General features: G+C 59.6%; 61 protein-coding genes, 1 tRNA gene and 1 pseudogene (2 of these 63 cut by a window edge). 51 read left to right on the top strand and 12 right to left on the bottom strand.

The window, feature by feature from the left end; translation table 11 throughout:
* Positions 1-214, top strand: partial view of an HAD-IA family hydrolase gene (locus tag AAIS01_RS20590; RefSeq protein WP_343470481.1) — the 3' portion only. The gene continues 449 nt to the left of window position 1, outside the view; only the last 214 of its 663 coding nucleotides appear in the window; its start codon lies off the left edge, out of view; the stop codon is at positions 212-214.
* Positions 215-235: 21 nt separating this feature from the next.
* On the top strand, positions 236-1,225 hold the full coding sequence (locus tag AAIS01_RS20585; protein ID WP_343470480.1) for a S49 family peptidase: 990 nt from the start codon (positions 236-238) through the stop codon (positions 1,223-1,225).
* Positions 1,226-1,301: 76 nt separating this feature from the next.
* Here the strand turns inward: AAIS01_RS20585 and AAIS01_RS20580 are convergent, their stop codons facing one another.
* Positions 1,302-1,880, bottom strand: a complete 579-nt coding sequence (locus AAIS01_RS20580; protein WP_343470479.1) for a Maf family protein — start codon at positions 1,878-1,880, stop codon at positions 1,302-1,304.
* A gap of 105 nt (positions 1,881-1,985) precedes the next feature.
* Here AAIS01_RS20580 and AAIS01_RS20575 point away from each other — a divergent pair, with 105 nt between their 5' ends.
* The 23 genes from AAIS01_RS20575 to araH all read left to right on the top strand — a co-directional run bounded on the left by AAIS01_RS20575 (position 1,986) and on the right by araH (position 22,218).
* The gene (locus tag AAIS01_RS20575; protein ID WP_003204262.1) at positions 1,986-2,513 is read left to right on the top strand and encodes a YceD family protein; all 528 of its coding nucleotides are present in this window, start codon (positions 1,986-1,988) and stop codon (positions 2,511-2,513) included.
* A gap of 13 nt (positions 2,514-2,526) precedes the next feature.
* Positions 2,527-2,709 (top strand): 50S ribosomal protein L32, encoded by a 183-nt coding sequence (gene rpmF / locus AAIS01_RS20570; protein ID WP_003179396.1) that lies wholly within the window; start codon positions 2,527-2,529, stop codon positions 2,707-2,709.
* 3 nt (positions 2,710-2,712) lie between these two features.
* Positions 2,713-3,723: a phosphate acyltransferase PlsX gene (gene plsX, locus AAIS01_RS20565; protein ID WP_343470478.1), complete on the top strand. Its 1,011-nt coding sequence runs from the start codon at positions 2,713-2,715 to the stop codon at positions 3,721-3,723.
* A 123-nt stretch (positions 3,724-3,846) separates the two neighbouring features.
* Positions 3,847-4,785, top strand: coding sequence for an ACP S-malonyltransferase (gene fabD, locus AAIS01_RS20560; RefSeq protein ID WP_343470477.1), 939 nt, complete (start codon positions 3,847-3,849; stop codon positions 4,783-4,785).
* 15 nt (positions 4,786-4,800) lie between these two features.
* Positions 4,801-5,544: a 3-oxoacyl-ACP reductase FabG gene (gene fabG / locus AAIS01_RS20555; RefSeq protein WP_123415952.1), complete on the top strand. Its 744-nt coding sequence runs from the start codon at positions 4,801-4,803 to the stop codon at positions 5,542-5,544.
* Between the two features lie 191 nt (positions 5,545-5,735).
* A complete protein-coding gene (gene acpP / locus AAIS01_RS20550; RefSeq protein WP_256232847.1) occupies positions 5,736-5,972 on the top strand; it encodes an acyl carrier protein in 237 nt (78 codons plus the stop codon).
* 109 nt (positions 5,973-6,081) lie between these two features.
* Positions 6,082-7,326, top strand: a complete 1,245-nt coding sequence (gene fabF / locus AAIS01_RS20545) for a beta-ketoacyl-ACP synthase II (protein ID WP_047228200.1) — start codon at positions 6,082-6,084, stop codon at positions 7,324-7,326.
* Positions 7,326-8,141 (top strand): aminodeoxychorismate lyase, encoded by an 816-nt coding sequence (gene pabC, locus AAIS01_RS20540; protein ID WP_343470475.1) that lies wholly within the window; start codon positions 7,326-7,328, stop codon positions 8,139-8,141. The genes fabF and pabC overlap by 1 nt, the downstream gene beginning before the upstream one ends.
* A gap of 3 nt (positions 8,142-8,144) precedes the next feature.
* Positions 8,145-9,239, top strand: coding sequence for an endolytic transglycosylase MltG (mltG, locus tag AAIS01_RS20535; protein ID WP_343470474.1), 1,095 nt, complete (start codon positions 8,145-8,147; stop codon positions 9,237-9,239).
* Between the two features lie 19 nt (positions 9,240-9,258).
* Entirely contained in the window at positions 9,259-9,891 is a 633-nt protein-coding gene (gene tmk, locus AAIS01_RS20530; protein WP_343470473.1) for a dTMP kinase, read from the top strand.
* Complete coding sequence (locus tag AAIS01_RS20525; RefSeq protein WP_343470472.1) at positions 9,884-10,870, top strand: DNA polymerase III subunit delta'; 987 nt, start codon at positions 9,884-9,886, stop codon at positions 10,868-10,870. The genes tmk and AAIS01_RS20525 overlap by 8 nt, the downstream gene beginning before the upstream one ends.
* 76 nt (positions 10,871-10,946) lie before the next feature.
* A complete protein-coding gene (locus AAIS01_RS20520; protein WP_343470471.1) occupies positions 10,947-11,303 on the top strand; it encodes a PilZ domain-containing protein in 357 nt (118 codons plus the stop codon).
* Between the two features lie 11 nt (positions 11,304-11,314).
* A complete protein-coding gene (locus tag AAIS01_RS20515) occupies positions 11,315-12,109 on the top strand; it encodes a TatD family hydrolase (protein ID WP_343470470.1) in 795 nt (264 codons plus the stop codon).
* Between the two features lie 384 nt (positions 12,110-12,493).
* Positions 12,494-13,132 carry a TetR/AcrR family transcriptional regulator gene (locus AAIS01_RS20510; RefSeq protein WP_003204240.1) on the top strand — a complete coding sequence of 213 codons (639 nt, stop codon included), beginning with the start codon at positions 12,494-12,496 and terminating at the stop codon, positions 13,130-13,132.
* 138 nt (positions 13,133-13,270) lie between these two features.
* The gene (locus tag AAIS01_RS20505; RefSeq protein ID WP_343470469.1) at positions 13,271-14,239 is read left to right on the top strand and encodes a GTP 3',8-cyclase MoaA; all 969 of its coding nucleotides are present in this window, start codon (positions 13,271-13,273) and stop codon (positions 14,237-14,239) included.
* Positions 14,240-14,428: 189 nt separating this feature from the next.
* Entirely contained in the window at positions 14,429-15,034 is a 606-nt protein-coding gene (locus AAIS01_RS20500) for a DUF4823 domain-containing protein (protein ID WP_047228207.1), read from the top strand.
* 16 nt (positions 15,035-15,050) lie between these two features.
* On the top strand, positions 15,051-15,611 hold the full coding sequence (locus AAIS01_RS20495; protein ID WP_343470468.1) for a DUF1285 domain-containing protein: 561 nt from the start codon (positions 15,051-15,053) through the stop codon (positions 15,609-15,611).
* 176 nt (positions 15,612-15,787) lie between these two features.
* Positions 15,788-16,534 (top strand): FadR/GntR family transcriptional regulator, encoded by a 747-nt coding sequence (locus tag AAIS01_RS20490; protein ID WP_343470467.1) that lies wholly within the window; start codon positions 15,788-15,790, stop codon positions 16,532-16,534.
* Complete coding sequence (locus AAIS01_RS20485; RefSeq protein ID WP_343470466.1) at positions 16,531-17,406, top strand: SMP-30/gluconolactonase/LRE family protein; 876 nt, start codon at positions 16,531-16,533, stop codon at positions 17,404-17,406. The genes AAIS01_RS20490 and AAIS01_RS20485 overlap by 4 nt, the downstream gene beginning before the upstream one ends.
* A gap of 226 nt (positions 17,407-17,632) precedes the next feature.
* Positions 17,633-18,451, top strand: a complete 819-nt coding sequence (locus AAIS01_RS20480; protein ID WP_343470465.1) for an SDR family oxidoreductase — start codon at positions 17,633-17,635, stop codon at positions 18,449-18,451.
* Between the two features lie 175 nt (positions 18,452-18,626).
* A complete protein-coding gene (locus AAIS01_RS20475; RefSeq protein WP_343470464.1) occupies positions 18,627-19,631 on the top strand; it encodes a substrate-binding domain-containing protein in 1,005 nt (334 codons plus the stop codon).
* Between the two features lie 63 nt (positions 19,632-19,694).
* A complete protein-coding gene (araG, locus tag AAIS01_RS20470; protein WP_343470463.1) occupies positions 19,695-21,239 on the top strand; it encodes an L-arabinose ABC transporter ATP-binding protein AraG in 1,545 nt (514 codons plus the stop codon).
* A gap of 10 nt (positions 21,240-21,249) precedes the next feature.
* The gene (gene araH / locus AAIS01_RS20465) at positions 21,250-22,218 is read left to right on the top strand and encodes an L-arabinose ABC transporter permease AraH (RefSeq protein WP_343470462.1); all 969 of its coding nucleotides are present in this window, start codon (positions 21,250-21,252) and stop codon (positions 22,216-22,218) included.
* Positions 22,219-22,578: 360 nt separating this feature from the next.
* On the opposite strand, the gene AAIS01_RS20460 is transcribed toward araH, so the two are convergent.
* Both AAIS01_RS20460 and AAIS01_RS20455 read right to left on the bottom strand, forming a co-directional pair.
* A complete protein-coding gene (locus AAIS01_RS20460) occupies positions 22,579-22,959 on the bottom strand; it encodes a Rho termination factor N-terminal domain-containing protein (protein WP_343470460.1) in 381 nt (126 codons plus the stop codon).
* Between the two features lie 64 nt (positions 22,960-23,023).
* A complete protein-coding gene (locus AAIS01_RS20455; RefSeq protein WP_343470459.1) occupies positions 23,024-23,365 on the bottom strand; it encodes a hypothetical protein in 342 nt (113 codons plus the stop codon).
* A 177-nt stretch (positions 23,366-23,542) separates the two neighbouring features.
* On the opposite strand from AAIS01_RS20455, the gene AAIS01_RS20450 reads away from it, so the two are divergent.
* Positions 23,543-24,025 carry a GNAT family N-acetyltransferase gene (locus tag AAIS01_RS20450; protein WP_092400007.1) on the top strand — a complete coding sequence of 161 codons (483 nt, stop codon included), beginning with the start codon at positions 23,543-23,545 and terminating at the stop codon, positions 24,023-24,025.
* A gap of 5 nt (positions 24,026-24,030) precedes the next feature.
* Here AAIS01_RS20450 and AAIS01_RS20445 read toward each other — a convergent pair.
* A pseudogene (locus tag AAIS01_RS20445) lies at positions 24,031-24,663 on the bottom strand (glutathione S-transferase family protein).
* A gap of 187 nt (positions 24,664-24,850) precedes the next feature.
* On the opposite strand from AAIS01_RS20445, the gene AAIS01_RS20440 reads away from it, so the two are divergent.
* From AAIS01_RS20440 to AAIS01_RS20420, 5 genes are all read left to right on the top strand, one after another.
* Positions 24,851-25,834 (top strand): 2-dehydro-3-deoxygalactonokinase, encoded by a 984-nt coding sequence (locus AAIS01_RS20440; RefSeq protein WP_343470458.1) that lies wholly within the window; start codon positions 24,851-24,853, stop codon positions 25,832-25,834.
* Between the two features lie 17 nt (positions 25,835-25,851).
* On the top strand, positions 25,852-26,472 hold the full coding sequence (locus AAIS01_RS20435) for a 2-dehydro-3-deoxy-6-phosphogalactonate aldolase (protein WP_343470457.1): 621 nt from the start codon (positions 25,852-25,854) through the stop codon (positions 26,470-26,472).
* Between the two features lie 49 nt (positions 26,473-26,521).
* Positions 26,522-27,670 (top strand): galactonate dehydratase, encoded by a 1,149-nt coding sequence (gene dgoD / locus AAIS01_RS20430; protein WP_003179439.1) that lies wholly within the window; start codon positions 26,522-26,524, stop codon positions 27,668-27,670.
* A 178-nt stretch (positions 27,671-27,848) separates the two neighbouring features.
* Complete coding sequence (locus tag AAIS01_RS20425) at positions 27,849-29,159, top strand: MFS transporter (RefSeq protein WP_343470456.1); 1,311 nt, start codon at positions 27,849-27,851, stop codon at positions 29,157-29,159.
* A 59-nt stretch (positions 29,160-29,218) separates the two neighbouring features.
* Positions 29,219-30,022, top strand: coding sequence for an IclR family transcriptional regulator (locus tag AAIS01_RS20420; RefSeq protein WP_013693986.1), 804 nt, complete (start codon positions 29,219-29,221; stop codon positions 30,020-30,022).
* A 6-nt stretch (positions 30,023-30,028) separates the two neighbouring features.
* On the opposite strand, the gene AAIS01_RS20415 is transcribed toward AAIS01_RS20420, so the two are convergent.
* A complete protein-coding gene (locus AAIS01_RS20415) occupies positions 30,029-31,081 on the bottom strand; it encodes an NAD(P)-dependent alcohol dehydrogenase (RefSeq protein ID WP_343470454.1) in 1,053 nt (350 codons plus the stop codon).
* 179 nt (positions 31,082-31,260) lie between these two features.
* Here AAIS01_RS20415 and AAIS01_RS20410 point away from each other — a divergent pair, with 179 nt between their 5' ends.
* Positions 31,261-32,151: an AraC family transcriptional regulator gene (locus AAIS01_RS20410; protein ID WP_343470453.1), complete on the top strand. Its 891-nt coding sequence runs from the start codon at positions 31,261-31,263 to the stop codon at positions 32,149-32,151.
* 187 nt (positions 32,152-32,338) lie between these two features.
* On the opposite strand, the gene AAIS01_RS20405 is transcribed toward AAIS01_RS20410, so the two are convergent.
* Positions 32,339-34,003 (bottom strand): electron transfer flavoprotein-ubiquinone oxidoreductase, encoded by a 1,665-nt coding sequence (locus AAIS01_RS20405; protein ID WP_343470452.1) that lies wholly within the window; start codon positions 34,001-34,003, stop codon positions 32,339-32,341.
* A 546-nt stretch (positions 34,004-34,549) separates the two neighbouring features.
* Here AAIS01_RS20405 and AAIS01_RS20400 point away from each other — a divergent pair.
* The 11 genes from AAIS01_RS20400 to AAIS01_RS20350 all read left to right on the top strand — a co-directional run bounded on the left by AAIS01_RS20400 (position 34,550) and on the right by AAIS01_RS20350 (position 42,485).
* Entirely contained in the window at positions 34,550-35,299 is a 750-nt protein-coding gene (locus AAIS01_RS20400) for an electron transfer flavoprotein subunit beta/FixA family protein (protein ID WP_014339477.1), read from the top strand.
* Between the two features lie 2 nt (positions 35,300-35,301).
* Positions 35,302-36,231, top strand: coding sequence for an electron transfer flavoprotein subunit alpha/FixB family protein (locus AAIS01_RS20395; RefSeq protein WP_092399991.1), 930 nt, complete (start codon positions 35,302-35,304; stop codon positions 36,229-36,231).
* 90 nt (positions 36,232-36,321) lie between these two features.
* Positions 36,322-37,146, top strand: coding sequence for a substrate-binding periplasmic protein (locus AAIS01_RS20390; protein WP_343470451.1), 825 nt, complete (start codon positions 36,322-36,324; stop codon positions 37,144-37,146).
* A 9-nt stretch (positions 37,147-37,155) separates the two neighbouring features.
* Entirely contained in the window at positions 37,156-37,515 is a 360-nt protein-coding gene (locus tag AAIS01_RS20385; protein WP_343470450.1) for a DUF4398 domain-containing protein, read from the top strand.
* Positions 37,512-38,321 (top strand): OmpA family protein, encoded by an 810-nt coding sequence (locus AAIS01_RS20380; protein ID WP_343470449.1) that lies wholly within the window; start codon positions 37,512-37,514, stop codon positions 38,319-38,321. The genes AAIS01_RS20385 and AAIS01_RS20380 overlap by 4 nt, the downstream gene beginning before the upstream one ends.
* A 200-nt stretch (positions 38,322-38,521) precedes the next feature.
* Complete coding sequence (locus tag AAIS01_RS20375; RefSeq protein WP_256232877.1) at positions 38,522-39,961, top strand: aminotransferase-like domain-containing protein; 1,440 nt, start codon at positions 38,522-38,524, stop codon at positions 39,959-39,961.
* A gap of 89 nt (positions 39,962-40,050) precedes the next feature.
* A complete protein-coding gene (locus AAIS01_RS20370) occupies positions 40,051-40,527 on the top strand; it encodes a translation initiation factor 2 (RefSeq protein ID WP_343470448.1) in 477 nt (158 codons plus the stop codon).
* Between the two features lie 137 nt (positions 40,528-40,664).
* The gene (locus tag AAIS01_RS20365) at positions 40,665-40,919 is read left to right on the top strand and encodes a YkgJ family cysteine cluster protein (protein ID WP_092399981.1); all 255 of its coding nucleotides are present in this window, start codon (positions 40,665-40,667) and stop codon (positions 40,917-40,919) included.
* A 37-nt stretch (positions 40,920-40,956) separates the two neighbouring features.
* Positions 40,957-41,565, top strand: coding sequence for an START domain-containing protein (locus AAIS01_RS20360; protein WP_343470447.1), 609 nt, complete (start codon positions 40,957-40,959; stop codon positions 41,563-41,565).
* 138 nt (positions 41,566-41,703) lie between these two features.
* The gene (locus AAIS01_RS20355) at positions 41,704-41,940 is read left to right on the top strand and encodes a hypothetical protein (RefSeq protein ID WP_343470446.1); all 237 of its coding nucleotides are present in this window, start codon (positions 41,704-41,706) and stop codon (positions 41,938-41,940) included.
* 203 nt (positions 41,941-42,143) lie between these two features.
* The gene (locus AAIS01_RS20350; protein WP_092399975.1) at positions 42,144-42,485 is read left to right on the top strand and encodes a ribonuclease E inhibitor RraB; all 342 of its coding nucleotides are present in this window, start codon (positions 42,144-42,146) and stop codon (positions 42,483-42,485) included.
* Between the two features lie 95 nt (positions 42,486-42,580).
* Here the strand turns inward: AAIS01_RS20350 and AAIS01_RS20345 are convergent, their stop codons facing one another.
* Positions 42,581-43,393: a c-type cytochrome gene (locus AAIS01_RS20345; RefSeq protein WP_343470445.1), complete on the bottom strand. Its 813-nt coding sequence runs from the start codon at positions 43,391-43,393 to the stop codon at positions 42,581-42,583.
* A 617-nt stretch (positions 43,394-44,010) separates the two neighbouring features.
* Between AAIS01_RS20345 and AAIS01_RS20340 the strand changes: the two genes are divergently transcribed.
* The 3 genes from AAIS01_RS20340 to AAIS01_RS20330 all read left to right on the top strand — a co-directional run bounded on the left by AAIS01_RS20340 (position 44,011) and on the right by AAIS01_RS20330 (position 48,209).
* On the top strand, positions 44,011-45,216 hold the full coding sequence (locus AAIS01_RS20340; protein WP_343470444.1) for an acetyl-CoA C-acetyltransferase: 1,206 nt from the start codon (positions 44,011-44,013) through the stop codon (positions 45,214-45,216).
* Between the two features lie 25 nt (positions 45,217-45,241).
* Complete coding sequence (locus AAIS01_RS20335; RefSeq protein WP_343470443.1) at positions 45,242-47,386, top strand: 3-hydroxyacyl-CoA dehydrogenase NAD-binding domain-containing protein; 2,145 nt, start codon at positions 45,242-45,244, stop codon at positions 47,384-47,386.
* Between the two features lie 88 nt (positions 47,387-47,474).
* Positions 47,475-48,209 carry an amidotransferase gene (locus AAIS01_RS20330; protein ID WP_343470442.1) on the top strand — a complete coding sequence of 245 codons (735 nt, stop codon included), beginning with the start codon at positions 47,475-47,477 and terminating at the stop codon, positions 48,207-48,209.
* A 99-nt stretch (positions 48,210-48,308) separates the two neighbouring features.
* On the opposite strand, the gene AAIS01_RS20325 is transcribed toward AAIS01_RS20330, so the two are convergent.
* From AAIS01_RS20325 to AAIS01_RS20315, 3 genes are all read right to left on the bottom strand, one after another.
* Positions 48,309-49,280: a magnesium and cobalt transport protein CorA gene (locus tag AAIS01_RS20325; protein ID WP_343470441.1), complete on the bottom strand. Its 972-nt coding sequence runs from the start codon at positions 49,278-49,280 to the stop codon at positions 48,309-48,311.
* A gap of 175 nt (positions 49,281-49,455) precedes the next feature.
* The gene (locus AAIS01_RS20320; protein ID WP_343470439.1) at positions 49,456-50,178 is read right to left on the bottom strand and encodes a lysophospholipid acyltransferase family protein; all 723 of its coding nucleotides are present in this window, start codon (positions 50,176-50,178) and stop codon (positions 49,456-49,458) included.
* 214 nt (positions 50,179-50,392) lie between these two features.
* Positions 50,393-51,082: a crotonase/enoyl-CoA hydratase family protein gene (locus AAIS01_RS20315; RefSeq protein ID WP_343470438.1), complete on the bottom strand. Its 690-nt coding sequence runs from the start codon at positions 51,080-51,082 to the stop codon at positions 50,393-50,395.
* Between the two features lie 307 nt (positions 51,083-51,389).
* On the opposite strand from AAIS01_RS20315, the gene AAIS01_RS20310 reads away from it, so the two are divergent.
* Together AAIS01_RS20310 and AAIS01_RS20305 are read left to right on the top strand one after the other, a co-directional pair.
* Positions 51,390-51,479: transfer RNA gene (locus AAIS01_RS20310), tRNA-Ser, on the top strand.
* A 281-nt stretch (positions 51,480-51,760) separates the two neighbouring features.
* The gene (locus AAIS01_RS20305; RefSeq protein WP_343470437.1) at positions 51,761-52,261 is read left to right on the top strand and encodes a nuclear transport factor 2 family protein; all 501 of its coding nucleotides are present in this window, start codon (positions 51,761-51,763) and stop codon (positions 52,259-52,261) included.
* Positions 52,262-52,396: 135 nt separating this feature from the next.
* Here AAIS01_RS20305 and AAIS01_RS20300 read toward each other — a convergent pair whose 3' ends face one another.
* Positions 52,397-53,464: an alpha/beta fold hydrolase gene (locus AAIS01_RS20300; RefSeq protein ID WP_343470436.1), complete on the bottom strand. Its 1,068-nt coding sequence runs from the start codon at positions 53,462-53,464 to the stop codon at positions 52,397-52,399.
* Between the two features lie 179 nt (positions 53,465-53,643).
* A complete protein-coding gene (locus AAIS01_RS20295) occupies positions 53,644-54,120 on the bottom strand; it encodes a GNAT family N-acetyltransferase (RefSeq protein ID WP_343470509.1) in 477 nt (158 codons plus the stop codon).
* Positions 54,121-54,233: 113 nt separating this feature from the next.
* On the opposite strand from AAIS01_RS20295, the gene AAIS01_RS20290 reads away from it, so the two are divergent.
* From AAIS01_RS20290 to AAIS01_RS20280, 3 genes are all read left to right on the top strand, one after another.
* Positions 54,234-54,689, top strand: a complete 456-nt coding sequence (locus tag AAIS01_RS20290; protein ID WP_343470434.1) for a GNAT family N-acetyltransferase — start codon at positions 54,234-54,236, stop codon at positions 54,687-54,689.
* Positions 54,690-54,844: 155 nt separating this feature from the next.
* Entirely contained in the window at positions 54,845-55,444 is a 600-nt protein-coding gene (locus tag AAIS01_RS20285; RefSeq protein WP_343470433.1) for a hypothetical protein, read from the top strand.
* A 45-nt stretch (positions 55,445-55,489) separates the two neighbouring features.
* Positions 55,490-55,569, top strand: the 5' end (the start) of a protein-coding gene (locus tag AAIS01_RS20280) for a GNAT family N-acetyltransferase (protein WP_343470432.1). It continues 484 nt past the right edge of the window; only the first 80 of its 564 coding nucleotides appear in the window; it begins with the start codon at positions 55,490-55,492; its stop codon lies off the right edge, out of view.

Raw genomic sequence — 55,569 nt, 5'->3', positions numbered from 1 at the left:
GCAAATCCTGGCTCACTGCGGCATGCAGCCGGAGCAGGCGTTGATGGTGGGGGATAGCTCGTTCGACCTGCAGATGGCGCGTAACGCTGGCATGGGGTCGGTCGCGGTGAGCTACGGCGCGCAGACGATCGCGGCGCTGCAGGCCTTCGAGCCGCGGCTGGCGATCGACCATTTTCCTGAATTGCACGCCTGGCTGAGCCGGCGGGCCAATTAAGTTTTTGCTGGGGATACTTGCATGACCGACGAATGGAAGGCACCGGCCAAGGCGAGCGCCGAGAACGGTGACGACAAAAGCTGGAAGCTGTTAGAGAAGACCTTGCTGGCCGGTGTGCAGGAGCAACGTCGTTCCCGACGCTGGGGCATTTTCTTCAAGCTGCTGACGTTCGTTTATCTCTTTGTTGCCTTGTTGCTGTTCACGCCCCTGTTCGACATGGAAAAAAGTGCAGTACGGGGTTCTGCGTACACCGCGTTGATCGATATCGAGGGCATGATTGCCGATAAGGAGCCAGCCAGTGCGGACAATATCGTCGGTAGCCTGCGGGCTGCCTTCGAGGATCCCAAGGTCAAGGGTGTCATCTTGCGCATCAACAGTCCGGGTGGCAGTCCGGTGCAGTCGGGCTATGTGTATGACGAGATTGTCCGGTTGCGTGCGTTGCACCCGAACACCAAGGTCTACGCGGTCATTTCCGATCTGGGGGCTTCCGGTGCTTACTACATTGCCAGCGCGGCCGATCAGATCTATGCCGACAAAGCGAGCCTGGTGGGCTCCATTGGCGTGACGGCGGCCGGCTATGGTTTCGTCGGAACGATGGAAAAACTGGGCGTGGAGCGCCGGGTGTACACCTCTGGGGAGCACAAGTCGTTCCTTGATCCGTTCCAGCCACAAAAGCCTGAAGAAACCGCGTTTTGGCAGGGCGTGCTCGACACGACCCACAAGCAATTCATTGCCAGCGTCAAGAAGGGGCGGGGTGAGCGGCTTAAAGACAAGGAGCATCCCGAGCTGTTCTCTGGGCTCGTCTGGTCTGGGGAGCAGGCCTTGCCTTTGGGCTTGATTGATGGCCTGGGCAGCGCCAGTTCGGTGGCGCGGGACGTGATTGGTGAAAAAGAGCTGGTGGACTTCACCATCGAAGAATCGCCGTTTGATCGCTTCTCGAAGAAGCTGGGGGCGAGCATTGCCGAGCATCTGGCGATGTGGATGGGATTCCAGGGGCCGACGTTGCGCTGATTGCCCTGAAAGATCGCACTGATCCTTGTGGCGAGAGAGCAAGCTCCCTCGCCACAGGTGTGTGCAGGCCCGGGCTTCAGGGGACTTGCACGCCCTCTGCCAGCAACATATCCACAAGGCGAATCAGTGGCAGGCCGATCAGGCTGGTGGCGTCCGATCCTTCCGTGCTCTGGAACAGGCTCACGCCAAGCCCTTCGGCCTTGAAGCTGCCCGCGCAGTCATAAGGTTGCTCGGCCAGCAGGTAGCGTTCGATGCGCGCCGGGTCCAGCGTGCGCATGTGAACGGTAAACGGAACACAATCGACCTGGCAGGCACCGGTCTGGCTGTTAAGTACGGCCAGGCCGGTCAGAAAGCTGACCCGGGCGCCGCTGGCGGCCAGCAGCTGTTCGCGGGCGTTCTCGAACGTATGGGGTTTGCCCAGGATTTGCTCGCCGAGCACGGCCACCTGGTCCGAGCCGATGATCAGGTGGCCCGGATGGCTGTCTGCCAGGGCCAAGGCTTTTTCTCGGGCCAGGCGTTTTACCAGGTCGAGTGCCGGCTCGTCAGGCCGACGGCTTTCATCGATGTCCGGTGAGCTGCAGACGAACGGTAGCCCCAGGCGGGCAAGCAATTGTCGACGGTACACTGAGCTTGAGGCGAGTAATAAAGGCAGCATGGGCATCTCCAAAAGGCAGGGGCGGATTCTAGCGAGGCGCGCAAGTGACGGACAGGGCTGAATTTCCTTTGACATGGCCGGGTGCATCCCTATAATGCTGCGCCTATGTTGAATGACCCGATTCCACCTCACGTTGACCCGCGCAAATTGGCTGACCGTGGCACCACCCTTCAAGGTGAACTGCTGCTGGCCGATTTGAAGAGACTCTGCGACCCGCTTTCCGACGATGTCGGTACGGTCCAGGCCAAATTCGTTTTTGAACGAGATGAACGTAAATCTGTGGTAATCCACAGCTTTATCGACACTGAAGTCAAAATGGTTTGCCAGCGTTGTCTTGAGCTGGTCACCCTGCCGATCCACAGCGAATGCAGTTACGCCGTGGTGAAGGAGGGTGCGAATACCCAGTCGTTACCGAAAGGTTATGACGTGCTGGAACTGGGCGAAGATCCATTGGATCTGCAGTCACTGATCGAGGAGGAGCTTCTGCTCGCCTTGCCCATTGTGCCTGCTCATCATCCGGAAGAATGCCAGCAGCCGGCGGGAGCAGATGAGCCCGAACCGAGCGAGGACGAGGTAACGCGGTCCAACCCGTTCAGTGTATTGGCGCAGTTAAAGCGTGACCCAAACGTTTAGGAGTTAATCAATTATGGCTGTTCAGCAGAACAAAAAATCCCGCTCTGCCCGTGACATGCGCCGTTCGCACGACGCTCTCGAGGCTAGCACCCTGTCTGTAGAAAAAACCACCGGTGAAGTTCACCTGCGTCACCACGTATCGCCAGAAGGCGTATACCGTGGTCGTAAAGTGATCGACAAGGGCGCTGACGAGTAATCCTTGTCCGCTCAAGTCATCGCGATTGACGCAATGGGCGGGGACTTCGGTCCCCGCAGCATTGTTCAGGCCAGTCTTGCTTGTCTGAATGCCACGCCCTCGCTGCACCTGACCCTCGTCGGTCAACCCTCCCTTCTAGAAGAAATGCTCAACGGCCAATCGGCTGTGGATCGTGCGCGCCTGACAATTGCACCTGCGTCCGAAGTCATCACCATGGACGAAAAACCCGCCCAGGTCCTGCGTGGCAAGCCTGATGCCTCGATGCGTGTAGCTCTAGAGCTGCTGCGCGATGGCAAGGTCCAGGCGTGTGTCAGTGCAGGCAATACCGGGGCGCTGATGGCGCTGTCGCGTTTCGTGCTCAAGACCTTGCCGGGCATCGACCGACCGGCGATGGTCGCGGCCATCCCGACCCAGCGTGGTTTTTGCCAACTGCTTGATCTGGGCGCCAACGTCGATTGCAGTGCCGAGCATCTGCTGCAATTTGCAGTGATGGGCTCGGTCGCGGCTGAAACCCTGGGTATCGTGCGTCCTCGTGTCGCGCTGCTGAACATCGGTACCGAAGACATCAAGGGTAACCAGCAAGTCAAGTTGGCGGCCACGTTGTTGCAGACCGCGCGGGGCATCAATTACATCGGCTTCGTTGAGGGCGACGGGTTGTACCGGGGGGAGGCGGACGTGGTGGTGTGTGACGGTTTTGTCGGCAATATTTTGCTCAAGTCCAGCGAAGGCCTGGCGACCATGATTGGCGCGCGTATCGAGTCGCTGTTCAAGCGGAACCTGACCTCGCGGATGGTCGGTGCCCTGGCGTTGCCGTTGATGCGTCGGCTGCAGGCGGACCTGGCGCCGGCGCGGCATAACGGTGCAAGTTTTCTCGGGCTGCAGGGCATTGTGATCAAGAGCCATGGCTCGGCGGGCGTGCAGGGGTTTCAGAGTGCGATCAATCGCGCGCTGATCGAAATCCAGGAAAACCTGCCGGAGCGCCTTCATGGGCGCCTCGAAGATTTGTTAACTTAGGCGTTTTCGTCCGACAATGCTTAAATGTGACCGGTCGGTTCAAGCCGCCATCCAACTGTCAGTTTCCTAGCGCCCCCTGGGGCGTCAATTTTTGACGACAAGATCATTAGGGGCTTTGTTTTCATGTCTGCTTCTCTCGCATTCGTCTTTCCTGGGCAGGGCTCGCAGTCCCTCGGCATGCTTTCCGAGCTGGGTGCGCAATACCCGCTGATCCTCGAAACATTCAAAGAAGCTTCCGATGCACTCGGTTACGACCTGTGGGCACTGACCCAGCAAGGGCCGGAAGAGCAACTCAACCAAACCGATAAAACCCAGCCGGCCATCCTGACGGCCTCGATCGCGCTCTGGCGCCTGTGGCTGGCCGAAGGGGGCGCGCGCCCGGCGTTCGTCGCCGGTCATAGCCTGGGCGAATACAGCGCCCTCGTGGCCGCCGGCAGCCTTAGCCTGGGCGACGCAGTGAAGTTGGTGGAGCGCCGTGGCCAACTGATGCAGGAGGCCGTTCCAGCCGGACAGGGCGGCATGGCCGCGATCCTGGGTCTGGAGGATGCCGATGTACTGGCGGCCTGCGCCGAAGCGGCGCAAGGCGAAGTGGTCAGCGCTGTGAACTTCAATTCACCGGGCCAGGTGGTGATTGCCGGTGCCAAGGCTGCTGTCGAGCGCGCCATTGAAGGGTGCAAGAGCCGTGGCGCCAAGCGCGCCATGCCGCTGCCGGTCAGCGTGCCATCGCACTGCGAGCTGATGCGTCCGGCCGCCGAGCGTTTTGCCGAATCCATCGCCGCCATTGATTGGCAAGCGCCACAGATTCCGGTGGTACAGAACGTCAGCGCCGATGTGGCGGTGGATCTTGAAACCCTCAAGCGCGATCTGTTGGAGCAACTCTACAAACCGGTTCGCTGGGTCGAATCGGTGCAGACCCTGGCCGCCAAGGGCGCGACTGAGCTGGTTGAATGCGGCCCTGGCAAGGTGCTGGCCGGTCTTAACAAACGCTGCGCCGAAGGCGTGTCGACTTCCAATCTCAATACCCCAGATGCTTTCGCTGCCGCTCGTGCAGCGCAGGCCTGAACAGGAGAAGCTTGCATGAGTCTGCAAGGTAAAGTTGCACTGGTGACCGGTGCAAGCCGTGGCATCGGCCAGGCCATTGCCCTGGAACTGGGTCGTCAAGGCGCCATTGTTGTAGGCACCGCGACCTCCGCTTCGGGCGCCGAGCGCATCACCGCGACCCTGAAGGAAAACGATATTCAAGGTACCGGTCTTGAGCTGAACGTCACGAGTGATGAGTCCGTGGCGGCGGTATTGGCAAGCATCCAGGAACAGTTTGGTGCGCCGGCGATCCTGGTCAATAATGCTGGCATCACCCGCGATAACCTGATGATGCGCATGAAAGATGACGAATGGTTCGACGTGATCGATACCAACCTGAACAGTCTATACCGGCTGTCCAAGGGCGTTCTGCGTGGTATGACCAAGGCGCGTTGGGGCCGAATTATCAGTATCGGCTCGGTTGTGGGTGCCATGGGCAACGCAGGCCAAGTAAACTATGCTGCGGCCAAGGCCGGTCTGGAAGGTTTCAGCCGTGCACTGGCGCGTGAAGTGGGTTCGCGCTCGATTACGGTAAACTCGGTCGCTCCGGGTTTCATCGATACCGACATGACCCGTGAACTGCCGGAAGCACAGCGTGAAGCCTTGTTGACGCAAATTCCGCTGGGTCGTCTGGGGCAAGCTCAAGAAATCGCGTCTGTGGTCGCTTTTCTTGCATCGGACGGTGCGGCATACGTGACTGGGGCTACAATCCCGGTAAACGGCGGGATGTACATGAGTTAAATGTGACGGATTGCTTCAAATAAATGTCATACGAGCTGTCTAAAATCCGTTATAAAGCTGCAATCTATTTATAGGCGGCGGGCCATAGGGTTTGAGGAGTGAAGCTTTCGGTTGAAAAACCGAAAAGTCTTTCTATACACTTACCCACCGGCCAGCTGCCTGAATTTGTCCATTAGGAGTGAAAACAAGGTATGAGCACCATCGAAGAGCGCGTCAAGAAAATCGTTGCCGAGCAACTGGGCGTCAAAGAAGAAGAAGTGAAGAACGAAGCTTCCTTCGTTGAAGACCTGGGTGCCGACTCCCTTGACACCGTTGAGCTGGTGATGGCTCTGGAAGAGGAATTCGAGACCGAAATCCCTGACGAAGAAGCTGAAAAGATCACTACTGTTCAGTTGGCTATCGACTACATCAATGGCCATCAGGCGTAATCATTTTTAGTCGTCGCTAGCTGTCATGGAAAAACCGCACTGCCATCACGGCGTGCGGTTTTTTCTTTAGGCCTGATGCAAAGTCGTCATTAGAATAAAGGAGAGTGCTGTGTCGCGTAGACGCGTCGTAGTCACCGGTATGGGTATGTTGTCGCCACTGGGCACGGATGTGCCGAGCAGTTGGCAGGGCATTCTGGCTGGCCGTAGTGGCATTGGTCTGATCGAACACACCGACCTTTCTGCCTATTCCACCCGTTTTGGCGGCTCGGTAAAGGGTTTCAATGTCGAGGAGTACCTGTCGGTCAAGGAGGCCCGCAAGCTCGACCTGTTCATTCAATACGGCCTGGCAGCCGGATTCCAGGCCGTGCGTAATGCCGGTCTTGAAGTGACCGATGCCAACCGTGAGCGTATCGGCGTGGCCATGGGATCGGGTATTGGCGGCTTGACCAATATCGAAGAAACCAGCCGTACGCTGCACGAGTCGGGGCCGCGACGGATTTCTCCGTTCTTTGTGCCGGGCTCGATCATCAATATGATTTCCGGTTTCCTGTCCATCCATCTGGGTGTACAGGGGCCTAACTATGCCATCGCGACTGCTTGTACCACCGGCACCCACTGCATTGGCATGGCCGCGCGCAACATCATGTACGACGAAGCCGACGTGATGATTGCCGGCGGCGCCGAGATGGCGGCCTGCGGGCTGGGCATGGGTGGCTTCGGCGCATCCCGTGCGCTGTCGACCCGCAACGACGAACCGAGTCGCGCCAGTCGGCCGTGGGACAAGGGCCGAGACGGCTTCGTATTGTCCGACGGTTCCGGTGCGCTGGTACTCGAAGAGCTGGAGCACGCCAAGGCGCGCGGCGCGACCATTTATGCCGAGCTGATCGGCTTTGGCACCAGCGGCGATGCGTATCACATGACGTCGCCGCCAGCCGACGGCGCCGGTGCTGCCCGCTGCATCACCAACGCCCTGCGTGACGCGAAGGTCAACGCCGAGCAGGTTCAGTACATCAATGCCCATGGCACTTCGACCCCGGCGGGCGATCTTGCCGAAGCCCAGGCAATCAAGACCGTCTTCGGTGAGCACGCTTATAAACTGGCTGTCAGCTCGACCAAGTCCATGACCGGCCACCTGTTGGGCGCCGCAGGCGCGGTGGAAGCGATCTTCAGCGTGCTGGCGATCAACAGCCAGGTGGCACCACCGACCATCAACCTCGATGAGCCGGACGAAGGTTGCGACCTGGACTTCGTACCGCACACGGCCCGCGGCATGGACATCGATGTGGTGCTGTCCAACTCCTTCGGTTTTGGCGGTACCAACGGCTCGCTGGTGTTCCGCCGGTTCGCCGGTTGATGGAAAGCTGGGTCGACGGTCAGCCTGCCGACGTTCTGTCGCTCAAGGACCGCGGCCTGGCTTATGGCGATGGGGTGTTCGAAACCATCGCCGTGCGCAATGGCGAGCTGGTGTTGCCTGAGCGTCATCTGCAGCGCCTGGGGCTTGGTTGCCAGCGGTTGGCGTTCAAGGTTGACATGGTTACGCTGGCGGCTGAGTTGCGCGCCTACGCGCAACGCCTGGGTGACGGCGTGCTTAAGCTGATCGTGACCCGCGGTGACAGTCTTCGCGGTTATGGCGCTGATCCCTCGGCGCCGTCCCGGCGCATCCTGCAGGGCAGTCCGCCGGCCGCCTATCCTGTCGCGCATGCCGAGCAGGGCGTTTGCCTGTTTCCTTGCACCACCCGCTTGTCCGAGCAACCCTTGCTGGCCGGTCTCAAGCACCTCAATCGTCTTGAACAAGTGATGGCTCGTGCCGAATGGCGTGATGCCGAGCACGCCGAAGGCTTGATGCTGGACACGTCCGGGCGAGTGATCGAAGGCGTTTTCAGTAACCTCTTTCTGGTGAGCGAGGGTGAATTGGTCACGGCGGACCTGAGCCGTTGTGGCGTGGCCGGTGTGATGCGGGCCGAATTATTGTATCAAGCCGAGTCTCAAGGCATCGTCACGCATATCACCGATATCAGCCTCGAACAGCTACGCCTGGCTGACGAAGTCTTCGTCTGCAACAGCGTTTATGGCGTTTGGCCGGTACGTGCATGCGGTTCGGCGCGCTGGTCGACAGGGCCGCTCACCCGTAAACTGCAGACCCTTGCCCGCACGCTATTGGATGTTTGATTCGTGAGACGTAAATTCTTGCTTCTGCTGGAAACCGGACTGGTTCTGGCGGTGCTGCTGTTGGGCACTTGCGCCTGGAAAATTCATTCGGCGTTGCAACAACCGTTGAACATCACCCAGGAAGAACTGCTGGACGTCCCCAACGGGACCACCCCCACCGGAACCCTCAAGCGCCTCGAAGCGGACGGCCTGATCAAGGACGCTTTCTGGTTGCGGGTTTATTGGCGTTTCAATCTTGCCGGTCAACCGTTGCATTCCGGGGAATACCGGATGGTGCCGGGCATGACCATGGAAAGCCTGATCGATGTCTGGAAGCGCGGGGACGTGGTGCAGTACAGCGTCACCCTGGTGGAGGGGTGGAACTTCCGCCAGGTTCGCGCGGCGCTGGCCAAGGATGAAAAACTCCAGCAGACCCTCGCCGGTCTGAGCGATAGCGAAGTGATGGACCGCCTGGGTCATTCCGGGATATTCCCCGAGGGACGGTTCTTCCCGGACACCTATCGCTTCGTGCGTGGCACATCGGACGCTGATCTGCTGAAAATTGCCTACGACCGGCTCGAAGACGTGCTTGCCAAAGAGTGGGCGCAACGCGCCGCCGATTTACCTTACTCCCAGCCCTATCAAGCGCTGATCATGGCATCCCTGGTGGAAAAGGAAACCGGCGTGCCTGAGGAGCGTGGGCAGATCGCCGGAGTGTTCGTGCGCCGCATGCGCCTGGGCATGCTGCTGCAAACCGACCCTACCGTGATCTACGGGCTGGGCGAGCGCTACAACGGCAAACTCACCCGTGCTCACTTGCGCGAAGAAAACCCCTACAACACCTATCTGATTCCGGGCCTGCCGCCAACGCCGATTGCGATGGTGGGGCGCGAGGCGATTCACGCCGCGTTGAACCCTGTTGCCGGCAATAGCCTTTACTTTGTTGCCCGTGGTGACGGCAGCCACGTGTTCTCCGATGACCTGGATGCGCACAATCACGCCGTGCGCGAGTATCAGCTCAAGCGCCGAGCCGATTATCGCTCCAGTCCGGCCCCGACTGTGCCGGACGAGGAGCCTGTTGACGAACCGAACACCAGCGAGCCGCCGCGCTCGCAATGACTTTGTTTAAGGATCGCCCGTGACTGGCTTGTTTATAACGCTGGAAGGCCCTGAAGGCGCCGGCAAGAGCACCAACCGCGAATACCTGGCCGAACGCCTGCGAGCCGCCGGCATCGAAGTGGTGTTGACCCGCGAGCCCGGAGGTACGCCGCTGGCCGAGCGGATTCGCGAGGTGTTGCTCGCGCCGGTTGATGAAGTCATGAACCCTGACACCGAGCTGTTGCTGGTGTTCGCCGCCCGGGCACAACACCTGGCCGAAGTGATTCGCCCGGCGCTGGCCCGTGGCGCAGTGGTGCTCTGCGATCGTTTTACCGATTCGACTTATGCCTACCAGGGCGGTGGAAGGGGCTTGTCCCTGGAGCGCATCGCCGCGCTGGAAAGCTTCGTCCAGGGCGACCTGCGGCCGGACCTGACCCTGGTGTTCGATCTGCCGGTGGAAATCGGCTTGGCCCGCGCCAGCGCCCGGGGCCGGCTGGATCGTTTCGAACTGGAAGGCCAGGCGTTCTTCAACGCGGTGCGCCATGCCTTTTTGAGTCGTGCCAAGGCCGATCCGGAGCGTTATCTGTTGATTGATGCCGCTCAGCCGTTGGCGCAAGTCCAGCAGGCACTGGACGATTTGTTGCCGCGTTTGCTGGAGCGTGCCCGTGGCTGAAGCCTATCCCTGGCAGGACGGACTCTGGCAGCAACTGGCCGGAAGGGCACAGCATGCCCATGCCTATCTGCTGCACGGTCCGGTCGGTATCGGCAAACGGGCGTTGGCCGAGCGTCTGATGGCCAGTCTGCTTTGCCAGCGCCCGGGTGTCTCGAATGCATGCGGTGAGTGCAAGTCCTGCCTGCTGCTCAAGGCCGGCAGTCATCCTGACAACTACGTGTTGGAGCCGGAGGAGGCGGACAAGGCGATCAAGGTCGACCAGGTCCGGGATCTGGTCAGCTTTGTGGTCCAGACCTCACAGATGGGCGGGCGCAAAGTGGTGCTGATCGAGCCGGTGGAATCAATGAACATCAATGCCGCCAACGCCTTGCTCAAGAGCCTTGAAGAGCCTTCCGGCGATACCGTGCTATTGCTGGTCAGTCACCAGCCGAGCCGCTTGCTGGCAACCATCAAAAGCCGTTGCGTGCAGCAGGCCTGTCCGTTGCCCAGTGAAGCGATGAGCTTGAAGTGGCTGGCCGAAGCCTTGCCGGACAGCAGCGACGAAGAACGCGTCGAGTTGCTGACCCTCGCCGCCGGTTCGCCTTTGGCGGCTGTCAGCCTCCAGGCCCAGGGCGTGCGTGAACAACGGGCGCTGGTGGTGGATGGCGTGAAAAAGCTGCTCAAGCAGCAGCAATCGCCGACGCAACTGGCTGAAGGCTGGAACGCCATTCCGCTGCTTCTGCTCTTTGACTGGTTCTGCGATTGGTCAAGCCTGATCCTGCGCTACCAGCTCACCGAGGACGAGACAGGCTTGGGGCTGGCGGACATGCGCAAGGTGATTCAGTACCTGGCGCAAAAAAGCAGTCAGGAAAAAATCTTGAACATTCAGGACTGGATTCTTGCCCAACGTCAGAAGGTGCTGAGCAAGGCGAACCTCAATCGGGTGCTCTTGCTCGAGGCGTTGTTGGTGCAATGGGCGAGTTTGCCGGGGCGAAACTGACGGGCATCGCCTGGGGGCGTTCTCGATTTGTTTGACAATGCCCCCTAGACTCAGCTCAATCGCAGCGGAGATCAGCATGAACGAATCTGTCACGCCCGGCCCACGCAACGGTATTCTGTCCCTGACCATCAAGGACAAGTCGGTGCTCTACGCAGCCTACATGCCCTTCATCAAGAACGGCGGTCTGTTCATCCCCACCAATAAAAATTATCGCTTGGGCGATGAGGTGTTCATGCTCTTGAGCCTGATGGACGAAGCGGAGAAGATCCCGGTCGCCGGCAAAGTGATCTGGATGACGCCTAAAGGCGCCCAGGGCAACCGGGCTGCCGGTGTCGGTGTGCAGTTCAACGACGGCGACCACTCAGCCCGTAATCAGATCGAAACCCACCTGGCCGGAACCCTGAAGTCCGACCGTCCCACCCATACGATGTAACCTGGCCCTTTATGCTTGTAGATTCCCACTGTCACCTTGATCGTCTCGACCTTGCGGCCCACGAAGGCTCTCTGGACGCTGCGCTGGATGCCGCACGCCAGCGCGGTGTTGGACACTTCCTGTGCATCGGCGTGAGCGCCGACAACGCCGCCGACGTCAAAGCGCTGGCCGAACGCTACGAGGACGTTGACTGTTCGGTCGGCATCCATCCTCTGGATGTGCAGCCCGATGCAGCGCCGGCGCTGGATTGGCTGTTGCGCGAGCTCGATCATCCTCGGGTGGTCGCCATTGGCGAAACCGGCCTGGACTATCACTACGAACCGCAAGCTGCCGAGGTTCAGCAGGCTTCGTTCCGGCTGCATTTGCAGGCTGCGCAACAGACCGGCAAACCGGTGATTATCCACACCCGCGGCGCCCGGGCCGACACCCTGGCCTTGTTGCGTGACGCCGCGCTGCCCCAGGCGGGTGTGCTGCATTGCTTCACCGAAGACTGGGACATGGCCAAGGCCGCGCTGGACATGGGGTATTACATTTCCTTGTCCGGCATTGTCACGTTTCGCAATGCCGACGCATTGCGGGACGTGGCCAGCAAAGTGCCGGTCGATCGTCTGTTGGTGGAGACGGATTCGCCGTACCTCGCGCCGATTCCGTACCGTGGCAAGCCGAACCTTCCGCAATATGTGCGGGAAGTGGCGGAGTTTCTGGCGATGTTGCGAGGCGAGTCCTACGAGCGGTTTGCCGAACAGACTACGGAGAACTTCAAGCGGCTGTTTCCGCTGGCCCATGTCCGCTCGGTGCAAGCCTGAACTTCAGACAAAAAAAACCCGGGTTCTGGGGGGTGAATCCGGGTTAAGACCATTAGGAGTAAAACAAAGGCACACGGTCCGTTGGTACCTTTACCGGCGCGTCACTTGGGGGAGATGTCGCGCCGACAGTTCAAGTATTGATCAGTATGCTGTCGCGTCCAGTTTAACCAGGCTGGTTTTTAAACAAATTTGGAATACGTCCGCTTCGGATAAGTTCTCACTGCCCTCAAAGCCAGTCGTTACGGCGCGGCGCGGCGAAAACCAGAAAGCGGGTCCTGCACGGTTTTGTGAAGAACTGTGGTTGGGAACGGATGATCCGTGCATTTTTGCGTAAGTTAGGCATAATACTCGGCTTCGAATTTTGACCCTTCAGACCTTTTTCTTATGCACAAAGAACCCCGTAAGGTCCGTGAGTTTCGTCGCCGCGAGCAGGAAATTCTCGACACCGCGCTCAAGTTGTTCCTCGACCAGGGTGAAGACAGCGTCACCGTCGAGATGATTGCGGATGCCGTGGGTATCGGCAAAGGCACGATTTATAAACATTTCAAATCCAAGGCGGAGATCTACCTGCGCCTGATGCTTGATTACGAGCGCGATTTGAACGAGCTGCTGCATTCGGCCGATGTGGACAAGGACAAGGAGGCCCTGTCCCGAGCCTACTTCGAATTCCGTATGCGCGATCCGCAGCGTTATCGCTTGTTCGACCGCCTGGAAGAGAAGGTGGTCAAGGGCAACCAGGTGCCGGAGATGGTCGAGGAGCTGCACAAGATCCGCGCCTCGAATTTCGAACGCCTAACCCTGCTGATCAAAGGCCGGATCAGCGAAGGCAAGCTCGAAGACGTGCCGCCCTATTTCCACTACTGCGCCGCCTGGGCGTTAGTGCACGGCGCGGTGGCGCTGTATCACTCGCCGTTCTGGAGCAACGTGCTGGAAGACCAGGAAGGTTTCTTCCAGTTCCTGATGGACATAGGCGTTCGCATGGGCAACAAGCGCAAGCGTGACACCGACGTTCCGAGCAGCTAAGTCATTCAGCTGCCTGATTGCGCCATGTCCGCTTACATGGCGCAGTGTCCCAGGAATATACTCAGGCTTGGGCCTTGCGAAAACTTGAGTTCTGGGTCAAGTTTCGTAAGTCCGATTCTTCTTTCGCCGGAGTGATCCATGATCGTTGACCGTCAAGGCAGGCGTTTTCGCAATCTGCGAATCAGCCTGACTTCAGCCTGCAATTACGCCTGTACCTACTGCGTGCCCAACGGCAAGCGGCTAGTGGCTGCGCAGGATGAACTGTCGGCCGAGGCCATGGCGCGCGGCGTGGCCTACCTGATCGAAGCTGCCGGTATCGAGCGGTTGCGCATCACCGGCGGCGAGCCGCTGGTCAGCCCCAAGCTTGAGGGCTTCATGACGGCGGTGGGGCAGATGGGCCTGGAGGACATCAGCCTGACCACCAATGGTCAGTTACTGGCCAAAAAGCTGCCTTTGCTGGTAGATGCCGGCATCCGCCGCATCAACGTTTCCCTCGATACCCTGGACCCTGTGGCGTTTCGCAGCATCGCCCGCGGTGGCGATCTGGCAACCGTACTCGACGGGATGGAGCAGGCCCGTGCGGCGGGAATGAAGATCAAGGTCAACATGGTGCCGTTGCGCGGGCAGAACCTGGATCAGGTGATGCCATTGCTCGAGTACTGCCTGGAGCGCGGCTATGAGCTGCGCTTCATCGAGCTGATGCGCATGGGGCACCTGGCCAGCGACTCCAACGCGTTCCTGCAGCAATTCGTCAGCCTTCAGCAGTTGTTGAGCCTGATCGGTGACCAGTACGAGTACCTGCAAGCCGACGCTCCGGTGGATGCCACCGCCGTGCGCTATGAAATTCCAGGGCTAGGGCACTTCGGCGTGATTGCCAACGAAAGCGTGCCGTTCTGCCGCACTTGTTCGCGGTTGCGGCTGTCCTCCACCGGCTGGTTGCATGGCTGCCTGTCATCGAGCAACCGGCACTTTGTCGGCGATCTTCTGGACAAGCCCCGTCATCAGGCATTGCCGGCCCTTCAGCGGTTATTGGTCAAGGCGTTGGGGGACAAGCAGGAAGTGGCGTTCTCTGGCGGCGCAACCATCATGAAAATCATCGGCGGCTGACGAATGCTATCGCGGGCAAGCCTTGCTCCCACAAGGTGAACACCGTACCTGTGGAAGCAAGGCTTGCCCGCGATAGCAATTTCCCATTCACTTGGATGTGCCTGACACGCTCCATTTCGATGAGCTGGCGCAAAAGCTGCATCCCATGGCCATTCGCCGGTTTTCCGTCACCGGTTTTTGGAGGGTAGGATGCGTAGCCTGGTTTTGCTGCTGGCCGTTTTGGCACTTGGTGGCTGCATGAATGTCAGCGACATGGGGGAGGGCGTCCGCTATCACATGAGCGACGCCGGTTTGCTGGATCACAGCGACAGCCGTCGTGTGAATAACCTGCGCATCCAGCCGGATTCTTTCATCTACATTGCCCAGGGCGCCTTCGCGCCTCCCGGCAGTGCCTACCCGCGGCCCAATGTTGTCGCCGAAGAGGCCTTCAACGGTTTCATCGAGTATTTCCCTATGGTACGTCGCGCTCGCGTTCCTGAGGGCCTGGACCAGGCCATGGGTGAAGCGCGAGCCGCCGGGGCTCATTACTTGCTGTATACACGGTTCGCCAAGGCCGATAACCGCATTGGCAACACCGATGAATGGCTGGATGAAGAGGCTGTGGACCGCTTGGGCGTCGACACCAGCGTCATTCAAATCATGTTGATCGAGACCAGCACCCAGTATTTGATTGATACTGCACGCATAAAGAGTCGTGGCGGTTTACTGACGTTGCACGACAAACAGCCAGAAGACCTGATCGCCCCCCCGTTGCGCGAGTATGCCCGCAGCCTGTTGGGAGTAAGCGACCAGTAAAACTCAAGGAGTCACCATGAGCGGACCGCAAAAAGCCAATGACCTGCTGGGGCAGATCCCCAAGACCAAAGGTTTGCCGCCAGTCCATTTGTGGAATCCTGACTTCTGCGGCGATATCGACATGCGCATCGCCCGGGATGGCACCTGGTACTACCTGGGCACGCCAATCGGGCGCAAGCCAATGGTCAAGTTGTTCTCCACCATCATCCGCCGCGACGGCGATGACTACTTCCTGATCACACCTGTGGAAAAGGTTGGCATCAAGGTCGACGATGCACCGTTTGTGGCGGTGACCCTGGAGGTTGAAGGGCAGGGTGAGGAGCAGCGACTGCGCTTCACCACCAATGTCGAGGAAACCACTGAGGCCGGCGGCGAACATCCGATGCGGGTGGTGATCGATCCGCAGACCCAGGAGCCCGCGCCCTACGTACACGTACGCAGTAACCTCGAAGCGCTGATCCATCGCAATGTGTTCTACCAACTGGTGGAGCTGGCGATCAGTCGCGAGATTGACGGGCAGCGCTGGTTGGGGGTGTGGAGCGGCGGGGTATTCTTCCCGATCGGCCTGGAACCGTAAACCCTGTGGGAGCGGGCTTGCTCGCGAAGGCGCCAGCACATCCAACATCTTCTCAGCTGACCCACTCCTTTCGCGAGCAAGCCCGCTCCCACAGTGGGTAACGTAAAATTCAAATTGACACCCAATCATATGATGATTAGTTTGGGCCTCTATGAAGAGTGGCCCACGGGGTGTTCATGTCCAGCAGTTTTCACGCATCGACCGTCGATTGGCTGGGGGGCTGGATAGCCGCCGGTCAGGTCAAGCCTGGGCAGACCATCAAGGTTGAGGCCGACCTCGGCGAGCAACTGGGCGTCAGTCGCACGGTGATCCGCGAAGCGATCAAGACCCTGGTGGCCAAAGGCATGCTGGAAGTCGGACCGAAAGTCGGTACGCGGGTGTTGCCGGTGCGCCGCTGGAACCTGTTCGACCCGCAGGTGGTCGGGTGGCTGTCGCGCAGCGGGCTACCGGAAAATTTTGTCGACGACCTGCTGGACCTGCGGCGCACCATTGAACCGATGGCGGTGCGCTGGGCCTGTGAGCGGGCGACGGCCGATCAGGTGCAGGCAATCCGTCTGGCCTACCATGCCCTGGAGCGCGCAGTGGACAGCGGCGCCGATTACAACCGCGCCGACCAGTTCTTCCATGAATGCATTCTCGCCGCCAGCCATAACCAATTCATCGAACAGATGGTTCCGGCGCTGGGTGCGCTGCTGGCGGTGTCGTTCGAGGTGTCCGCCGCCGACCCGGATGAACTGCGCCGCACCTTGCCAATCCACAAGGATATTGCCGAAGCCATCGCTGCCCGTGATGCGGCGCGGGGCGTCTGGGCCTGCATGACCTTGATCGATAACGCTGACCTGGCGATCAAGCGCTTTTACCCTAACGTCATGGCCGGGCGGACAGAAATCGCCGGCCAAGCAGCGAGCAGGAGTTTTCAATGATGTGGACGGCCGTCACGGAGCACCGGGCGACATTGGGCGAGGGCCCCTTCTGGGATGAGCCGACCCAAGCCTTGTATTGGGTCGACATCGCCGGTAAGCAGGCGCTGCGGTTGATAGGCGCCAATGTGCAAATCTGGCAGATGCCTGAACATGTGTCCGCTTTCATTCCGACACAAAGCGGCGACGCCTTGGTGACCCTGAGCAGCGGTGTCTATCGGCTGGATCTGGAATCGCCGGGCCTGGAACCGCGCCTGAGGTTACTGTGCATGGCCGATCCGCAGCCTGGCAATCGTGCCAACGAGGCCCGTTGTGATGCCTTGGGCCAGCTCTGGCTCGGCACCATGCAGAACAACATCGGCGAAAACGGCGAAGACCTGCCCATTGAGCGACGATCCGGGGGCCTGTTTCGCATTGGCGCCGATGGCCGGGTCATGCCGCTGTTACGCGATCGGGGCATTCCCAACACGCTGTTATGGAGTCCTGATGGCACCACGGTGTATTTCGGCGAAAGTCTCGATGGCACGCTGTATCGACACTTCATCTATCCCGACGGCAGTCTGGCCCCAGCCGAGGTCTGGTTTGGCCCTCACCCGCGTGGTGGGCCCGATGGCTCGGCAATGGATGCCAGGGGCTACGTCTGGAATGCTCGCTGGGACGGCAGTTGCCTGCTGCGCCTGGACCCCGACGGTCATGTTGATCGGGTGATCGAATTGCCCGTCAGTCGCCCCACCAGTTGTGTGTTCGGAGGGGAGGACCTCAAGACGCTGTACATCACCAGTGCGGCGAGCCCACTTGAGCATCCACTCGACGGCGCGGTGCTGTCGATGCAGGTCGACGTACCAGGAATGAGCTGCACGAGGTTTGCTGGTTAGATCCCATAATATGGGATGTAAATATATATATTGAGATTATTTAGGGGGCGGGTTTATAGTCGGTCCCATCAGCGACACCCACTCACACTAAAAAAACAAGACAGGTGAAGTGATGCCACGATCTTCCTCCGTACCGCCCGATGGCGTACGCGATTGCGAAAGCCTTTCGGCCGGCCCTCTCTGGATGTCCGGTTTTCGTCGTGCTGACCGGCAGGAGCCTTGAATCATGGCCCAGCCCCTGTCCTTGTCACCGATGCCCGAACCGGCGAAAGGCGAACGCCTGAAAAACAAGGTGGTGCTGCTGACCGGTGCCGCCCAAGGCATTGGCGAGGCGATCGTCGCCGCGTTCGCCTCGCAGCAGGCTCGTTTGGTCATCAGTGATATCCAGGCCGACAAGGTTGAGAAAGTCGCCGCCCTCTGGCGTGAACGCGGGGCGGATGTGCAGGCACTCAAAGCCGATGTGTCGAACCAGCAGGACCTGCATGCCATGGCCCGTCGTGCCGTCGAGCTGCACGGTCGCATCGACGTCTTGGTGAACTGCGCGGGCGTGAACGTATTCCGTGACCCGCTGGAAATGACCGAAGAGGACTGGCGCCGCTGCTTCGCTATCGACCTGGATGGCGCCTGGTACGGCTGCAAGGCTGTGTTGCCGCAGATGCTTGAGCAGGGCGGGGGCAGCATCATCAATATCGCCTCGACCCATTCATCCCACATCATTCCCGGCTGTTTCCCTTACCCGGTGGCCAAGCACGGACTGCTCGGCCTGACCCGCGCATTGGGTATCGAATACGCGCCCAAAGGCGTGCGCGTGAATGCCATTGCGCCGGGTTACATCGAAACCCAACTGAATATCGACTACTGGAACGGCTTCGCCGATCCACATGCCGAACGCCAGCGTGCGCTGGATCTGCACCCGCCACGCCGCATCGGCCAACCGATCGAAGTGGCAATGACGGCGGTGTTCCTGGCCAGCGATGAAGCACCTTTCATCAACGCCTCGTGCATCACCATCGATGGTGGACGTTCGGTCATGTACCACGACTGAATATTCCGGGATTTCAGTCGGAAACTTCGCCTGTAATCCAATCATCATACGATATGACTATTTGGACCTATGCTGTGCAGCAACATGTTTGACCGCCCAGCCTGCGCATTTCCACTGATGTTGGAGCAGGGCCCTGGACGTTTTGGCTTTCAATAAAAAAAACAAGGAGACAGCTATGAATCATCGTCGTGGGATCCGTTCCCTGTGCCGTGCCGCCCTGGCGGTTACTGCGGTCAGCCTCAGCAGCACCTTGCTGGCGGCAGAAGAAGTGAAGATCGGTTTTCTGGTCAAGCAGGCCGAGGAACCCTGGTTCCAGACCGAATGGGCGTTTGCCGAAAAAGCCGGTAAGGACAGGGGCTTCACGGTGATCAAGATCGCCGTGCCGGACGGCGAGAAGACCCTCTCGGCCATCGATAGCCTCGCCGCCAACGGCGCCAAGGGCTTTGTGATCTGCCCACCGGACGTGGCCCTTGGCCCGGCCATCATGGCCAAGGCCAAACTCAACGACATGAAAGTGATTGCTGTCGATGACCGCTTCGTCGGCACCGACGGCAAGTTCATGGAAGACGTCCCGTACCTGGGCATGGCCGCTTTTGAAGTGGGTCAGAAGCAGGGCGACGCCATGGCCAGTGAAGCGAAAAAACGCGGCTGGGACTGGAAAGACACCTATGCGGTGATCAACACCTATAACGAACTGGACACGGGTAAAAAGCGCACCGACGGCTCTGTCGACGCGCTGAAGAAGGCCGGTATGCCTGAGGACCACATCCTCTATACCGCGCTGAAAACCCTCGACGTGCCGGGCAGCATGGACGCCACTAACTCGGCCCTGGTGAAACTGCCCAGCGGGGCGAAAAACCTGATCATCGGCGGTATGAACGACAACACCGTACTGGGCGGCGTGCGCGCCACCGAAAGCGCCGGTTTTGCGGCGGCCAATGTGATCGGCATTGGCATTAACGGCACCGACGCCATCGGCGAACTGAAAAAGCCTAACAGCGGTTTCTTCGGCTCAATGCTGCCAAGCCCGCATATCGAAGGCTACAAAACCGCCGAGATGATGTACGAGTGGGTCACCACCGGCAAGGAGCCGCCTAAGTACACCGCCATGGATGAAGTGACGCTGATCACTCGGGAGAACTTCAAGCAGGAGCTGGAAAAAATCGGCCTGTGGAACTGACGGCCGGTTGATTCAAAAGCGGCCTGGCGACGGGCCGCTGATCTCTGTGAGTTCGAGGTGGTTATGCAAGCGCAAACAGCGACACAGCGACACAACATCGGTGGCAGCTTGCGGTTTAACGGGATCGGCAAGTCCTTCCCCGGCGTGCAGGCGCTGGCCAATATCAGTTTCGTTGCTCATCCGGGGCAGGTCCATGCCTTGATGGGCGAGAACGGCGCGGGCAAGTCTACGTTGCTGAAGATTCTCGGCGGTGCCTACATCCCCAGCAGCGGCGACCTGCAGATCGGCGAGCAGACGATGGCCTTCAAAGGCACCGCCGACAGCATTGCCAGCGGCGTGGCAGTGATCCACCAGGAACTGCATCTGGTGCCGGAAATGACCGTTGCCGAAAATCTGTTCCTTGGGCATTTGCCCGCCCGTTTCGGCCTTGTCAATCGTGGGCAATTGCGCCAGCAGGCGTTGACGCTGCTCAAAGGCCTGGCCGATGAAATCGATCCCCAGGAAAAAGTCGGTCGCCTGTCCCTCGGCCAGCGCCAACTGGTGGAAATCGCCAAGGCCTTGTCCCGTGGGGCCCATGTCATTGCCTTCGATGAGCCTACCAGCAGCCTCTCGGCACGGGAAATCGACCGCCTGATGGCGATCATCACCCGCCTGCGGGACGAGGGCAAAGTGGTGCTGTATGTCAGCCATCGCATGGAAGAGGTGTTCCGCATCTGTAACGCGGTCACGGTGTTCAAGGACGGCCGTTACGTGCGTACCTTCGAGAACATGAGCGAGTTGACTCACGATCAGTTGGTCACCTGCATGGTCGGTCGCGATATTCAGGACATCTATGATTACCGCCCTCGCGAGCGTGGCGACGTGGCATTGAAAGTCGAGGGCCTGGTCGGTCCGGGCCTGCGCGAACCGGTGAGTTTCCAGGTGCATAAAGGCGAAATCCTCGGCCTGTTCGGGCTGGTCGGTGCCGGGCGTACCGAGTTGCTGCGCTTGCTCAGTGGGCTGGAGCGCCATACCGACGGGCGTCTGGTGCTGCATGACGAGGCGCTGAGACTGCGTTCGCCCCGGGATGCCATTGCTGCGGGCGTATTGCTCTGCCCGGAGGATCGCAAGAAGGAAGGCATCATGCCCCTGGCCAGCGTCGGCGAGAACATCAACATCAGTGCCCGTGCGAGCCATTCCACCCTGAGGTGCTTGTTGCGCGGTGACTGGGAGCGGGGCAACGCCGACAAGCAGATCAAGGCGCTGAAAGTGAAGACCCCGTCTGCGGGTCAGAAAATCATGTACCTGTCCGGCGGCAATCAGCAGAAAGCGATTCTCGGTCGCTGGCTGTCGATGCCGATGAAAGTCCTGTTGCTGGACGAGCCCACGCGCGGTATCGACATCGGCGCCAAGGCCGAGATTTATCAGATCATCCACAACCTGGCGGCCGATGGCATTGCGGTGATTGTGGTGTCCAGCGACCTGATGGAAGTGATGGGCATTTCCGACCGAATCCTGGTGCTCTGCGAAGGGGCCATGCGCGGCGAGCTGCCGCGTGACCAGGCCAATGAATCCAACCTGCTGCAACTGGCGCTGCCACGCCAACGCGTTGCCGACGCGGCGAACTGAGAGGTAAAACATGACCATTCAAAACAATGCCCTGCCAACGGCACGCAAACCCCTGGACCTGCGGCGCTTCCTGGACGACTGGGTCATGCTGCTGGCGGCTGTCGCGATCTTCGTGCTCTGCACCCTGATGATCGATAACTTCCTCTCACCCCTGAACATGCGTGGCCTGGGCCTGGCGATTTCCACCACGGGTATCGCGGCCTGCACCATGTTGTATTGCCTGGCTTCCGGGCACTTCGACTTGTCGGTGGGCTCGGTGATCGCTTGTGCCGGTGTGGTCGCAGCAGTGGTGATGCGTGACACCAACAGTGTGTTTCTGGGCGTCAGCGCCGCGTTGGTGATGGGGCTGATCGTCGGGCTGATCAATGGCATCGTCATTGCCAAGCTGCGGGTCAATGCGTTGATCACCACCCTGGCGACCATGCAGATCGTCCGGGGCCTGGCCTACATCTTTGCCAACGGCAAAGCGGTGGGCGTGTCCCAGGAATCGTTCTTCGTGTTCGGCAACGGCCAGATGTTTGGCGTGCCGGTGCCGATTCTGATCACCCTGGTCTGCTTTCTGTTTTTCGGCTGGTTGTTGAACTACACCACCTATGGGCGCAACACCATGGCCATTGGTGGCAACCAGGAGGCGGCGTTGTTGGCAGGGGTAAACGTTGATCGCACCAAGATCATCATCTTCGCCGTGCATGGTGTGATCGGTGCCTTGGCGGGTGTGATCCTGGCCTCACGCATGACCTCGGGCCAACCGATGATCGGCCAGGGCTTCGAACTGACCGTGATCTCGGCTTGCGTGTTGGGCGGGGTGTCGTTGAGCGGTGGCATCGGCATGATCCGCCATGTCATCGCCGGGGTGCTGATTCTGGCGATCATTGAAAACGCGATGAACCTGAAGAACATCGACACCTTCTACCAGTACGTCATCCGTGGCTCGATCCTGTTGCTGGCGGTGGTGATCGACCGGATGAAACAACGCTGAAATCTGCCCCGACCGGGCAGGTCACCCTCGCGAGCAAGCTCGCTCCCACAGGATTTGTGCCAGGCAAAATACCGGGGCTCACCGCAGATCCACGGGAGGTGTGCCAGTCAGAGCTACTTGGCTCATTACAGATCCAGTGTGGGAGCGGGCTTGCTCGCGAAGACGTCGGTCCATTCAGTATTGATGCAAGCTGACCCACTGCCTTCGCGAGCAAGCCCGCTCCCACAGGATTGGCGCCACGCACAACACTTGGGCCACCGCAGATCCACGGCAGGTGTGCCAGTCAGAACTACCTGGCTCATCGCAGATCCAGTGTGGGAGCGAGCTTGCTCGCGATAGCGTGATCCCTGACGCCAGCGATCAACCAGCCTTGCGCAGTGCTTCAACCAATTCCTGCTTGCGCATCTTCGAACGTCCGGGAATGTTCTTCGCCCGGGCCTCTTTCATCAGGTTATCCACAGTCTGGGTTGCGCGAGAGGCCTGGCTGGTGCGCGGCTGACCTTCGCGGGTCTTGGCGGCGCGACGGGCCGACTCCTTGCGGTCGGTTTGCTTTTGCGCGGCCGGTTTGGCCTTCCCCGACCCGCCAGCGCGTTCACCGCCGCCAGACTGTTTGTTCACCGTGGCCCAGGCCCGCGCCTCGGCCTTGTCCTCGGACAAACCCTTTTTCTCATAACTGGCTTCTATGTGTTCGGCTTTGCGCTTTTGCTCGGCTGTGTATTTGTCTTTGCTTCCACGAGGCATGGGAATCTCTCCTCAAGTACGTGAGCAGAGCCACCCGCCAGGAGCGGATCGCTCGCTCCCCGGGTTACTGGCTGGCGCCACCCTCCGAACCCGAACCGCCGGTGGTGGTTTTCGAGCCCGTGCCGGTCTCGGCATTATCAGGGGCATTGGAGTCCGGCGTATTCATACCGCCCTGACGACCCGCATCATTGCCCTGCACCCGCGGATCGGTGCCGTTGGCGGGAGGCTGACCATTGTTCAGGCCGCCGCCGGTGCCGTCGGTATTCAACGTGGGCAGGCCTTGCGTAGCGGGGGAGTTGGGCGCTTGCACCGGGTCGGTCGGCCCGGTGCCTGAAGTGCTCGCCGCGAAAGCGGCCGAAGACAGCAGCGTGGCAAGTGTAAATGCAGTCAGCCTTGAAGTGATCATGGTGTCGCCTCCATTTTTTGGAATGCTTGCCTGATTTTGGGCTGCCCTGAATCGGAGTTGGTGCCTCGCGGGCGACGAACGGTCCTCTGGAAGCATCACGTCAATTTTTTCTTGAGATGTGACGAGCGCAGCGCGACGGCTTAGTATGGCGTTTTCCATTGGCTACAAGGCTCGTTCATGTCGATCCAGATTCGCCCTGCGCAACCCAGTGATGCGCCTCAAATCCTTGCCTTCATCACTGAACTTGCCGATTACGAAAAGGCCCGCCACGAAGTCATTGCCAGCGTGACGGACATTCAGCGCAGCCTGTTCAGCGAGGGCTCCACTGCCCATGGACTGATCTGTCTGCGTGATGGCGTGCCCATCGGTTATGCGGTGTTTTTTTTCAGTTATTCCACGTGGCTGGGCAGCAACTGCCTGTACCTCGAAGACCTGTACATCACGCCTGACCAGCGCGGCGGCGGGGCAGGGAAGACGCTGCTGCGTCACCTGGCGAAAATTGCCTGCGACAACGATTGCGGTCGCTTCGAGTGGAGCGTGCTGGACTGGAACACGCCGGCGATCGAGTTTTACAAGTCCCTCGGCGCGCAACCTCAGGAAGAGTGGGTGCGCTACCGGATGGACGGCAAGGTGCTACGGGATTTCGCCCAAGGCAACTGAGCGGTTCATGAGTACGCGGCGCCCGCGTACTCGGCAAACCCCGGCCGTTGTTCGAGTCGTTTGCAATAAGCGGCCACGGCCGGGTAGTCGGGACGTTCCATGGGCGTCTGGCGCCAGCGATGCACCGACAGCCCGATGAGCACATCCGCGAGGGAAAAATCCGCACCGGCCACGTAAGCGCCAGTACGGTTCAACTGATCCTCCAGTAACCCCATCTTTTCGTTCCAGCCTTTAATCCCAGCGGCTATACGTTGGGGATCCTGACAATCCGGATCCTTGCGCACCAACGCGTAAAACGGATAACCCCAAGACGGGTTGAGTTCGGTCGCCTGCCAATCCATCCACTGCTCAACGCGCGCCCGGGCGGCCGGTTCGACGGGCAGCAGATCGCTACGTCCATGCTTGCCCACCAGATAGCGGCAAACGGTGTTGGACTCCCACAGCACACCGTTCTCGTCAATGATCACCGGTACCTGGGCGTTGGGGTTGAGAGCCAGGAATTCGGGATCATGGGTCGAAGCAAAACCGATGCCCCAGTCCTCGCGTTCATAGGCTATTTCCAGTTCCTGGCAGGTTCACAGCACTTTTCTGACATTGATAGAGGAGGTGCGACCGAGGATTTTCAGTAGTTGTCCCATAAACATTTCCCTGAGTTCTAAGGCGTCCGGCAGAAAACGTAGCAGGGTTCGTGGGTGAATGACGATAACTTTGCGTGAAATACGATAATCCCAATATATGGGAGTGATATTTATATATTGAGATAATGTGGCGCCCAGGTTTATAGTCCGTGCACTCACTGCCAAAAAACAAAACAGGTGAAAACGGATGCAGGCGCAATTGATTGCGCTCGATTGGGGGACCACCTCACTACGGGCTTACAAACTCGCCGCCGACGGCGAGGTACTCGAACAGCGTTCGCTGTCGTCGGGGATCATGCAGTTGCCCGTTGGGCCGCGAACCGTGGGCGGTCGGGTGTGCGTCGACGGTTTTGAACTGGCTTTCGACGAGGCGTGCGGTGATTGGCTCGACGCCCAGCCAGGCTTGCCCGTGATTGCCTGTGGCATGGTGGGCAGCGCCCAGGGCTGGCGGGAAGTGCCTTATTGCGACACACCTGCCAATGTCGCCAATCTCGGACATTCCCTACAAACCATTCGCAGTCTTCGCGGCGTCGATGTGCACATCGTGCCGGGGGTGATCCAGCGTTCGCGGTTGCCCAATGTCATGCGCGGCGAAGAAACCCAGGTGCTCGGCGCGTTGCACCGTTTGCCGAACGAAGCGGTGCTGATCGGCCTGCCTGGCAGTCATTCGAAATGGGTGGAAGTCGCCGATGGCTGCATCGTGCATTTCGACACTTTCATGACCGGCGAGATCTTCGCTGTGCTCAGCGACCACAGCATTCTCGGCCGCACCCAGCAACGTGGTACGGCGTTCGATAGCCTGGCTTTTGATCGCGGCGTGCAGGTGGCGTTGTCGGTGGACGGCCAGATCGGCCCTTTGTCCACCGTGTTCAGTGCCCGCAGTCTGGGTTTGACTGGCGAGCTCAGTGCCAGCGCCCAGGCGGATTACCTTTCCGGCCTCCTGATCGGTCATGAACTGATGGCCCTGGCCACCGTGCAACGCCGACGGCGCGACACCATCCATCTGCCGACGGTGGTGCTGATCGGCAACTCGCAACTCTGTGCCCGTTATCAACGAGCCCTCGACGCCTGCGGTTTTGCCCGGGTGACCCAGGCCGAACAGGCCACCGAGCGTGGTTTGTGGCAACTGGCCGTGGCGGCCGGACTGCTCGATTCCACCGCATCGCGTTAAACGACTGGAGGTCTGACATGCTCACACAAGCACTGGCGCGCAACGGGCTGATCGCAATTTTGCGCGGTCTGCGTCCGGAAGAGGCCGCCGCTATCGGCGAAGTCCTTTATGGCGCCGGATTTCGCGTCATCGAAGTACCGCTCAATTCCCCTGAACCGTACGAAAGTATCCGCATCCTGCGCAGTACCTTGCCCGCCGATTGCCTGATCGGTGCCGGCACGGTGCTGACGCCGGAACAGGTCGAGCAGGTCAAAGCCGCCGGTGGTCAGGTGATCGTCATGCCCCATAGCGACCCTAAGGTGTTGCGAGCGGCGAAGGCGGCGGGGTTGTACCTGTCCCCCGGCGTCGCCACGCCCACCGAAGCCTTTGCCGCGCTGGCCGAAGGCGCCCACGTGTTGAAGATGTTTCCGGCCGAGCAAATGGGCCCGGCGGTGGTCAAGGCCTGGCTCGCGGTGCTGCCGGCCGGGACCGTGCTGGTGCCGGTGGGCGGGATTACGCCGGACAACATGGCGGTGTTCGTCGAAGCTGGGGTCAAGGGTTTTGGCCTCGGTTCCGGGCTGTTCAAGCCAGGGATGACGGCAGATGAGGTGGCGGTGCGCGCCAAGGCCTACGTGGCCGCGTGGAATGCCTTGAACTGAAGACTTTTCCAGCGCCCCGCGCGCTGCATCTGATAAGAGAGACAACAAGATGAAAATCACCAAACTGACCACGTTTATCGTTCCGCCGCGCTGGTGCTTCCTCAAAGTCGAGACCGACGAGGGCGTGACCGGTTGGGGTGAGCCCGTGGTCGAAGGCCGTGCCCACACGGTGGCGGCTGCCGTCGAGGAATTGTCCGACTACTTGATCGGCAAAGACCCACGCAACATCGAGGATATCTGGACCGTGCTCTATCGCGGCGGCTTCTACCGCGGCGGTGCCATTCACATGAGTGCGCTGGCCGGTATCGATCAGGCGTTGTGGGACATTAAGGGCAAGGCCCTGGGCGTGTCGGTCAGCGACCTGTTGGGCGGCCAGGTGCGGGACAAGATCCGTGTGTATTCGTGGATCGGCGGCGACCGCCCGGCGGACACCGCTCGCGCGGCGAAAGAGGCGGTGGCGCGGGGCTTCACGGCGGTGAAGATGAACGGCACCGAAGAGCTGCAATTTCTCGACACCTTTGAAAAAGTCGATCTGGCCCTGGCCAATGTGGCGGCGGTGCGGGACGCGGTAGGGCCGAACGTCGGCATCGGCGTGGACTTCCACGGTCGGGTGCACAAGCCGATGGCCAAGGTGCTGATGAAGGAGCTTGACCCGTACAAGCTGATGTTCATTGAAGAACCGGTGCTCAGTGAAAACTACGAAGCCCTCAAGGAGCTGGCGCCGCTGACCAGCACTCCGATTGCCCTCGGTGAGCGGTTGTTTTCCCGCTGGGACTTCAAGCGGGTGCTCAGCGAAGGCTACGTGGACATCATCCAGCCGGATGCCTCCCATGCCGGTGGCATCACCGAAACCCGCAAGATCGCCAACATGGCTGAAGCCTACGACGTGGCACTGGCGCTGCACTGCCCATTGGGGCCCATTGCCCTGGCGGCGTGCCTGCAACTGGATGCGGTTTGCTACAACGCATTCATCCAGGAGCAGAGCCTGGGCATCCATTACAACGAGAGCAACGACCTGCTGGATTACATCAAGGATCCGCAGGTGTTCGACTACGACAAGGGCTTCGTGAAAATCCCTAACGGCCCGGGCCTGGGTATCGAGATCAACGAGGAGTACGTCATCGAACGCGCGGCCATCGGTCACCGCTGGCGCAACCCGATCTGGCGGCATGCCGATGGCAGTTTTGCTGAGTGGTGAGTCACGCCTGATCACTCCCTGGGAGCAAAGGAGTCCTGTGGGAGCAAGGCTTGCCCGCGATGAACGATGACGCGGTTCGACTGGAAAACACATCGTCTGCATCGCGGGCAAGCCTTGCTCCCACAGAGTCTTGCTCGATCCTTGCCGTATTCGACAAATATAAAAAAGAGGCACTCACATGCAAGCGCACACCCTGAGCGCGCAGGCGTCGTTGGTGACGCCCAGCCGCAAGCGTTTTTTCATCATGGTCCTGCTGTTTATCACCGTGGTGATCAACTACCTGGACCGCAGCAACCTCTCTATCGCCGCCCCCGCGCTGACCAGTGAGCTGGGCATCGACCCGATCCACGTCGGGCTGATTTTCTCGGCGTTCGGCTGGACCTACGCCGCCATGCAAATCCCGGGTGGCTGGCTGGTGGACCGGGTGCCCCCGCGTATTCTGTATAGCGTTGCACTGTTGCTGTGGTCGGTGGCCACGGTGATGCTTGGTTTTGCCGCCAGCTTCATTGCCTTGTTCGTCCTGCGCATGGCGGTCGGTGCTTTGGAAGCGCCGGCCTACCCGATCAACAGCCGCGTGGTCACCACTTGGTTTCCTGAGCGTGAACGGGCTACTGCCATTGGTTTCTACACGTCCGGGCAGTTCGTCGGGCTGGCTTTCCTGACGCCGGTATTGGCGTGGTTGCAACACGCCTTCGGTTGGCACATGGTGTTTGTCGCCACGGGGGCGGTGGGCATCCTTTGGGCGGTGATCTGGTACGCGGTGTATCGCGAACCGCGGGATTTCAAAGGGGTCAACGCCGCCGAAATCGAACTGATCCGCGAAGGTGGCGGGTTGGTGGATATACAAGCCGATACATCCAAGGCCAAAGCCAAGTTCAGTTGGGCCGACCTGGGGATCGTCCTGACCCAGCGCAAGTTGTGGGGCATCTACCTGGGCCAGTTCTGTTTGAACTCCACACTGTGGTTTTTTCTGACCTGGTTCCCGACCTACCTGGTGAAATATCGCGGCATGGACTTCATCAAGTCCGGCCTGCTGGCGTCGTTGCCGTTCCTTGCCGCATTTGTCGGTGTGTTGTGTTCCGGGTTCTTCTCCGACTGGTTGATCCGTCGCGGCTCCACGGTGGGGTTCGCCCGCAAGCTGCCGATCATTGGCGGGTTGCTGATCTCTACCGCGATTATCGGCGCCAACTTCGTTGAGTCGACACCGCTGGTGATCGCTTTCCTGGCCTTGGCGTTTTTCGGCAATGGCCTGGCGTCGATCACCTGGTCGCTGGTTTCCACACTGGCGCCCGCGCGTCTGCTCGGGTTGACCGGCGGGGTGTTCAATTTCATCGGTAACCTGGCGGCCATCGCCACGCCCATCGTCATCGGTTTTCTCGCCAGCGGCGATTCGTTTGCCCCGGCCATCACCTATATCGCCGTGCTGGCGTTGATTGGTGCGCTGTCCTACATCCTGCTGGTGGGGAAGGTCGAGCGCATCGAGTTGTAGTCCGACGGGGCGGGCGACCATAATGCCGCCCGTTCCCCGCTCACTGTTGAAGGCCGGATATGCAGCAAGACGATCCAAAAATCACCAAGGACGCGGCGCCCACAGGCACCCAGACACTGCTGCGTGGTCTGGGTGTGGTCCAGGCGGTCGCCAGCGGTGCCCGTGACTTGAAGGAAATCGCCCGGTTGATCGGCACCACCCGCAGCACCACCCATCGCCTGGCCAGTTGCCTGGTGGATGAGCGCTACCTGCGCGTGGTGCCGCAAGTGGGTTATCTGTTGGGGCCGAAGCTGATCGAGCTGGGTTTTCAGGCCCGGGAAGAGTTGCCGCTGGTGAGTCTGGCAGGGCCGTATCTGGACGAGTTGTCGGCGCTCACCGGTGACACGGTTCACCTGGCGATTCGCGAGGGTGACGAGGTGTTGTACCTGCTGAAAAATCCGGGGCGCAATGGCCCGGAAATGCGTTCGCGCGTGGGCCATCGCATGCCGCTGGCGCGTACCGGGATCGGTAAGGCGCTGATGCTCGATGATTCTCAGGAACAATGGAAAAGGCTGTATGAAATCAGCTTGCCGGCGGGTGGGAAGAATCAGTTCTGGCCTCAGCATCAGGAGCAATCCTGGGAGCAGTTCCAGCAGCGGATGGTGGAGTATGTAGCGGGTGGTTATGCCTTCGATCTGGAAGACAACGAACCGTCGATTCGTTGTGTGGCGGCGCCGATCCGAGACGCCGGCAAGCGTATCGTCGCCGGTATCAGCATCGCCAGCACCGTACCGTATATGCCGCTGGAAAAAATGGCCGAGCTGATTCCCCTGGTCAAAGGGGTCACAGCCCGGCTGTCGGCCGAACTTGGCGCGAAGGTCTGACGAGCGTCAGGCTTTGAGGGTTGCCATGTCGATGACGAAGCGATACTTCACGTCGCCTGCGATCATGCGGCTGTAGGCCTCGTTGATCTGGCGGATGTCGAGCATTTCGATGTCGCAGCTGATGTTGTGTTCGGCGCAGAAATCCAGCACTTCCTGGGTTTCGGCAACACCGCCGATCAACGAACCGGCCAGGACCCGACGGCCCATGATCAAGTTGGCCGCATGGACTGGCGGATCGATCGGCTCGACCAGGCCCACCAGGATGTGTACACCGTCGAACCGCAGGGTACTGAGGTAGGGGTTGAGGTCGTGCTGCACCGGAATGGTGTCCAGCAGGAAGTTGAAATGACCGGCGGCAGCGGCCATCTGCTCGGCGTCGGTGGACACGATCACATGGTCGGCGCCCTGGCGACGGGCCTCGTCAGCCTTGCTGGCCGAGCGGGTGAACAGCGTCACTTCTGCGCCCATGGCCTTGGCGAACTTGATGCCCATGTGGCCGAGGCCACCCATGCCCAGCACGCCGACCTTGTCGCCGGCCTTCACGCCATAGTGCTTGAGGGGCGAGTAGGTGGTGATGCCGGCGCAGAGAATTGGCGCGGCGCCAGCCGGGTCGAGTGCTTCCGGGATGCGCAGCACGAAATGCTCGCTGACCACGATGCTGTTGGAATAACCCCCCATGGTGTGGCCGCCGCTGATGCGATCCGGGCTGGCGTAGGTCTGCGTCATGCCCTGGTAGCAGTATTGCTCCAGGTCGGCGCGACAGGCTTCGCACTCGCGGCAGGAGTCGACCATGCAGCCAACGCCCACCAGGTCGCCGACCTTATAGCGGGTGACATTCGCACCGACGGCGGTGACTTTTCCGACGATCTCATGGCCGGGCATCAACGGATAAACGGCAATGCCCCATTCATTGCGGGCCTGGTGGATGTCGGAATGGCAGACACCGCAGTAGAGAATGTCGATCGCCACATCGTCGGCTCGCGGGCTGCGGCGTTCGAACTTCATCGGGGCGAGGGGAGTGGTGGCCGATTGGGCGGCATATCCGATGGCAGTGTACATAATGGACCTCGCTTGGCTGTGAACGGTGAGAGGGTTCATTCTGCGAGTCCTGTCGGTTCGGGGCGATGGCGATTTCTACGGATGTCATGCCTATTCCTCCGACGTTGGCTATAGTTTGATCCTGCCAGGCGTCAGACCTGCGATGATGTTCTCGTCCCTTTTTTCGCGAAGTTTTTCTCATGTTGTTGACCCGCCATCTGGATGCCAACGCGGCGCTGGTTTCGCTGATCGAACCCTTGGCGACCCGTGACGGTTTTATCCCGACACCGCTGCCTGGCGTACAAGTCCTGCGGTGCAGCGAGGACATCGCCCGTGGTCCGCAGCTCTACGAGCCAAGCCTGGTGATCATTGCCCAAGGCAGCAAACTGGCTTACCTGGGACCTCGCACGCTGGAATACGGCGCCGGGCACTACCTGATCCAGGCGTTGCCGGTGCCGTTCGAATGCGAAACCTATGCCCTGCCCGATGCTCCGTTGCTCGGGATTTCCGTGGCGATCGATCGGGCGATGTTGGGGGAGCTGGTGCTGGCCATGGGCTTGACGCCGGGGCGAAGCCTGGCGGCGCAGACGCCGGAATCCATGACCATCGCCACGCTCGATGGTGCTATGCGAGGGTGTGTCGAACGGCTGTTGCACTGCTTGCACGATCCGTTGGAGTGTCAGGTCATGGGCCAGGCGCGACTGCGGGAGTTGCTGTTCGTCGTCTTGCGCGGGCCTCAGGCCGACGTACTGCGCGCGCTGGTGGAGCAGCAAGGCCAGTTTGCCCGGATTGCCGCTGCCCTGAGCCATCTGCACGCGCATTTCACCGAGCCGTTGAACGTCGAGACACTGGCCAGTTGCGCGAACATGAGTGCTTCGACCTTTCACGAGCATTTCAAACGCAGCACGCTGTTGTCGCCGGTGCAATACCTCAAGCGCCTGCGTCTGCTCAAGGCTCAGCGGTTGCTGCTCATCGAGGGCATGGGCGTGGCGCAGGTTGCGCATCAGGTGGGGTATCAGAGTTCGTCGCAGTTCAGCCGGGAGTACAAGCGTTACTTTGAGCGCAGTCCCGGGGAAGAGCGCGCCGCTTGATCCAGCGCAAGTCCCCCTGTGGGAGCGGGCTTGCTCGCGAAAGCGGTTTATCTATCAGTATTTTTGGTGACTGACACGCCGCCTTCGCGAGCAAGCCCGCTCCCACATTTTGGACCGTGGTGGTTCTTGACATCGCAGGCAACAAAAAGGCCCCCATGTCGGGAGCCTTGATGTTCAGCGAATCGGCTTACATGTTCGGGTAAGTCGGCCCGCCAGCGCCTTCCGGCGAAACCCAGGTGATGTTCTGTGCAGGGTCCTTGATGTCGCAGGTCTTGCAGTGAACGCAGTTCTGGGCGTTGATCTGGAAGCGCTTCTCGCCGTCTTCCTGGGTCACCACTTCATAGACGCCGGCCGGGCAGTAGCGTTGCGCCGGTTCGTCGTACAGCGGCAGGTTTTTGCTGATCGGGATGCTCGGGTCGGTCAGCTTCAGGTGGCAAGGCTGTTCTTCTTCATGGTTGGTACCGGAGATGAACACTGAGCTGAGTTTGTCGAAGCTGAGTTTGCCGTCCGGTTTCGGATAGTCGATCTTCTTGCAGTCAGCGGCCAGTTTCAGGCAGGCATAGTCAGGCTTGTTGTCATGCAGGGTGAACGGCAGCTTGCCGGCGAAGATGTTCTGGTCGAGCCAGTTGAAGCCGCCGCCGATGATGGCGCCGTATTTGTGGATCGCCGCGCCGAAGTTGCGGCTGGCGAACAGCTCTTCATGCAGCCAGCTGGCCTTGAAAGCGTCGACATAGGAGGTCAGTTCATCCGCGCCTTCGGAGCCTGCAAACAGCGCATCGGCCACCGCCTCGGCGGCGAGCATGCCGGATTTCATGGCGGTGTGGCTGCCTTTGATCTTGGCGAAGTTCAGGGTGCCGAGGTCGCAACCGATCAGCGCGCCGCCCTTGAAGACCATTTTCGGCAGCGAGTTCAGGCCGCCCTTGCAGATGGCACGAGCACCGTAGCTGACGCGCTTGCCGCCTTCCAGGTACTGCTTGAGCACCGGGTGATGCTTGAGGCGCTGGAACTCGTCGAACGGCGACAGGAACGTGTTGCTGTAGGACAGATCAACGATCAGGCCGACCACCACCTGGTTGTTTTCCAGGTGATAAAGGAACGAGCCGCCGGTATTTTCGCTGCCCATGATGTCCAGCGGCCAACCGGCGGTGTGCACCACCAGACCCGGTTGATGCTTGGCCGGGTCGATTTCCCAGATTTCCTTCAGGCCAATGCCGTAGTGCTGGGCGTCGGCGTCGCTGTCCAGGTTGAAGCGCTTGATCAGTTGCTTGCCGATATGACCACGGCAACCTTCGGCGAACAGCGTGTATTTGCCACGCAGCTCCATGCCAGGGGTGTAGAGGCCTTCCTTCGGCTTGCCTTCACGGTCCACACCCAGGTCGCCGGTAATGATCCCGCGTACGACGCCATTCTCGTCGAACAGCGCTTCCTGGGCGGCGAAGCCCGGGTAGATTTCCACGCCCAGGTTCTCGGCCTGCTGGGCCAGCCAGCGGCACAGGTTGCCCAGGGAAATAATATAGTTGCCTTCGTTGTGCATGGTCTTGGGCACAAAGAAGTCAGGGATTTTGCTCGCGGTCTCGGCGTTTCTCAGGACATAAATGTCATCGCGCACAACCTCCGTGTTCAGCGGGGCACCGAGCGCTTTCCAGTCCGGGAACAGTTCGTTCAGGGCGCGGGGTTCGAACACCGCGCCGGAGAGAATGTGCGCACCGACTTCGGAGCCTTTTTCGACCACGCAGACGCTGATTTCCTTACCGGCTTCGGCGGCCTTCTGTTTCAGTCGGCAAGCGGCAGACAGGCCAGCGGGGCCGGCACCGACGATGACCACGTCGAATTCCATGTATTCGCGTTCCACAGGCTATCTCCTACTCAAGGCTCAACAGTTTTTTCTAATTGGAGGTTTGGCGTTGCATCCACGATCTGCTTCGCGAAATCGACGAAAGCGGCCATGAATGACCCGCGCTTCTCTCTTAAGCGGCGCATTATATCTACACCACTCTCAGGGTCCAATACAAACGTTTGTTTGAAATAGCCGCAGGCCAGATAAATCACTGACGTACGGCTTATGACTGACCATTTTGCCGTATTGACCGGAATGGGTGTTCCGGTCAAGATACGGGCGGTTTTGCGCTCGCCGTAGGCTGACTGTTGGTTCCAAGAGCACCTCTAAAGACAGGGCGAAGGCAGCACAAAGTGACGTATTGCGTGGTTCGGACGCGCAGTTTACACGCCGCGATAATGAATGACTTGTCGGTCATCACTGACGAACGGTCTTCACTCCCGTGAGCAAGGTCATGTGTGGTTCATGCCGGCGTTTTTAGAGGTGCCCTTGCGCCCATGAGCATCAACCGCCAGGTTCGCCTAGGCGACTTTCTTTTCACCGGAGAGTAACGAGGAATCCATGAAGGTTCTTGTAGCTGTCAAACGAGTGGTCGACTATAACGTCAAGGTTCGCGTCAAAGCGGACAACTCCGGCGTCGACCTCGCCAACGTCAAGATGTCGATGAACCCTTTCTGCGAAATCGCCGTAGAAGAAGCCGTACGCCTGAAAGAAAAAGGCGTGGCAACTGAGATCGTCGTCGTCTCCATCGGCCCGACCACTGCCCAGGAGCAACTGCGTACCGCGCTGGCGCTGGGTGCTGACCGTGCCATCCTCGTCGAATCCGCCGAAGACCTGACTTCCCTGGCCGTGGCCAAGCTGCTCAAGGCTGTGGTCGACAAGGAACAGCCATCGCTTGTGATCCTCGGCAAGCAGGCCATCGACAGCGACAACAACCAGACCGGCCAGATGCTCGCGGCATTGAGCGGCTACGGTCAGGGCACGTTCGCGTCCAAGGTTGAAGTATCCGGCGACAGCGTTGCCGTGACGCGCGAAATCGACGGCGGCGCGCAGACAGTTTCCCTGAAACTGCCGGCCATCGTCACCACCGACCTGCGTTTGAACGAGCCGCGTTATGCGTCCCTGCCAAACATCATGAAAGCCAAGAAGAAGCCGCTTGAAGTGCTGACTCCGGACGCTTTGGGCGTTTCCACCGCCTCCACCAACAAGACCCTCAAAGTCGAAGCGCCAGCTGCACGCAGCGCGGGCATCAAGGTCAAGTCGGTGGCTGAACTGGTCGAGAAACTGAAAAACGAAGCGAAGGTAATCTAATCATGACTATCTTGGTAATCGCTGAACACGACAACAAAGTGCTGGCTCCGGCCACGCTGAACACCGTTGCTGCCGCTGTCAAGATCGGTGGCGATGTCCACGTCCTGGTAGCCGGGCAGGGCGCTGGTGCCGTTGCCGAAGCGGCTGCGAAAATCGCGGGCGTGAGCAAAGTCCTGAACGCTGACAATGCCGCTTACGCGCATCAGTTGCCGGAAAACGTCGCTCCTCTCGTCGCTGAGCTGGGCAAGGGTTACAGCCACATCCTGGCTGCCGCTACGTCCAACGGCAAAAACATCCTGCCGCGCGTGGCCGCTGCGCTGGACGTCGACCAAATCTCCGAGATCATCTCGGTGGAAAGTGCCGACACCTTCAAGCGTCCGATCTATGCCGGTAACGCCATTGCTACCGTGCAGTCCAATGCTGCGGTCAAGGTCATCACCGTCCGTGCTACCGGTTTCGACCCGGTTGCCGCCGAAGGTGGTTCGGCTGCCGTTGAAGCTGTAGGCGCTGCCCACGACGCCGGCATCTCCAGCTTCGTCAACGAAGAACTGGCCAAGTCCGATCGTCCGGAACTGACCGCTGCCAAGATCGTCGTTTCGGGCGGGCGTGGCATGCAGAACGGTGACAACTTCAAACACCTGTACGCCCTGGCCGACAAGCTGGGCGCAGCCGTCGGTGCTTCCCGCGCCGCGGTCGACGCAGGTTTCGTACCCAACGACATGCAGGTCGGCCAGACCGGCAAGATCGTTGCACCTCAGCTGTACATCGCCGTCGGTATCTCCGGCGCGATCCAGCACTTGGCCGGCATGAAAGACTCCAAGGTGATCGTCGCGATCAACAAGGACGAAGAAGCGCCGATCTTCCAGGTGGCCGACTATGGCCTGGTGGCGGACTTGTTCGAAGCCATCCCTGAGCTGGAGAAGCTGGTCTAATCCGGCGTCTTCACTTATAAAGAGCCCGGCCCTTTGGCCGGGTTTTTTATTATCTGCACGTTGTTGTCACTGCAAGGGGAGCATATCGCCATGGATCTTCGCCGTTTGGCTGGCGTGTCGTTGCTATGGGCACTGGCTGCTGTGCCGGGTCTGTCTGTCGCCGCCGGCAAATGTGAACGCCTGATCGCCACCGGTAGCCCGGATGCGCCGCCCTATCTGTGGCAAGACCCCCAGGATCCCAAACACCTGATCGGCGCAGGCGCAGACCTGCTGGCGCAAGTGGCGACGGAGCTGGGGATCAAGATCGAATTGCTCTATGCCGGCAAGCGTGCCCAGGCACAGGACGAAGTGCGCAGTGGACGCATGGACCTGCTCGTCGACGCCGCGCTGACAACCAGCGGGCTTGAAACGCTGGACTATGTTCATCCGCCCCTGTTGGAGAACGAGTACCTGGTTTGGACCCGCAAGGATTCGACACTGGTCATCACTCGGCCCGAGGACCTTCAGGGGCATCCCGGGGCATTGTCGCAAAAGGCGCGAATGACCCAGGCGTTTGGCGTTTTTGCCGAGCAGCAATTGTCCCTGACCCGTACACCCAACCTGACTGAAGCCTTTCAGAAACTGCTGCTGGGGGAGGTGGAGTATGTCCTGGCAGGGCGTTACTCGGGCCTGGCGATGGCACAGACATTGGGTATGGCCAATGACCTGCAAGCTGCGCCGCAACCAGTGGATACCCCGGGGTTGTTCCTCGCGGTTTCCCATAACTCCGCCTGCAATGATCCATGGTTACGCGGACAGCTGGCGCAAAAGATGACAGAATTGGCCGCGTCCGGCCTGACGGAGGCTGTGTTGCAGCGCAATATCGAGCGTTGGAAAACACAGTTGCAGCCACCTGTCGGTGCCCCAAAACAGTAGGGAACATTAGTGACTATTCGACCTCTTTTCGCTGCTCTGGCCGTTCTGGGCCTGGCGGGTTGCGCAGCCGATCCGGCGCCGAATGAACAGATTCGCCTGACCGAACAGGCGCTGGAACAAGCCCGTGCCGTGGGCGCCACGTCCGAAGAAGTGCCCGAGTTGAAACTCGCCGAAGAAAAGTTCGCCCGCGCCCAGTCCAACATGGCCGATGAGTCGTTCAAGAAGGCCCGCATGCGTGCTGAACAGGCCGAGCTGGATGCACGCCTGGCCGAAGCGAAGGTGCTGACCCTCAAAGGCGAGGAGCACCTTAACGTGCTTAACACCCGCATCGAGCGCTTGCGCAAACAGTTGAGAGATGACGCCCAATGAAGCAGTCCCAAGTATTTGGCGGCCTGATTCTCGCGGGCCTGGCCAGCTTGTATGGTTGCGCGGGTCAGCGCAGCGAAGTGGCGCTGGAAAAGGCGGGTGCCGACTTCCAGAAGGTCAAGGAAGATGCCAACGTATTACGAGCCGCGCCCAAGGACGTCATCCGCGCCGGCGAATCCCTGGCCCGGGCCGATCGTTTGTCCAGCTACTGGGGCAGCGGTGAGGACGTGCTGCATTACGCCTACCTGAGCCAGCGTTACAGTGAGATCGCCCGTGAGCACAGCAATCAGGTGCTCAACGAAGAGCGCGCGGCGAAGCTCGAACTGGAACGTCAGCGTCTGCAATTGGCCCTGCGCGAGTCCAAGCTGCTGAGTGTCCAGCAACAGGGCAAGTGGCTGGAAGAGCAGATCATGGCGATGGCGACCACCCAGACCGATCGCGGCCTGGTGATGACCCTCGGTGACGTGCTGTTCGACACCGGTCAAGCGCAGTTGAAGAACTCGGCCAACCGGGTAGTGCTCAAGATCGTGCAATTCTTGCAACTCAACCCCAAGCGCGTGGTGCGTATCGAAGGTTACACCGACAGCACTGGCGGCAAGCAGGAAAACCTCAAGCTGTCCCGTAACCGTGCCCAGGCGGTGGCGGACGTGCTGGTGGATTTGGGGATCGATGAGAAGCGCATTCAGGTCGAAGGCTACGGTGATGAGTTCCCGGTAGACGTCAACGCTTCCGAGCGTGGTCGGGCACAGAACCGTCGTGTTGAAATTGTGTTCTCCGACGAGAAAGGCCAGCTCGGCGCCGCCCGCTAAGGGCTGCGTTGCTGGAAAACCCGGCCCCTTCAGAGGCGCCGGGTTTTTTTGGGCCTGTGAATCAGTGATGAATGAGTACAGTTGGGGCTGTCACTCCCCTGTACGGTCGAGTAATCTGGCAACTGTCCCCGTACACTTCTAAACTGTTCCGGTATTGTCTCTCACAAGAATAAAATGCCCGTGAAATCGAGTGCTGCGTCATGACCAACCTCTTGCTCTATCAACGTATTGCCCAACAACTGGCTGAAGACATCCGGCGTGGTGTGTATCAGCCCGGTGAGCGTGTGCCTTCGGTGCGCAAGATGAGCTCGCAGCTCAACGTCAGCCATGCGACGGTGCTGCAGGCCTACGCCAACCTTGAAGATCAGGGGCTGATCCGCGCGCGACCGCAGTCCGGTTACTATGTGCACCAAACCCCGGCCCTGACGGCGCCGACCCCGGACATCGCCCGGGTCGAGCGTCCGGGGCTGGTCACGCGTAGCAGCATCATCCAGCAAGTGTTGGTTGAGTCGCGCCGCGAAGGTGTATTTCCCCTGGGCGCGGCGGTGCCGAGCGTCGACTACCTGCCCGTACGAGCGCTGCACCAGCAACTGGCCAAGGTCACGCGCTTCCACAGCCCGCGGGCGTTCAGCTACATGTTCAGCCCGGGCTTTGAACCCTTGCGGCGCCAGGTGGCGATTCGCATGCGTGATGCCGGGGTCGTGGTGGATCCCTCCGAGGTGGTGATCACTCACGGTTGCGTGGATGCGCTGCAAATGTCCTTGCGGGTACTGACCCGGCCAGGAGACCTGATCGCCGCCGAATCGCCGACCTACTACGGCTTGCTGCAACTGGCGGATCTGCTGGGCCTCAAGGTCATCGAGATCCCTAGCGACCCGGTCACCGGCATGAGCCTGGAAGCCCTGCAACTGGCGGCCAACCAGTGGTCGATCAAGGCGCTGGTGCTGACCACGCGTTTGAGCAATCCCCTCGGCGGGACGATGCCCGAGGAGCGGCAAAAGCAACTGTTGCGCCTGGCTTCGGATTTCGACATCCAGATTGTTGAAGACGATATTTATGGCGAGTTGATGTTCGAGCAGGGACGCACCAAGGCGCTCAAGGCCTATGACCGGTTGGACCGGGTCATTTACTGTTCGAGTTTTTCCAAGACGTTGTCACCGGGCGTGCGCATTGGCTGGATGATCGCTGGCAAGTTCCAGCAGGAAATCCAACGGCTTCAGACCTTCAGCACACACTCGGCGTGCAGCGTCACGCAGATGGGCATCGCCGCCTACCTGGAAAACGGTGGTTATGATCGGCACTTGCGTTATATCCGCCAGGAGTACCGCAAGAACCTCAGCGCCTTTCAGTTGGCCGTGCAGCAATACTTTCCCGAAGGCACTCAGATGAGCCGCCCTACCGGAGGCTTCATTCTGTGGGTCAGTCTGCCGGGGCGGGTCAACACTCAGGAGTTGCATGTGCGGGCGTTGCAGCAAGGTATCAGCATTGCGCCAGGGCTGATTTTCAGTAACACCGAACAGTTCAATCACTGCATCCGCCTCAATTGCGGTACGCCTTGGAACCGCGAGGCCGAACGGGCCTTGATGACGCTTGGCCTGCTGGCCACCCAACTGTGCCAGGAGACCGCCAGTGGTTTTTGATCGAAACTGGCGAACCCGACCTGATGTGCTTGTCAGCGACTGATTAACAGGCGAGCATGGGGATCTCTGCCGTAAGCGCCGTAGTGTCTATGAAAGCCATTGCTCCTGCCGCCTGGGTTTTGATCGGCCTGTTGACTGCCTTCCCTTCGGAAGGTGTCGTGGCTGCGTCGGCGCAGGAGAAGCCGGCCGCCAGCGCCACTAAAAACGCGTCGAAGAAAAAACCGGCAGTGGTTAAAAAGGCCCCCGCTAAAAAAGCCGTAGCGGCGAAGAAAAAACGTGCCCCTGTCGCCTCCAAGAGCAAGTCGGCCCGCGAGGTCGCCAAGACCCGGTTACCGCCGGCCAAGCTGGATTTGAGCCTGCCTCAGGACATGGTCGAAGATCTGCAGCCTCCGGGTGCGGTGCCATTACCCAAGCGTGAACCTTTGTTGCCGTCCATGTTTGGCGAAAAACCGGGACCGTTTCAACTCAATGGCCGTCTGCTGAGCAATGAAATGCAATTGCCTTTGCGCAATCAAGAGCGCAATGAAGTCGAAGGCGCGGCGTTGGATTTCGAATTCAAGCAGTAATCCTCCCATCTCGTCGCTGACTGTATGGTCATCTTGGCGTGAAAGAAAAAATACACGGGCGGTAATTTAAAACGGGTGTTTTAGCCGTTACTCTGTGTTCTGTTACCAATCATTACTGTCGTGAGGATGTTGTCGTCATGAAATGCCGCGAGGGCTGTGGCGCCTGCTGCATCGCCCCATCCATCAGTTCGCCGATTCCTGGCATGCCCCACGGCAAGCCGGCGGGCGAACGTTGCGTGCAGCTGTCGGTCGATAACCTGTGCCGGATCTTCGGCCAGCCGGAGCGGCCGATAGTGTGCTCGGCGTTCGGGGCCGACATCGAGGTTTGTGGCAACAGCACTGAAGACGCCATCCGGCTGATCGGTTGGTGGGAGCAAATCACGGCAGCGTAATGGGCCAGTTCGGAACTTCGATAACAAGGAAAAAACTATGGGTTCGCTGCATCGTATGGCTGTGTTGTGTGGTTTGACTGTGCTGCTGGCAACGGCTACCGCCCAGGCAGAAGACTGGAAAGTCGCCAAGGAAGAGGACGGCATCAAGGTTTCCCTCAGTGAAGTGGCCGGTTCCAAGTACAAGGCCTACCAAGGCGTGACCGTCATGAAAACCACCATGGCCAAGCTGCAAGCTCTTCAGGAAGACGTTCCGGCCGCTTGCGCCTGGATTCACGAATGCAGAAGCCAGGAGCTGCTCAAGCATGAAGGCGACCAAAGCTGGACCTACACCCAGTTCAACACGCCCTGGCCGGTTACCCCGCGGGACTCTGTATTGCAAGTGACCACCGTCAAGGGGGCCGATGGCAGCCTGACCCGCCACCTCAAAGGCGTGCCAACCTACCTGCCGGAAAAAAAGGGTTTTGTGCGAGTCACTCAGGTCGAAGGCTTCTGGAAGTTCACGCCCAAGGACGCCGGCCAGATCGAAGTGATCTATCAGGTCCACACCGAACCGGGTGGCGATGTTCCTTCCTGGCTGGCCAACAAGTTCGTGGTGGATGCGCCGTTCAATACGTTGAAAGCCTTGAAAGAACTTGCCGAAAAATAATCGCCGGCGCTGCATGAGAAAACCGCCCGTGAGGCGGTTTTTTCATGGCTGCCGTCCACCGACTGAGCGGAACGATTGTTCAACCCTCAATGTCGAGATAGAGGTAAGCCAGGCCCTGAATTGATCGAGGAGACACCGATGCAAAAGTGGGAGATCACTTTCGTTGATGATCACGGCGAAGCCATCGCCGAGCAGTTCGACTATGACCAGGAGCCCACCATGGAGCAGGCTGCGCAATTGATTCGCCAAAAGCTGCTTCCAGTACCCGCCCAGCTTGATCTCAATGACCTGGAGGGTCGCACCGAAGACCCTACGGTCAAGAGTCTCAAATCCCAGCACAGTATCGAAATCATCAGCATTACACCGATTTCATGAAGTTCACTGCCTGGCCCCGCTTGGCAGCGACCACGACTTACAGCTACTCTGCAATTGAGATCAGCGAAAGGATCGCTTAGGTCCGGTCTTGTCAGCTACATGCTTGTGTCCCGACGGTCATTTGATGCCGTATCGCTGCAGCCCAGGGGGTTGCCCGCACGGGAAGACGGAAAGTCTATCCATCGGTTTGAGGAGGACGTTTCATGAGCACAGCCTATCAAGAAGACATCAGCACCAGTGTGCTTCGCCGCATGAAAGAAGGCGGTTTCGATTTCTCACAATTCCATCCCATCGAGTTCTACGCCATTTTCCCGGATGAGGAGCGGGCGCGCAGGGCGGCAGGTCAATTTCGGGGTGAGTCATTGAATGCACAGATCAGCCCTCGGGACGACGGGGCCTGGTCATTGGAGTTGAGCCGGGTGATGTACGCCACCTACGATGACATTGGAGACTTCGAACAAAACTTCGAGGCCGTGGTGGAGCCTTTGGGTGGCATCATCGAAGGCTGGGGCGTCAAACAGGAAATTCGGCGTCTGCATGCCTGACCCTTCATTCACGCAACCCGAGCAACGGCTGACCTATGTGTCGGCCGTTTTCATAGGGTGTGCTCCCACAAGATCACCTCAGCCACAACGCTGACTCATGGGGTCAACGGCTGTTTACGCCCCGCCATATGCTTGAGATATCCCACCAGCAGCTCCAGCTCCGCATCCGGCAGCACTGTGGCCGAGAACCCCGGCATCTTCCCTTGGGGCCAGCGCCGCAGACTTTGCGGGTCGCGGATATAGCGCTTGAGGAAATCCCCGGAAAAGTACTCGGTAGGATTGAAAGGGATGTTCAGGTCCGGGCCAAACTGCGCGTCGCCTGCGCCGTTGAGTCGATGGCAAGCCAGGCAGTTTTTCTGAAACAGTTCAAAGCCCTTATAGACCGGATCACCCTGGGTCACCGTGGGCGCTGGCAACAGGGCAGGGAAGCGCTCGGCTACCGCTGACAGGCGCTTGATGGTCGCCACTGCGTACGGCCATTGTTCGGGGCTGATGTGACCTGCCTCGGGATGGGTCCAGACCAGGTAGAAGGGCCCGGCGCTGCCCTTGCCTTCACCCAGTGGGGGCCAGGGGTGGGCCGGGTCTTCGATCGCCAGCCAGGCTCGAGCGCCGCTGGTGTTGAGTAGCGGTGCCGCGGGTAATTCGGCGGCAAATCCGTCCAGCGCCACGGCCTGGAGATGGTCGTCGGGGCGTACCCCGGTCAACAACGCGGTCAGCGGCACGGCGCGATAACTCATCGGCTTCTTGTAGGAAACGTCTTCAGCGATCTGGATTGTTCGGGCTTCAGGATGCTGGAGCAGTTCTTCGGTCTGCCAGGTGCGGGCAGTCGTGCCGAGCTCCAGCACCAACTGCGCGGCAAACAGGGGCGTGCTGAGCAGCAGCGCCCCGAACACAATGAGAGCTTTCACGAGGATCGTCTTCCATGTCGAGAGAGTGCCGCAAAGGTTGGCACAGCTACTGCGACTCGAACAACGAGCCTGTCACATTTTTTGGCGATACAAGCGACAGCGCTTGCCGTTGATACAGGCGCCCACGTGCAGGATTCAGCCGATCATCTTGGTGATATTCGGCACAATCAACAGCAGCGTCGTGGCGAAGAGAATGAGTCCGGCTTGACGAACTTTCGAATGTTTGAACATGGCTGACCCGCCTTTTTTGTTATTTCCTGAGGCCAGCCTGCATATCTCCTGACGGCTGGCGTTGCACTTCCTGTCTGACAAGTGCCTCGGCAAAACCCGACGACTATCTTGTACAAGGATTACATTAGGGGCCGCAGCCGCCTTGGCTTAGATCCAATTCGTATGAGCTTGCTACCAACTGCTGTTAAACAGGTATGAGGCCTAGTGCCACCTTCGTGAAGGCCCTTTTGCTAGACACTTTGCTCACCTGAATCGGTTAACCCGATAGCAGGCTACCGTTCGTCTGAGCGTGGCCGTCAACGTCGTTGAGCACTGCGGTCATTGAATCTCGGGCCGCTGGGCTTATGGTTGGAGCCATTGCATTGTCCCAGTGGTTTGAGGATGTCATGACCGAAGCTTTGATTTTTGACGCATTACGCACCCCCCGTGGCAAGGGCAAGGCTGATGGCGCTTTGCACAGCGTCAAACCGGTGAACCTGGTGGGAGGCCTGCTCACGGCCTTGCAGCAGCGCATGGGCCTGGACACCAGTCAGGTTGACGATATCGTGCTCGGTTGCGTGACGCCGATCGGTGATCAGGGCGCCGACATCGCCAAGACCGCCGCGCTGATCGCCGACTGGGATGTCAGCGTGGCAGGCGTGCAGCTCAACCGGTTCTGTGCCTCGGGCCTGGAAGCGGTAAACCTGGCGGCCATGAAAGTGCGCTCCGGGTTCGAGGACTTGGTGGTGGCCGGCGGTGTCGAATCCATGTCGCGCGTGCCCATGGGCAGCGACGGCGGCGCTTGGGCGCTGGACCCCCAATCCAACCTGCAGGGCCACTTCACGCCTCAGGGCATCGGTGCCGACCTGATCGCCACCCTGGAGGGCTTCAGCCGCGAGGACGTCGATGCTTTCGCGCTGCACTCCCAGCAAAAGGCCGCCCGGGCCCGGGCCGACGGTTCGTTCAACAAATCCCTGGTGGCGGTGCGGGACCAGAATGGCATCGTGCTGCTGAATCACGACGAATTCATCCGTGCTGACTCGACCCTGGAGGGCTTGGGCAAGCTCAAGCCGAGTTTCGAAGCCATGGGCCAGATGGGTTTCGACGCCACGGCGCTGCGGGTCTACAGCCATGTGGAACGGATCAACCATGTCCACACGCCGGGCAACAGTTCCGGCATCGTCGATGGGGCGGCGCTGATGCTGATCGGCTCCGAAGCCAAGGGGCAGGCCCTGGGGCTGCAACCGCGGGCGCGGATTGTCGCCACGGCGGTCACCAGCACCGATCCGACCATCATGCTCACCGGCCCGGCGCCGGCTACCCGCAAGGCTCTGGTCAAGGCGGGGCTGCGGGTGGAGGACATCGACCTGTTCGAAGTCAACGAAGCGTTCGCCTCAGTGGTGCTCAAGTTCATCAAGGACATGGCCATCGACCCCGCCAAGGTCAACGTCAACGGCGGCTCCATCGCCATGGGGCACCCTTTGGGGGCTACGGGCTGCGCAATCCTCGGCACTTTGCTCGATGAGCTGGAGGCGCGTCGCCTGCGCTATGGCCTGGCGACGCTGTGTGTCGGCGGCGGCATGGGCATTGCCACCGTTATCGAACGTCTCTGAGCCCCGACTTCAAGGAATAGTTTTCATGAGCGATGCCATCCGCTACGAAACCGGCCCGGACCGGATTGTCGTCCTGACCCTGGACATGCCAGGCCAGAGCGCCAACACCATGAATGCGACGTACCGCGAGGCCATGGCCGCCTGCGTCGCCCGGCTGATTGCCGAAAAAGACTCGATTGCCGGGGTGATCATGACCTCGGCCAAGAAAACCTTCTTCGCTGGCGGCGACCTCAACGAATTGGTCAAGGTTAAGAAACCCCAAGCCAAGGCATTCTATGAAATGGTTCTCGGGCTCAAGGCGCAACTGCGTGCCCTGGAAACCCTGGGGAAACCGGTGGTGGCTGCGATCAATGGCGCGGCTCTGGGCGGCGGCTGGGAAATCTGCCTGGCCTGCCATCACCGTGTGGCGCTGGATCATCCGTCGGTGCAGATGGGCTTGCCGGAAGTCACCCTGGGCCTGTTGCCCGGTGGCGGCGGGGTGGTGCGGATGGTGCGCTTGCTTGGTTTGGAGAAAGCCTTGCCGTATTTGCTCGAGGGCAAGAAGGTATGCCCGCAACAGGCACTGCAGGCCGGTCTGATCGATGAGCTGGCGGTGGATCGCGAGGACCTGCTGAACAAGTCCCGGGCCTGGATTCTGGCTAACCCGAGCGTGGTTCAGCCTTGGGACGCGAAGGGCTATCAGATTCCGGGGGGCACACCGTCGCATCCGAAAGTCGCGCAGATGCTGGCGATAGCCCCTTCGATCCTGCGCAACAAGACCCAGGGTTGCCTGCCCGCACCGGAGAAAATTCTCTGCGCGGCAGTGGAAGGTGCCCAAGTGGATTTCGACACCGCCCACGTGATCGAAACCCGCTACTTCACTGAGCTGACCACTGGCCAGGTGGCCAAAAACCTGATCGGCACGTTCTGGTTCCAGCTCAACGAAATCAAGGCCGGCGGTTCGCGCCCGCAGGGCTTTGCACCTTATCTGACGCAAAAAGTCGCGGTGCTCGGTGCCGGCATGATGGGGGCCGGTATCGCCTACGTCAGCGCTATGGCCGGCCTTGCGGTGGTGCTCAAGGATGTCAGCCTTGTCGCCGCCGAGAAGGGCAAGGCCCGTGCGGCGGCGCTGCTGGATAAGAAGGTCGCCCGCGGGCAGCTCACCGCCGAGCAGCGCGAAGCCACGCTGGCGCGGATTCAAACCACTGACAGCGACGCGGACCTGGCCGGTTGCGATCTGGTCATTGAGGCGGTGTTTGAAGACCGCGCCCTGAAAGCCAGTGTCACAGCTGCTGCCCAAGCGGTTGTTGGGGGGGACGCGGTGATCGCCTCCAACACCTCGACCCTGCCCATTACCGGCCTGGCGACGGCTGTACCGGATCAGACGAAGTTCATCGGCCTGCATTTCTTCAGCCCGGTTGAAAAAATGCCCTTGGTGGAAATCATCAAGGGCGCCCGCACCAGCGACGAAACCCTGGCACGCGCTTTCGATTTCGTTCTGCAAATCAACAAGACGCCGATTGTGGTCAACGACAGTCGAGGCTTCTTCACTTCCCGGGTATTCGGCACCTTTACCAACGAAGGCATCGCCATGCTGGGTGAGGGCGTGAGCGCGCCGATGATCGAGACCGAGGCGCGCAAGGCCGGCATGCCAGTGGGGCCTCTGGCAATCTCTGACGAAGTGTCCCTCAGCCTGATGAGCCATATCCGCGCGCAAACCGCCGAGGACCTGCAAGCGGAAGGGAAAACGCCGACCGAGCACCCGGCGTTCGCCGTGATTGACTTGCTGCTCAACGAATACAAGCGGCCAGGCAAAGCAGCCGGGGCCGGTTTCTATGAATATCCGGCTGACGGGCAGAAACACCTGTGGCCGGAGCTCAAGAATCGTTTCGAGAAAGCTGACGGGCAGATTTCGCCACAGGATATCCGCGATCGCCTGCTGTTCATCCAGGCCCTGGAAACCGTGCGCTGTGTGGAGGAGGGCGTGCTCACTTCCACGGCGGACGCCAACGTCGGCTCGATCTTCGGTATCGGTTTCGCCGCCTGGACTGGCGGTGCGTTGCAGTTCATCAACCAGTACGGCCTGCGGGATTTTGTCGCCCGTGCTCAGTACCTGGCCGAGCAGTATGGCGAGCGTTTTTCACCGCCGGCCTTGTTACTGGAGAAAGCCGCTCGGCAAGAACTGTTCTGACGGGCAGGGGAAGGGGCTTGCCTTGGGACGGTGTTTCAAGGCACGCTCAGGGTGTGCAATATTCCCATCATCGTGTCAGGTATTTTTTATGTCGTTGCGCATCTGCATTTTGGAAACCGATATCCTGCGTCCGGAACTGATCGACCAATATCAGGGTTACGGGCAGATGTTCCAGCGCCTGTTTTCACAACAGCCCGTCGCGGCTCAGTTCATTGTGTATAACGTGATGCAGGGGCAATACCCCAACGACGATGAGGTGTTCGACGCTTATCTGGTGACCGGCAGCAAAGCCGATTCCTTCGGCACCGATCCCTGGATTGAAACCCTCAAGACCTTCCTCCTGGACCGCTACCAGCGCGGCGACAAGTTGCTGGGCGTGTGCTTCGGTCATCAACTTCTGGCGCTGTTGCTGGGCGGCAAGGCCGAGCGTGCGAGCCAGGGGTGGGGCGTGGGGACACACCGCTACAAGCTCGCGGCCAAGGCGCCGTGGATGAGCCCGGTGATGGAAGAGCTGACCCTGCTGATCAGTCATCAGGACCAGGTCACCGAACTGCCGGAAAACGCCACGGTCATTGCGTCCAGCGATTTTTGCCCGTTCGCGGCCTACCACATCAACGATCAGGTGCTGTGCTTCCAGGGCCACCCGGAATTCATCCACGATTATTCCCGGGCGCTGCTGGAGATTCGCCAGCAACAATTGGGCGAGCAGATCTACAGCCAAGGCATGGCCAGCCTCGAACGGGCGCATCACGGCACGACAGTGGCTGAATGGATGATGCGTTTCGTCGCGCACAAGCCTGAGACCGCAGCGGCCCAAGACTAAAACACCATCGCCTCCCATGCTTGATAGGCAGACGATCAAGTGTGGGAACGAGCCTGCTCGCGATGAATGTCACCCCAGCCTCAACGGCATACAAGCTGTCTACAACCACCCCGATCGCTTGAAGCTCCCCCACAACGCGGTACAGCCCACCGCAATAAACCCCAGCACCAGAAAATACCCGTAGTGCCAGGTCAATTCCGGCATGTTCTCGAAGTTCATCCCATAGATGCCGGCGACCGCCGTGGGGAACGCCAGGATCGCCGCCCATGCGGCGAACTTGCGCTGCACCACACTCTGGCGCGACGCTTCGAGCAGCACGCCGATTTCAATGGTCTGGCTGGCGATGTCCGCCAACGTCGCCAGGTCTTCCATTTGCCGCGTGACATGAATCTGCACATCGCGGAAATACGGGCTCATGTTTTTGTCGATGAAGGGAAAGTCCAGTCTTTGCAATTCTTCGCTGATTTCCACCATCGGCGCTGCATAACGACGCAGGCGTAATACGTCACGGCGCAAGCTGTGCAAGTTCTGAATATCCCGCTCGTTCAGGGCGCTGCACAGTACGTTGCGCTCCAGCTCATCGATCTCGGCATGAATGGCTTCACCCACCGGCTGGTAGTTTTCAATGACGAAATCCAGGATGGCATAAAGAACGAAATCTTCCCCGTGCTCCAGCAGAAGGGGCCGCGCCTCGCAGCGCTGTCGGACGTGGGCGTAGGACGCCGAGTGGCCGTTGCGGGCGGTGATGATGTAGCCGTTGCCGGCGAAGATATGCGTCTCGATGAACTGCAGCTTGCCGTCCTTGCGCACCGGCGAATACGTGACGATAAACAGCGCATCGCCAAAGGTCTCCAGCTTGGGGCGGCTGTGCTTCTCCATCGCGTCTTCAATCGCCAATTCATGCAGGTTGAATTGGCGCTGCAGATTGGTCAGCTCCTGGGTGCTGGGCTCTTCAAGGCCGATCCACACAAAATGACCGGGTTTGGCTGCCCAGGCGCTGCCTTCGTCGAGGGTGATGTTGGTGACTTTCTTACCGGCGCTGTAAACCGCAGCAGCAACGACTCTACCCATGATGGTGGTTCACTTCTTCTTGGAAAATGGCAGTGGCAGGCAATCTGTAGCTTAGTGTGCCTTGCTGCTTGAGAGTCAGCAAAATCCGCCGAGTTCGCCGATAGAGTCAAACGCCATGCAGGTAACAGAATCGATCGGGCTTCTGTGCCCGGCTGGCTATTGTTTAACTGACTCGTCAAACAGCCTGCACCTGCCGGTCCATCGCCGCGATGCACTCGCGCATTTGCTCTCGGCACTGTGCGATGAGTCGGGGCATGTCATCCAGGCTCAATCCTGCTGTAGGAATCGCTGGCAGCGAGCGTATGAGAATGTCACCGCTGCGCCAGCGATTGAGGCGCATGTGCTTGATGTAACTGCTGACGCACACCGGAACAATCGGCACCCCGGCGGCGATCGCCATCTGGAACGCGCCTTTCTTGAAGGGCAGCAGATCCTCGCCGAAATTGCGCGTGCCTTCCGGGAACACCCAGATTGATGTGTCCTCATGCTGCAACGTATGAGTGGTGGTCAACATCGACTGACGCGCCTTGATCGCGTTCCCCCGGTCGATCAGCACATTGCCCGCCAGCCAGAACAATTGCCCGAACAACGGCACCCACTTCAGGCTCTTCTTACCGATGCACACGGTGCGGTAGGGCACCACGTTACCGAACACGAACAGGTCATAGTTGGATTGGTGGTTGGCAATGATCACGCAGCCCTGGGATTTACTCACCAGCGTGTCGACCTCGGCCTTCACCCGCAGACGCAAAATGCACATGGCGGGCCATGCATACAACCTGGCGCATAAACGGCTGTTGTCCGGATTGAACGGCCGACACAGCCCCAGGATCACCCCGAGCACACCGGCCAGTACAAAATGCAGACCCATCAACAACATACGCAATAAAAACAGCATCTACAGGCCCTATCGGGACAAAAGGTGGCGCAGTGTACGGATGTGCACTGTTTTCGGCAATTGCCGCTATAGAGGTAGGAGATGGGCGATGTTTGAGCGCATGTTTCCGATTGGCGTGTCAGAAGCAGGCTAGAGCGGTTGTCGTTTTTTAAACGACGCGCGTAAGAAAAAGCCCGACGCGGAGGTCGGGCTTTTCGTTTTTTGCTGTGGAGAGTTAACCCATATGCTCCTGATCCAGCAGGATTGCACTGTCCAGCGTCTCCAGCAGGGCCTTGCGCACTTTCAGCTTGGTATTCTTGTGGGCGGTCATGTTGATTTTCTTCAACTGACGCGCCGCCTCCAGCGCGGCCCCCGGCAGTTCTTCGGCGGATACCACCTTGTCGAGGAAGCCGGCATCCACAGCGCTCTGCGGGTTGAACATCTCGCCATTGATCACCGAGCGATGGAACGCGGACTTGCGCAGGCGATCACGGGCCAGCTCGATACCCGCGTGGTGCATGGTCATGCCGATCTGCACTTCGTTCAGGCCAATGCTGAACGGCCCATCGATCCCGATGCGGTAATCCGCCGACAGCAGCAGGAACGCTCCCTTGGCCACTGCATGCCCGGGGCACGCGACAATGACGGGGAAGGGATGCGACAACAGGCGACGGGCCAGGGTCGAGCCGGCCGTGACCAGACTCACCGCTTCCTTGGGACCGGCGGTCATTACCTTCAAATCGTAACCACCGGACAAAATCCCCGGTTGCCCGGTAATGATCACCACCGCCCGATCCGCCACAGCCTGATCCAGCGCAGTGTTGAACGCGGCAATCACATCCGGCGAGATGGCATTGACCTTGCCGTTGTTCAAGGTCAGGGTCGCGATACCGTCTTCGAGATGGTAGGTAATCAGGTCGCTCATGACGCTATTCCTTGTAGGAGAAGTGAAGCAGACGTTACCCACCGTCGCAGGCCAGGTAAAGCGCCGTGACTGACTCACCGGTCAGCCCCCAGCCCTCACAAACCGCCTGACCGCCCCATCGCCCGCGCCTTGCTCCATAGATCACTGCGCGCACAAACCCGAAGATTGGCCGGTTTGCCATGCCCCGATGCGTTTGAAATGCCCGATCACCTTAACCACATGAAAATTCTGAAAAAAACCTTTGCCATCGGAAAAGCTTTCGACTACATTAGCGCGCCTCGACAGACTGAACAGTTTGCCGAGACACGGTGAAGTGTCCGAGTGGCTTAAGGAGCACGCCTGGAAAGTGTGTATACAGGAAACTGTATCGAGAGTTCGAATCTCTCCTTCACCGCCACATTCTGCAAACACAAACCCCTGATTTTCCTAGAGAAAGTCGGGGGTTTGTGGTTTTTGGTGTCTGAAAAAGAGTGATATGGGAACGATATGGGAACGGAGGGCGAATCCCCGCGTGCTGGCGGCAACCACGCATAAGAACCAGACGCAGGTCTCCGCGCCGTTCCACCAAGCAGCATCAGGCAACCTCTCAGCAGCATCGAGCAAAAGCTTCCGTGCCCATGCCGTTAAGGTTCCTCTTGAAGAGGTTCCTATCAACGATATTGTTGTGAGAGAAAGATCATGACCCCATGGATGAGTTTGGCTGTGCGCCTTCAGGCTGTCGCGCTGTGTTTGGTGCTTTCAACGAACACGGTTTCAGCGGCGCAAGCCGCTGACCAAAACATCAATGCCGATTTGGTGCGCCAAGCGTTTACTAACTGGCAGCAAGGCCAAGGCACGGTTTTCGATCTACTGGCACCCGACGCAACGTGGACCGTATCTGGATCAAGCCCGGTTTCTGGTGTGTACAACAGCAAGACGGATTTAATCGAACGAGCCGTACAACCGATCACCGCTCGGCTGGCGACGCCCATTTCCCCTACCGTGCAAAGCATTGTGGCCGAGGACGATGTCGTGGTGGTTCTCTGGAAGGGTGAAGCCATGGCGCTTGACCGCAAGCCCTACAACAACTCTTACATGTGGCACATGACATTCAAGGATGGCCAGATCACGGAGGTGAAAGCCTTTCTGGACACGTACGTGTTGAATGACCTGATGCGTCGGGTAGATCCTGTTCGGTAATACCCCGCACAGCGTGAGAAAACAGAGCGTGGCTCTATCGTCAGGCCTGCAAGAGGTATGACAGCCCGAAAAAACGGCTCGTTGATAAACGAGCCGTTTTTTTATGCCGGTGTGATCAAGGCAGATGCCTGGATGTCAAAGATGATCCGCATCAATCACGGCTTTGGCGAACGCCTGTGGGTCTTCTTGCGGCAAGTTGTGGCCGATGCCGCCGGTGATCAACCGGAATTCGTATTTGCCGGTGAAGCGCTTGGCGTAATCCTCGGGAGCTGGGTGCGGCGCGCCGTTGGCATCGCCTTCAAGGGTGATGGTTGGCACGCTGATGGAAGGCGCCGTCGCCAATTTCTGTTCCAGCGCGTCGTACCGGGTTTCGCCCTGGACCAACCCGAGGCGCCAACGGTAGTTGAACACGGTGATCTCGACATGGTCGGGGTTTTCCAGTGCCTTGGCGCTGCGGTTGAAGGTGGCGTCATCGAATGCCCATTTTGGCGACGCCAGTTGCCAGATCAACTTAGCGAAGTCGTGGGTGTTTTTCTCATACCCGGCGCGGCCTCGGTCGGTGGCGAAGTAAAACTGATACCACCATTGCAACTCAGCCTTGGGTGGCAGCGGGTTCTGGCCGGCGGCCTGGTTGCCGATCAGATAGCCACTGACCGCGACCAGCGCCTTGACCCGCTCCGGCCACAGGGCCGCGACGATGTCCGCCGAACGTGCGCCCCAATCATAGCCACCGAGCACGGCTTGCTTGATCTTCAGCGCATCCATGAAGTCGATCACGTCACTGGCCAGCGCGGCCGGTTGACCGTTGCGAAGCGTTTTTTCGGACAGGAAATGCGTATCGCCGTAGCCGCGGGCATAGGGCATCAGCACGCGGTATCCCTTCGCTGCGAGCAAGGGCGCGACTTCGTCATAGCTATGAATGTCGTACGGCCAGCCGTGTAGCAGAATCACCACCGGCCCATCGGCGGGGCCGGTTTCGGCGTACGCCACGTCCAGCAGACCGGCCTTGATATGCTTCAGCGCACCGAACGGGGAGGGCGTTGTGTGCGTGCCGCCGGACTTGGTTGCGGTTGGCTGCGCGGCGCTGGCGGATTGCCCGTGGGCTACCCCGAACGCGCCGAACAGGCTGAGAGCGAGGATGGATGAGCCGAGCAGGCGGCGATGGGTTTTACCGGTTTTGCTGTTCTGCCGTGACGTTTTCACAGTGATGCCTCCATTGCGAGCCGTGGGTCAGGGGCTCTGGTTGAGGCCCTTGAAACCTTGGGTGCATTTGAACGGGGCAACGTATCCGGGCTGTGTCGAATGGGAGGTAAAAGTGCAAGGTTATGTAGCGATGTATCCTCGGGATACACGAGGATACATGGCAGCAAGATTGTCGGCGGCTAACGATTTTGGCCCGCTGCAGGATCGTTCTGTCGCAGATAATAATTGTCGAACTTGCCGCTTTCGACGAGTTGGAAGCCGTGGCGGATGTAAAAGCGATTCGACGCGCTTTCTTTGAGAGCGCCCACTCGCACAGGCAGCGCAGCGGCATCTGCCTCTTTGAATATTTGGCTGAGAACAGCAGAGCCTACTCCTGATCCTTGCGCGCCAGGGCGCACGTACAAGTGGTCAAGCAAGAGTTCATTGTCGTGACGTTTGATGACTACTAACCCCACCCTCTCTCCTGTTACCACGATGTGGCGTGTGCAGCCTGGTTCAAAGCTGCCAAGAAAACGTTCGCGTGCGCGCACTGGATCAAAGCGCCCGACACGCTCAAGACTTTCGCGCATGGCTTCGATTCGAATAGCGACCAGATCGTCCAGGTCGCTTTGTTGAGCGGGGATCAAGGTGGTGAGGAAATCGGGTGTGAAGGGCATCATGCGCTCTAATATCATCCTGGGATGATCCGTATAGATAACCTGGCTATTTCGGATTGTGAAGGGGTACAACAGCTGCATTGATCGTTGATCACCCGGAGCAAGCACTCAAGATGGAAGCCCACATTCGTCTCGCAATACCTGAGGATGCAGAAGCGATAAGCAACGTTGTGATCAGCGCCTTGCGTCAATCCAACGCCAACGATTACCCACCCGAGGTCATCGCCCAGGTGGAGCGCAGCTTCTCTGCTCAGGCGGTTCAGCAATTGATGGAGCAGCGTCGGGTTTATGTGGCGTCTGTCGAACAATGTGTCGTCGCCACGGCCAGCCTCGATGGGGGTGTTGTCAGAAGTGTTTTTGTCGAACCGCAGTGCCAGGGGGAGGGCATCGGCAAACAACTAATGTCTGTCATTTGTTCAGATGCTCTCGACAGGGACCTGGACGTTTTGCACGTGCCTTCCTCCATCACGGCAGAGGGTTTTTACACAGCGCTGGGATTTCAAAAAGTACGTGACGAACTCCACGGCGCCGAGCGCACGATTATCATGCGCAAATTGTTGTTGAAGTAGTGTCTGCTCAATCCCTGCCTCGCTGGGGCACACCGCTTTTGGTTCAGGGCAGGCATTGCAGCGGGCTTGTGAACCCTCTATAAAACCCACGCTGACATCGCGACCCTTTCGGTGGTCGTTGACCTCTGGATAGCTGACCCGCATGGAGCATCATCGTGAGCGAATCTTCTCGCCCCCTCAAATCCCTGACTCACACCGTTTCGAATAGCACATCGTCCCGCCTGCCGAGTATTGGACTGCTGCAACATGCCTGTAGCCTCAGCCTCCTGGCCTTGCTCAGCGGGTGCGGAGCGTTGACGGATGTCCGCTCTTTCTCCACGCCCTACTCGACACCTGACGGTGGTGAGACAGCACGATTGCGGGTAATCAGCGACGGTATGATCCGGGGCGTGCCCAAGTCCGACTGCGTCGACTTTCGTCTGCCGGGCGCCGGTGTGATGGTGGCGTACCGGGATGGCTACGCCAATCGCAACGGGGAAAGCCTGGGCATGCCGGCTGTCAGCGAGCGCTCATCCGCGACTGTCATGACCGAGCTGCTGGTGCCTGCAGGGCAGCCCATCGCTTTTCATTACATTGGTGATCAGTGCTACAACATGTTTAGCTTTGTCCCTAAGGCAGGGGCGGATTACCAACTGGACGCCATGGGGTTTTACCGGTGCGGGGTCACACTCAAGCAAGTGGCCGGTGCAACAGTGCGGTATTCCTCGGTCCCGCTGAAGGAAAGCAAATTGTGCAGAGTGACGGATAACTTTTAGAGTGGACATTTCCAGGGTGCGATAACGTTTGAAAAGGACTTCATTATGGAAACCATCCCCACGCTCCAGACCCGCCGTCTCATCCTCACGCCTCTGCAACTGACCGATGCACCGACTATTCAACA

This window comes from Pseudomonas halotolerans (genome assembly GCF_039581215.1).
Classification (GTDB): Bacteria; Pseudomonadota; Gammaproteobacteria; order Pseudomonadales; family Pseudomonadaceae; genus Aquipseudomonas; species Aquipseudomonas tehranensis.
This window is presented reverse-complemented; position numbering and strand designations above follow the sequence as displayed.

Coding starts and splice junctions, on each gene's coding strand:
- AAIS01_RS20585 (WP_343470480.1), top strand. CDS start 236: ATGACCGACGAATGGAAGGCACCGGCCAAGGCGAGCGCCGAGAACGGT.
- AAIS01_RS20580 (WP_343470479.1), bottom strand. CDS start 1,880: ATGCTGCCTTTATTACTCGCCTCAAGCTCAGTGTACCGTCGACAATTG.
- AAIS01_RS20575 (WP_003204262.1), top strand. CDS start 1,986: ATGTTGAATGACCCGATTCCACCTCACGTTGACCCGCGCAAATTGGCT.
- rpmF (WP_003179396.1), top strand. CDS start 2,527: ATGGCTGTTCAGCAGAACAAAAAATCCCGCTCTGCCCGTGACATGCGC.
- fabD (WP_343470477.1), top strand. CDS start 3,847: ATGTCTGCTTCTCTCGCATTCGTCTTTCCTGGGCAGGGCTCGCAGTCC.
- fabG (WP_123415952.1), top strand. CDS start 4,801: ATGAGTCTGCAAGGTAAAGTTGCACTGGTGACCGGTGCAAGCCGTGGC.
- acpP (WP_256232847.1), top strand. CDS start 5,736: ATGAGCACCATCGAAGAGCGCGTCAAGAAAATCGTTGCCGAGCAACTG.
- pabC (WP_343470475.1), top strand. CDS start 7,326: ATGGAAAGCTGGGTCGACGGTCAGCCTGCCGACGTTCTGTCGCTCAAG.
- AAIS01_RS20520 (WP_343470471.1), top strand. CDS start 10,947: ATGAACGAATCTGTCACGCCCGGCCCACGCAACGGTATTCTGTCCCTG.
- AAIS01_RS20515 (WP_343470470.1), top strand. CDS start 11,315: ATGCTTGTAGATTCCCACTGTCACCTTGATCGTCTCGACCTTGCGGCC.
- AAIS01_RS20510 (WP_003204240.1), top strand. CDS start 12,494: ATGCACAAAGAACCCCGTAAGGTCCGTGAGTTTCGTCGCCGCGAGCAG.
- AAIS01_RS20505 (WP_343470469.1), top strand. CDS start 13,271: ATGATCGTTGACCGTCAAGGCAGGCGTTTTCGCAATCTGCGAATCAGC.
- AAIS01_RS20500 (WP_047228207.1), top strand. CDS start 14,429: ATGCGTAGCCTGGTTTTGCTGCTGGCCGTTTTGGCACTTGGTGGCTGC.
- AAIS01_RS20495 (WP_343470468.1), top strand. CDS start 15,051: ATGAGCGGACCGCAAAAAGCCAATGACCTGCTGGGGCAGATCCCCAAG.
- AAIS01_RS20490 (WP_343470467.1), top strand. CDS start 15,788: ATGTCCAGCAGTTTTCACGCATCGACCGTCGATTGGCTGGGGGGCTGG.
- AAIS01_RS20485 (WP_343470466.1), top strand. CDS start 16,531: ATGATGTGGACGGCCGTCACGGAGCACCGGGCGACATTGGGCGAGGGC.
- AAIS01_RS20480 (WP_343470465.1), top strand. CDS start 17,633: ATGGCCCAGCCCCTGTCCTTGTCACCGATGCCCGAACCGGCGAAAGGC.
- AAIS01_RS20475 (WP_343470464.1), top strand. CDS start 18,627: ATGAATCATCGTCGTGGGATCCGTTCCCTGTGCCGTGCCGCCCTGGCG.
- araG (WP_343470463.1), top strand. CDS start 19,695: ATGCAAGCGCAAACAGCGACACAGCGACACAACATCGGTGGCAGCTTG.
- araH (WP_343470462.1), top strand. CDS start 21,250: ATGACCATTCAAAACAATGCCCTGCCAACGGCACGCAAACCCCTGGAC.
- AAIS01_RS20460 (WP_343470460.1), bottom strand. CDS start 22,959: ATGCCTCGTGGAAGCAAAGACAAATACACAGCCGAGCAAAAGCGCAAA.
- AAIS01_RS20455 (WP_343470459.1), bottom strand. CDS start 23,365: ATGATCACTTCAAGGCTGACTGCATTTACACTTGCCACGCTGCTGTCT.
- AAIS01_RS20450 (WP_092400007.1), top strand. CDS start 23,543: ATGTCGATCCAGATTCGCCCTGCGCAACCCAGTGATGCGCCTCAAATC.
- AAIS01_RS20440 (WP_343470458.1), top strand. CDS start 24,851: ATGCAGGCGCAATTGATTGCGCTCGATTGGGGGACCACCTCACTACGG.
- AAIS01_RS20435 (WP_343470457.1), top strand. CDS start 25,852: ATGCTCACACAAGCACTGGCGCGCAACGGGCTGATCGCAATTTTGCGC.
- dgoD (WP_003179439.1), top strand. CDS start 26,522: ATGAAAATCACCAAACTGACCACGTTTATCGTTCCGCCGCGCTGGTGC.
- AAIS01_RS20425 (WP_343470456.1), top strand. CDS start 27,849: ATGCAAGCGCACACCCTGAGCGCGCAGGCGTCGTTGGTGACGCCCAGC.
- AAIS01_RS20420 (WP_013693986.1), top strand. CDS start 29,219: ATGCAGCAAGACGATCCAAAAATCACCAAGGACGCGGCGCCCACAGGC.
- AAIS01_RS20415 (WP_343470454.1), bottom strand. CDS start 31,081: ATGTACACTGCCATCGGATATGCCGCCCAATCGGCCACCACTCCCCTC.
- AAIS01_RS20410 (WP_343470453.1), top strand. CDS start 31,261: ATGTTGTTGACCCGCCATCTGGATGCCAACGCGGCGCTGGTTTCGCTG.
- AAIS01_RS20400 (WP_014339477.1), top strand. CDS start 34,550: ATGAAGGTTCTTGTAGCTGTCAAACGAGTGGTCGACTATAACGTCAAG.
- AAIS01_RS20395 (WP_092399991.1), top strand. CDS start 35,302: ATGACTATCTTGGTAATCGCTGAACACGACAACAAAGTGCTGGCTCCG.
- AAIS01_RS20390 (WP_343470451.1), top strand. CDS start 36,322: ATGGATCTTCGCCGTTTGGCTGGCGTGTCGTTGCTATGGGCACTGGCT.
- AAIS01_RS20380 (WP_343470449.1), top strand. CDS start 37,512: ATGAAGCAGTCCCAAGTATTTGGCGGCCTGATTCTCGCGGGCCTGGCC.
- AAIS01_RS20375 (WP_256232877.1), top strand. CDS start 38,522: ATGACCAACCTCTTGCTCTATCAACGTATTGCCCAACAACTGGCTGAA.
- AAIS01_RS20370 (WP_343470448.1), top strand. CDS start 40,051: ATGAAAGCCATTGCTCCTGCCGCCTGGGTTTTGATCGGCCTGTTGACT.
- AAIS01_RS20365 (WP_092399981.1), top strand. CDS start 40,665: ATGAAATGCCGCGAGGGCTGTGGCGCCTGCTGCATCGCCCCATCCATC.
- AAIS01_RS20360 (WP_343470447.1), top strand. CDS start 40,957: ATGGGTTCGCTGCATCGTATGGCTGTGTTGTGTGGTTTGACTGTGCTG.
- AAIS01_RS20355 (WP_343470446.1), top strand. CDS start 41,704: ATGCAAAAGTGGGAGATCACTTTCGTTGATGATCACGGCGAAGCCATC.
- AAIS01_RS20350 (WP_092399975.1), top strand. CDS start 42,144: ATGAGCACAGCCTATCAAGAAGACATCAGCACCAGTGTGCTTCGCCGC.
- AAIS01_RS20340 (WP_343470444.1), top strand. CDS start 44,011: ATGACCGAAGCTTTGATTTTTGACGCATTACGCACCCCCCGTGGCAAG.
- AAIS01_RS20335 (WP_343470443.1), top strand. CDS start 45,242: ATGAGCGATGCCATCCGCTACGAAACCGGCCCGGACCGGATTGTCGTC.
- AAIS01_RS20330 (WP_343470442.1), top strand. CDS start 47,475: ATGTCGTTGCGCATCTGCATTTTGGAAACCGATATCCTGCGTCCGGAA.
- AAIS01_RS20325 (WP_343470441.1), bottom strand. CDS start 49,280: ATGGGTAGAGTCGTTGCTGCTGCGGTTTACAGCGCCGGTAAGAAAGTC.
- AAIS01_RS20320 (WP_343470439.1), bottom strand. CDS start 50,178: ATGCTGTTTTTATTGCGTATGTTGTTGATGGGTCTGCATTTTGTACTG.
- AAIS01_RS20315 (WP_343470438.1), bottom strand. CDS start 51,082: ATGAGCGACCTGATTACCTACCATCTCGAAGACGGTATCGCGACCCTG.
- AAIS01_RS20305 (WP_343470437.1), top strand. CDS start 51,761: ATGACCCCATGGATGAGTTTGGCTGTGCGCCTTCAGGCTGTCGCGCTG.
- AAIS01_RS20295 (WP_343470509.1), bottom strand. CDS start 54,120: ATGCCCTTCACACCCGATTTCCTCACCACCTTGATCCCCGCTCAACAA.
- AAIS01_RS20290 (WP_343470434.1), top strand. CDS start 54,234: ATGGAAGCCCACATTCGTCTCGCAATACCTGAGGATGCAGAAGCGATA.